Below are 56,921 nucleotides of genomic sequence, written 5' to 3' on the forward strand. Positions count from 1 at the left end.
GAAGCCTTCGTGGACGCGCTGACCAAGGCCGGCTGGCTGGCCGCACTGATCCCGCAGGAGTACGGCGGCTCCGGGCTGGGGCTGACGGAAGCGTCCGTCATCATGGAGGAAATCAACCGCTCCGGCGGCAATTCGGGGGCCTGCCACGGCCAGATGTACAACATGGGCACCCTGCTGCGGCACGGTTCCCAGGCGCAGAAGCAGCTTTACCTGCCGAAAATCGCCAGCGGCGAACTGCGCCTGCAGTCGATGGCCGTGACCGAACCGAGCACCGGCACCGACACCACCAGGATCAAGACCACCGCCGTTAAAAAGGGCGACCGCTACGTGGTGAACGGCCAAAAGGTATGGATCTCGCGGGTGCAGCATTCGGACCTGATGATACTGCTGGCGCGCACCACGCCGCTGGCCGAGGTGACCAAGAAGTCCGAAGGCATGTCGATCTTCCTGGTCAACATCAAGGACGCCATGGCCCAGGGCATGTCGGTGGTGCCAATCCTGAACATGGTGAACCACGAGACCAACGAACTGTTTTTCGAAAACCTGGAGATCCCGGCCGAGAACCTGATCGGGGAGGAAGGCAAGGGCTTCAAGTACATCCTCGACGGCCTGAACGCCGAGCGCACCCTGATCGCAGCCGAATGCATCGGCGACGGCTACTGGTTCATCGACAAGGTGACCAAATACGTCAACGAGCGCGTGGTGTTCGGCCGCCCCATCGGCCAGAACCAGGGCGTGCAGTTCCCGATCGCCAAAGCCTATATAAACCTGGAAGCGGCCAACCTGATGCGCTACAAGGCCTGCGAACTGTTCGACGCGCACCAGCCCTGCGGCACGCAGGCGAACATGGCGAAGATGCTGGCGGCCGACGCCTCATGGGAAGCGGCCAACGCCTGCCTGCAGTTCCACGGCGGCTTCGGCTTCGCCCACGAGTACGACGTGGAGCGCAAATTCCGCGAAACGCGCTTGTACCAGGTGGCGCCCATCTCCACGAACCTGATCCTGTCCTTCGTGGCCGAGCACGTGCTCGGCATGCCCCGCTCGTTCTGAGGTGAGCACCATGCGTCCGCTCGATGGTATCACCGTCATCACGCTGGAACACGCGATCGCCGCGCCGTTCTGCACCCGCCAGCTGGCCGACCTGGGCGCGCGCGTCATCAAGGTGGAGCGTCCCGGCGTGGGCGACTTCGCGCGCGCCTACGACGCCCGCGCGCGCGGCCTGGCCTCGCATTTCGTCTGGACCAACCGCTCCAAGGAGAGCCTGACGCTGGACGTCAAGCACGGCGAAGCCCCCGTAATCCTCGGCAAACTGCTGGCCGGCGCGGACGTGCTGGTGCAAAACCTGGCGCCCGGCGCCGCCGCGCGCCTGGGCCTGTCCTATGAAGCGCTGAAGGAACAGTATCCGCGCCTGATCGTGTGCGACATCTCGGGCTACGGCGCGGACGGACCGTACCGCGACAAGAAGGCCTACGACCTGCTGATCCAGAGCGAATCCGGCTTCCTGTCAATCACCGGTTCGCCGGACGAACCGGCCAAGGCCGGCTGCTCGATCGCCGACATCGCAGCCGGCATGTACGCTTACACCAACATCCTGGCGGCGCTGATCCAGCGCGGCAAGACCGGGCAAGGCTGCAACATCGACGTGTCCATGCTGGAGAGCATGGCCGAGTGGATGAGCTATCCGCTGTACTACGCGATGGACGGCGCGGCGCCGCCGCCCCGCGCTGGCGCCGCGCACGCCACCATCTATCCCTACGGCCCTTTCCCCGCCGGCGACGGCAAGACCGTGATGCTGGGCTTGCAGAATGAACGCGAGTGGGAGCTGTTCTGCACCAGGGTGCTGCTGCAGCCGGAGCTGGCGAAGGACCCGCGCTATGCATCCAATGCGCTGCGCACGGCGGCGCGGCAGGAGCTGCGCGAGATGATCGTGCACGTGTTCTCCACGCTGACGGCGGAACAGGTGATCGAACGGCTGGACAGCGCGCAGATCGCCAACGCGCACATGAACAGCATGCACGACCTGTGGCAGCACGCCCAGCTCAAGGCGCGCCAGCGCTGGGTGGAGGTGGCCACGCCGGCCGGCCCCATGCCGGCGCTGCTGCCGCCCGGCGTGCCGAACGCGTACGAGGCGCGCATGGATGGCGTGCCGGCGCTGGGGCAACACACGGACGCGATCCTGGCGGGCCTGGGCTACGGAACCGAGGCCATCGCGTCGCTGCGCGCGGCCAGCGCTGTCTGACGCCCACCGCATCGCTACGCCCGGAGACACCATGAACGCCATCAACCACCCCAGCCTGGCCCTGGCCACTTTCGCCGCCACGCTGCAATTCGAGACCATCCCGCACGACGTGCTGCGCCGCGCCGAGGATTTGCTGCTGGACTGGGCCGGCTCCGCGCTGGCCGGCAAGGGCGCGCGCCCGGTGGAAACCATTGCCGGCTATGCCGAACAGATGGGCGGCCCCGGTCCCTGCGAAATCCTGATCTCGCGCAAGCACGCCACGCCCATGTTCGCCGCCATGGTGAACGCCGCCGCGTCCCATTACGCCGAGCAGGACGACGTCCACAACGGCTCGGTGTTTCACCCCGCCGCCGTGGTGTTCCCGGCCGCGCTGGCGGTGGCGCAAGCGCTGGGCCGCTCCGGACGCGAACTGCTCACGGCCGTGGTGGCGGGCTACGAGGTGGGCATCCGCGTCGGCGAATTCCTGGGCCGCCCGCATTACAAGATCTTCCACACCACCGGCACCGCCGGCACCATCGCCGCCGCTGCGGCGGCGGGCCGCCTGCTCAACCTCACGCCGGAACAGATGCTGCACGCCTTCGGCTCGGCCGGCACGCAAGCCGCCGGCCTGTGGGAATTCCTGCGCGACGCGGCCGACTCCAAGCAGCTGCACACCGCCAAAGCCGCCAGCGACGGCCTGATGTCGGCCTACCTGGCCCAGGCCGGCTTCACCGGCGCGCGGCGCATCCTGGAAGGCGCGCAAGGCATGGGCGCCGGCATGACGCGCGACGCCGACCCGGCCAAGCTGATCGACCGCCTCGGTTTCCGCTGGACGCTGGCCGAAACCTCGTTCAAGTTCCATGCCAGCTGCCGCCACACCCATCCGGCCGCCGACGCGCTGCAGCAGGTGATGCGCGGCCATGGCCTGGCGCCGGACCAGATCGCCCGCGTTGACTGTCACGTGCACCAGGGCGCCATCGACGTGCTCGGCCCCGTGGTCGACCCGCAAACCGTGCACCAGGCCAAGTTCTCCATGGGCACCGTGCTGGGCCTGATCGCCGAATTCGGCAGCGCCGGCTTGACCGAATTCGACGCCAGCTTCAATACCCAGCGCGTTGCCGAATTCCGTGGCAAAGTACACATGATGCTCGACAAAGAGGTGGACCAGGCCTACCCGGCGCGCTGGATAGGCAAGGTCACCGTGAGCACCACGGATGGCCGCACGCTGCACGGCCGCGTCGACGAACCCAAAGGAGACCCCGGCAATACCCTGAGCCGCACCGAACTGGAAGACAAAGCCGCGCGTCTGGCCGCCTTCAGCGGGGCCGCCACGCCGGCCGACATGGCCGCCCTGGCCGACAAAATCTGGACTATAAGCCGCATCAATATTATGGGAGACCTCTTATGAGCACTGCCGTACATGCTGCCCCACCCGACGCCAGGCTGGCCCTGGCCCATTCCTTCCTGTTCGTGCCCGGCGACCGGCCGGACCGCTACGCCAAGGCCTGCGCCTCGGGGGCGGACGCGGTCATCATCGATCTCGAGGACGCAGTCGCGCCCAGCGCCAAGGGCGCGGCGCGCGACGCGCTGGAAAACTGGCTGTCCAGCCCTGAAGGCCGCGCCCCGCACGTGCCGGTGCTGGTGCGCGTGAACTGCGTGAACTCGGGCTGCTTCGGGGACGATCTGATCCTGTGCCACCGCCCCGGCATTGCCGGTATCGTGCTGCCCAAGGCCGAACGAGTGGCCGACGTGGCCAGCGCCTCGTCCAGCGCGCCGCTGTTCCCGCTGATCGAAACTGCGCAGGGCTTCGCCAATATGAACCAGATCGTCTCCGCGCCGCGCGTGCAGCGCCTGATGTTCGGGTCCATCGACTTCAAGCTGGACATGGGCATCCACGGCGAGCGCGACGAGCTGCTCTATTTCCGCTCGCAGATTGTGCTGGCGTCGCGCCTGGCCGGCCTGCGCCCGCCGGTAGACGGCATCACCGCCGCCATTGACGGCGCCGCCGCCGAGGATGACGCGCGTTATGCGCACCGGCTGGGCTTTGGCGGCAAGCTGTGCATCCACCCGGACCAGCTGGAGGCGGTCAACCGCGCCTTCCTGCCCTCCGGCGAGGAAGTGGCCTGGGCGCAGCGCGTGCTGTCCGCCGCCGAGGGCGCGCGCGGCGCCGCCGTGGCCGTCGACGGCAAGATGATAGACAAGCCAGTGCTGCTGCTGGCGCAGCGCATCGCCTCCGAGGCGGCGCGAAAGAATCTGCATTAACCGTATCAAAACCCGCAAGGGGCCGGCAAGAGCCCCTCACCGCCTGGAGACACCATGAAACTGCAATCCCTGCTGTTCGCCGCCGTGACTGTATTTGCGGCCAGCGCTTACGCGCAAAACCCCATCGTCATCAAATTCAGCCACGTGGTGGCCGCCGACACGCCGAAAGGCAAAGGCGCACAAAAGTTCAAGGAGCTGGCCGAGGCTGCCACCAAGGGACGGGTGAAAGTCGAGCTGTATCCGAACAGCCAGCTGTACAAGGACAAGGAAGAACTGGAGGCATTGCAGCTGGGATCGGTGCAGATGCTGGCGCCGTCGCTGTCCAAGTTCGGGCCGCTGGGCGTGAAGGAGTTCGAGGTCTACGACCTGCCTTACATCCTGCCCAGCAAAGCGGCGCTGGCGCGCGTGAATGACGGCCCGGTCGGCAAATCGCTGCTGAAAAAGCTGGAGTCCAAGGGTATCGTCGGGCTGGCGTTCTGGGACAATGGCTTCAAGGAAATGACGGCCAACAAGCCGCTGCGCACGCCGGCCGACTTCAAGGGCACCAAGATGCGCATCCAGTCGTCCAAGGTGCTCGACGCGCAGATGCGGGCGCTGGGCGCCAACCCGCAGGTGCTGGCCTTCTCCGAGGTGTACCAGGCCATGCAGACCGGCGTGGTGGATGGCAGCGAGAACACGCCATCCAACATCTACACGCAGAAGGTGCACGAGGTGCAGAAGCACCTGACCGTCTCCGACCATGGCTACATCGGCTACGCCGTCATCGTGAACAAGAAGTTCTGGGATGCGCTGCCGGCCGACATCCGCAGCACGCTGGACAGCGCCATGAAGGAAGCGACCAAATACGCCAACGACATCGCGCAGAAGGAAAACGATGCCGCCATGGACGCCATCCGCAAGTCAGGCAAGACCGAAGTCTACACGCTCACGCCGCAGGAAAAGGCAGCCTGGCGCGCCGCCCTGCTGCCGGTGCAGAAAACCATGGAAGAGCGCATCGGCAAGGATTTGATCGCCACCTTCAACCGGGAAGCGGCAGCTGTCGAAGGCAAGTAAGGCGCGCGCGGGACGGCGGGCGGCCTACGCCGCCTCCATGCTGCAAATGAAATCCACCAGCTCGCGCGCGTACAGCGGCAGTGCGTCGAGCTTCTGGACCACCACGCTGCGCTCGCGCACCGCCCACGGTTCCGTCAACTCCACCAGCGCCAGCTTCATGCCCCGGCTCAAGCGCAGCGCCGAGGAATGCGGCAGGATGGCGATCCCCACGTTGTTCTCCACCATGCGGCACATGGCCTCGAAGCCGCGCACCTGGATGCGCAGTTGCAGCCGCTGCCCGGCTTCGCTGGCCGCGCGCGCCAGGAAGTGCTGCAAGGTGCTGCCTTCGTGCAGGCCGATGTGCTGGTAGTCCAGCGTTTCGGCAAAGCCGATCTGGGCGCGCGCCGCCAGCGGATGGTCCGGCGCCGTTGCCAGCACCAGGCGGTCGGTTGAAAAAGGGATGATCTCCAGCCCCGCCCCCTGCACCGGCCCGGCCGCGATGCCGATATCGGCCGTGCCCTCCTGTACGCCGCGTATGATGTCCTGGTTGAGACGCTCCTCCAGCGCCACATTCACCTGCGGATGCACGCCGAGGAAGCGGCCCAGCACCTCCGGCATGAATTCGGTGACGGCGGTGGTGTTGGCGAAGATGCGGATATGGCCCTTGATGCCATTGTTGTATTGCTGCATCTCGCTTTTCAGGCGTTCCACCAGCTGCATGAACTGCTGCGCGTGCGCCAGCAGCGTTTCGCCTGCCGGCGACAGCTGCACACCCTTGTTTTCGCGGTACAGCAGCCGCGTGCCGAAGCGCGCCTCCAGTTCCTTGACCCGGTTGCTGGCCGCCGCCAGCGACATGTGCATGCGCTCGGCACTGCGGGTGAGGCTTTTCAGTTCGGCGATGTGGATGAACAGGCGTAGGTCGGTCAAATCGAACAGCATGGCGCTCCTCTGGGCTAAGCGCCGATTCTACGCCGAATCGCCGCTTGCCGCTGTGCCGCAAGCCTAGGGTTGGGGCCGCCAGACGTAGGTGGCCAGGCTGGCCGGCGGCAGGCTGGCGGAGTAGCTTTGCGCGGCGGCGCGCACCGTGACGGTGCGCGCTTCGGCGCCGGAGTTGACGGCCACCAGCACCAGGGTGCCGTCGCGGTTTTCAAAGGCGGCGCTGTCGATGCCGTCCTGGCCGAGATTGCCGCCAACGCTGTCCAGGCGCCACGCGCCGGGACGCACGAAACGGCTGGCGTGGGCCAGCGCATAGTACTCGGGATTGCGGGTGACATTGCCGCCCTCGTCCACCGTGACCACGCCGCGGCAGCCACGGCAGCCGCCGATGCGCGGGCCGCCCTGCTCGTCGAGCGCCAGGTTGCCGAACAGGATGCCGTTGGCCGCGCCGCGCGTGGCCGCTTGCACCAGCGTGCGGCCGAAATGGGTCAGGTTGTCGCGCCAGGCGGGCGCCCAGGCGCCGCCGGAGCATTCGGTGAGGTAGCTGGACTTGCCGGGATGGGCGGCGGCCACCGCGCCCTGCGCATCGGCGCTGCCGGCATAGCAGTGCCAGGCCACGCCAGCCACGTACGGGCCTGCGACCTTGTCCTGCAATACCTTGAGCGGGGCTTGCGGCGTGTCCCGGTTGCCGTCCCATTCCAGTATCAGCGGGCCTTCGTCCTCCAGCAGCGGACCGAGGTGCTTGCCGATCAATTGCGCGCGGGCGGCGTCGTCCAGGCGCATCGCGGGTGCATCGGACGGCCCGCCGGCGGGGTCGCTCTGCAGCGTGATGGCGTGGATGGCGATACCCTCTTCCAGATACACGTCGACATAGCGTTTCAGGTAGCGCGCGTAGGCATCGAAGGCGTCGGGTTTCAAGGCGCCTTGCAGCAGGCTGCCGCTGGTTTTCATCCATCCCGGCGCGCTGTAGGGGCTGGCGATCAGTTCCAGCGCCGGATTGTGCGCCAGCGCGTCCTGCGCCAGCGGCACCAGATAGGCACGGTCGGGTTCGATCGAGAATTGGGCCAGGCCGTCGTCGCTCTGGCCGGCAGGCAGGTCGTTGTAGCTGTACTGGCTGCGGGCGAATTCGCCGGCGCCCAGCGGCAGGCGCGCCACGCTGAGTGCGATGCCGGGGGCGGGGCCGAACAGCTCGGTCAGCAGGGCCCGGCGCTGCGTGGCGTCAAGCCGTTCCGCCAGCAGCCAGGCCGAGGAAGCACTGAGCGCCGCGCCAAAACCGGCCATCTGCTGGCGGCGCGCGGCGGCGCCGGTGGCGATCTCGATGGCGCGCGGCGGGGCCGGCAACCGGCCGGCCGTTACCACCCCGGGCGACCAGGGCGTGAGCGCGCGCGGCAGCGCAGCCAGCGGCGCGTCCGGCTGGCGTTGCAGCAGGCGGGACTGGTCGCCGCTGGTGATCCAGCTGGCCACCATGCCGGCCGCGGGTAGATCAGGCTGGCGGCCCGCCGCGCCGGACGCCGCCGCCAGGCCCGGCAAGACGGCCGGCGGCGGCGCGTCCAGCGCCCCGCCGGGGACACGCTGCCCCCAATTGGCGCCTTGGCCACCCAGGCCGCGCAAGAGCGCCATGCCGCCCGAACAGCCGGACAGGCAGAACGCCAGCGCCAGCCCGAGCAGCGCGGCGCCGCCCTGCCGCAGCCCTACCGGATTACTTGAAGCGGAACAGGACATCGACCGACTGCGACATCTTCAGCGCACTCACCATCAGCAAATCCGCCGGGTCCTGCTCGTTGCGCTTGGTGTTGGCGCTGCTGCTGTTGCGCGGCCAGTCGGCCGGCGCCAGGCCGATCGAGCGCGTCAGGTTCTTGATCTCGTCCGACGACACGCCGGCCACCGGGCCCACGCGCTTGCCGAAGCCCTTGGCCATGGCGTCCGCCTTGGCGGTCGCTTCGCGCACCGCATGCCCCATCAGTTCGGCCTCCACCGTGGCGCGCTCCTTCAGGCTGAAAGTGGCGGCGAAGGAGTCCAGGTTCTGCTTTTTCAGCAGCGGCATCATGATGTCGCGCCATTTGCCCAGGTCGCGCACCACGATGTGGAGCGAGCACTTGATATCGTATTCCGGGTCCGATGCGGTGACGCTGGCCTTGCGGATCTGGCGCCGCATGTCGCGCACGTCCACGTCGGCGTCGGGCACGCCCTGCTCGGCCAGCAGCGCGCGGATTTCCAGCACGCGCTGCTGGACCACGGCCACCGCCGCCTCCGCGTTCGCGTCAAAGGCCGAGACGTCGAAATCGATTTCGCCCTGGTCGGGCGCCACGTACATGAAACCGGTGCCGCGCGCGTGAATGAAGGGGTATGAAGGCAGTTCGGCGGCGGCGGCGCCTTGCAGGGAAAGCAGCGTCAGCAAGGCGGCACACAGGGATTTTGTCAGCATGGGCGGGTTGAGGGTCGAAGTTGTGAAAATACCAAAACGCCAGTATTGATGAATTAACAAACTTTAGCAACCGCATTTTTCGCCGTCCAGGATCGCCAGGATTTGCTCGAAACCCACCGGCTTCACCAGGTGGCTCTGGAACCCGGCCTCGAACGCCAGCTGCCTGTCCTTCTGCTGGCCCCAGCCGGTGACGGCCACCAGCGTGGTGGCGCGCATGCCCGGCAGGCGCCGCAGCGCACGCGCCAGGTCGTAGCCGTTGAGCTGCGGCAGGCCGATGTCGAGGAAGGCGAAGTCCGGCGCGAACAGGTCGGCCACCTCCAGCGCCTGCATGCCGTCGTGGCAGACCCGCACCGTGTGCCCGGCGGCCCGCAACAGGCCGCCGATGCTGTCGACGAAGTCGGTATTGTCATCCACCAGCAAGATGCGGTACGCCGGGCGTTCGCCGCCGGCGCGCGGCGCCGCCGTGGCGCTGTCCGGCGGCGCCGCCAGCAGCGGCAGCGTGACGGTAAATTCGCTGCCCTGCCCGAGCCCGGCGCTGGCGGCCACGATGCTGCCGCCATGCAGCTCGGCCAGCTTGCGCGCCAGCGACAGGCCCACGCCCAGCCCGGCCGTGCTGCGCTCCAGCGAGGTGTCGGCCTGCACGAACATGTCGAAGATCTCGCCCAGCATGTGCGGCGCGATGCCGATGCCGTTGTCGCGCACGCGGATGCGCAGCACGCCGTCCTCCAGTGCCGCCCGCAGCGACAGCCGGCCGCCCCGGTCGGTGTACTTGGCGGCGTTGTTCAGCAAATTGGACAGGACCTGCGCCAGCCGCGTGGCGTCGCCATCGATGTAGACTGGCGGCGGCGGCAACTCCACCTCCAGCTGGTGGCCGAGGGAGGCCAGGTAGGGCCGCACCAGCTCCAGCGCGTCGTTCACCACCGCATGCAGCGGCAGCGGCGCGCGCTGTATCGCCAGCTTGCCGGTGTTGATGCGCGATACGTCCAGTAAATCGTCCACCAGCCGCACCATCTGTTTCAGCTGGCGTTCCATGATGACGCGCGCCCGGCTGCCCGCCGCCAGGTCGTCCGGGTTCACGCGCAGGATGTCCAGCCCGGTGCGGATGGGCGCCAGCGGATTGCGCAGCTCGTGCGCCAAGGTGGCCAGGAATTCGTCCTTGCGCCGGTCCGCCAGCAGCAGCGCGCGTTCGGCGCCCTGGCGCACCGCCATCTCGCGCTCCAGCGTCTGGTTTGCCTCCTGCAGCGCGTAGGCGCGCCGCCCCACTTCAGCCAGCATGTTGTTGAAGGCGGCCACCAGGGTGCCGATCTCGCCGCTGCCGGAGAGCGGCACGCGCAGGCTGAAATCGCGCTTTTGCATCACTTCCCGCGCCACCCCGGTTACCGCCGCCAGCGGCTGCGTGATGCCGCGCTGCAGCCGGCTCGCCACCAGCGCCGCCAGCAGCAGGCTGAGCACCATCACGCCGCCGAGGATGGCGGCATAGCTGCGCACCCGCTCGATCAGCCGGTAGCGCGCGCTCAGGTAGACCGTGCCTATCATCTCGCCGTTTTCCACGATGGGGTGGTTTACCACCAGGCGGCCGCTTTCTATGGCATAGCCCAGCCGGCCCGGCTGGCCCGGGAATACCGGCGTGTCCTCCAGCGACTGGGCATAGGCCGCGAACAGCTTGCCGTTGGCGTCGTAGATGGCGCCGGCCTGGATTTGCGGCCGCACCCGCAGCAGCGACAGGTTCTGCCGCGCGGCCGTCTGGTCGTTGAAGCTGAGTGCGCTGGTGCTGACCGCCGCCACGATCTCGGCCTGGGTGGTCATGTCGTCCACCCAGTACTGCTGGAAGGAATCCAGGTCGTACAGCAGCATGGCCGCCGACGAGGCCATCAGCGCCACGAAGGTGGTGGCCAGGGCCATCAGGATCAGCTTGCCGCGCACCGTGCCTGGCTTCAGGCGCGCTAGCATCATGAACCGCCTTTTTTCACATGGTAGGCCACCGACAGCAGGCGCGAGCTGAGCTTGAGATGGCTCTTCTCCGCGGCCGGCATCGACACTTCGAAGCGCACCCGGTCTTCCACCAGGCGGAAATTGATGACGCTGCCCTGCTGCAGGCCGTCCTCGGCATCGGTCACGGTCAGCACGCCGGCCTGCTGGGCGGCGCGCAGCAGCGCCAGCGGGCGCTCCACATCGCTGTCGATGAACACCATGTGCAAGCCGGTCAGCGGCTCGCCTTCGCGCACCTGGCGCACCGTCACCGCGCGCGCGCCCACCATGCGGCCGGCAGTGATGCGCGCCAGCTCGGCGGCGATATCCTCCGCTCCCACCACCCCCACTGTCAGCGGGCCGGCGGCGTCCTGCCCATTGCCGAACTCGACGTAACCCAGGAATTTATACAGGAAGGCGGCCTTCACGTTGCGCTCGACGTTGCCCGGGGCCGCCAGCGGCGCGTCGGCGCCCCCGGCCAGGCAGCTCAGCGCCAGGCACAGGTGGCACGCCAGCACCAGCCAGCGCGCATACGCGAATTCGGCCCAGGGGCGGCGCGGCGCCAGCGCCAGGGGACCGGCGGCGCCGGCGGAGATCAGAATCGCCATGTCACTTTCAGCAATGCGCTACGTTCGTAAACGCTGCGCGTCGGCGCGGCGGCCCATTCCGGGTGTCTGGCGTGCAGCAGGTTCTGGCCGATCAGCGCCACCTCCAGCTCCGGCCGCACACGCCACAGCCACTGCGCGTCCATTTCATAATAGGAGGGCACCACCGGGTGCGGCAACTTGCCATTGTAGCGCAGCGTCAGGTCCAGCTGCTGCGCGTCCGACACATCCCAGGATGAGCGCACCTGCCAGTTCAGGCGCGGGTCGTTGGCGAGGAACAGGCTGTTCGACACGCTGTCGCGGCTGCCCGGCCGCAGGCCCAGCTTGACCTTTTGCGCGGTCAGCCCGGCGCTCACGCGCCAGGCCGGCATGGCTTGCCAGCGGCCCCACAGTTCCAGGCCGCGCGTGGTGGCCTTGCCCAGGTTGTAGAACTCGAAACCCAGCACCGGCTGCGGCTCGGCCGTACGCAGCTTGTCATAGTCGCCGTAAAACAGCGTGCCGGAATAGCTCCAGCGCGCCCCCGGCTGCGCCCGGTAACCCAGCTCGGCCACGTTGGCCACCTCGGACTCGAAGGTCTTGCCGCCGCCCACCAGGAAGCGTGGCTGGCCGGCGATCATCAGCGGCGTGGCGGGCGCATACCAGTCCCGGTCCACGCGCGACGGCGCGCGCACGGTGCGCGCCAGGCTGGCCCACAGCAGCTGGCGCGCATCCGGCGTCCACGCCATGCGCACGCTGGGCAGCACCTCGGCGCCGGTGTAATTGTTGTGTTCCACCTTGATGCCGGCAGTCAGCTTCAGCCGCGGCGTCACGGCGATTTCGTCCTGCGCGAACACATTCCCCCAGTGCATGGCCAGCTTGTCCGGGCGGAAAGCGAAGCCGATCGGCGTCACATCGTCCCAGCTGTGGCGGTAGCCCCCGCCCCAAACCAGGCTGTGCACACCGCCGAAACGCACGCCGTGCTGGGCCTCCAGTTCCACCGTGTCCAGCCGCTCGATGAAGTTGCCTGGCTGGTTGCGCTCGGTGTGGTCCAGCACCAGCTGCAAGCGCAGGTCCGAATCGTCAGCCAGCTTGCGGGTGTAGCGATTCACCAGGTTGGCGCCGGAAATACGGATGTCGCGCGTGCCGGCCTGGCCAAGCGCGCCCTGGTAGGCGTTGCCCGCCATCATAAGACCGCCCTGTAGCAGGTCCATGTCGGCGCGGAAGCCGGCCTGGCGGCGGCGCATGCCGGTGCGCGTATTGACGCCGGCCTCCGATACGGTGTCGTCCACATCCATATAGCGCGCGTAAAGGCGATAGTGGCTGCCGTTGTCCGTGCGTGCGCCGTAGCGCGCCGTGCCGTCATGCTCGCGCGCGCCGGCCGCCGCGCTCACCAGGCCGCCCTGGGTGTCCTTGGCCGAGCGCGTGATGATGTTGATCACACCGTTGACCGCGTTGACGCCCCAGATGGTGGCGCCGGCGCCGCTGATGACCTCGATGCGCTCGACATCCTCCATCACCACGTCCTGCGCGTCCCAGAACACGCCGGAAAACAGCGGCGTGTAGATGCTGCGCCCGTCGATCAGCACCAGCAGCTTATTGGCGAAGGCGCCGTTGAAGCCGCGCGCGGTGACCGCATAGTTACGCGCATCGACCCGCGCCACCTGCAGGTTAGGCGCCAGGCGCAGTGCCTCCGGCAGCGTGCGCACGCCACTGCGGCGCAGCTCGCTACCGGTGAGGATGAAAACCGAGGCAGCCGCATTGCTCAGGCGTTCATCCTGGCGCGATACGGAGTTGATGACGATATTGCTTAGCTGTTCTATTGACAGGTCGGCCAGGTCGTCTTCCGGCAGGGCTTCGGCGCTGGCCGTTGCCGCGGCGGCAAGTACGAGGGGCAGGAGGATGCTGCGGCGGGCACGGGTCGGCATGGCCTGTCTCTGTCGGTGGCTATTCTGAAAAGATTATAAACATTTCCTTGCAGACCGCAGGTTCCGTTCTGCAATTATGCGCTTGTTCAGGACACCGATTGGGCAGAACGCAACAGTGCGCCCCGTCGGCGCTGCCTTAGAATGGCCTTAGGGCAGCGCTGACCGTATTGACCAGGCGCAAGTTGCCAAATACACTGCCGCTCATTCGCATTTTATGGAGTCCCCTCATGGGCACTTGTTCGAGTGGCAGTTGTAGCCAGGCATGCCCTGGCCCCGCCCCGGCAAGATAACGCAGGCTTTCCCTGCCGTCATCTGCCACCGGCGGATGATGGTGTCTATCCCGCCCGGAAGCCTTCCGGTGCAGGACATTCCCCACGCACAAATTGATTGCATGCAGCCCTTGCGGCGCGCACGGCCCGTCCTGCGCGCTGCGGCGCCCGCATCGCCGTGGCCGGCGCGCGCCTGGGGCGCACGCGGCTGGAACCCGGCTGCCTCGCGCAGCCAGTACCGGGAATGCCGATGTACACCCTGTTCAACCCTCGCCGCGCCGCGCCGGCCCTGGCCTTGGCCGGCCCCAACCGCTGGGACTGGCTGCTGCTGCCGCTGGTGCTGGCCGTGCTGGCCGCCGCCGGCTTCGGCGCCATGCGCATGGCGCGCCCCTTCGCCCTCGGGCATGCCGGCGCCATGTCGCTGGACGGCGCCCGTCTGCCCTACTACCTGCTGCGCACCATGCTGCGCATGTTCATCGCGCTCGGCTGCTCGCTGCTGTTCGCCTTCGTGTACGCCCCGGTGGCGGCCAAGTACCGCGCCGCCGGCAGGGTGCTGCTGCCGCTGCTCGACGTGCTGCAGTCGGTGCCCATCCTGGGCTTCCAGGCGATCGCCGTCGCGCCCTTCATCGCCCTGTTTCCCGGCAACCTGCTGGGCGTGGAATGCGCGGCCATTTTCGCCATCTTCACCTCGCAGGCCTGGAACATGGCCTTCAGCCTGTACCAGTCCATCCGCAGCGTGCCGCCCGAACTGGACGAAGCCGCGCGCGTGTTCGGCCTGTCCGGCTGGCAGCGCTTCTGGCGCCTGGAACTGCCGCACGCCACCCCCGCCCTGCTGTGGAACATGATGATGTCCGTGTCCGGCGGCTGGTTCTTCCTGGTGGCGGCGGAAGCCATCTCGGTGGCGGGCCGGGATATCAAGCTGCCTGGCGTCGGGGCCTATATCGCGCAAGCCATCGAAACCGGCAACGGCCGCGCCATCGCGCTGGCCATCGCCGCCATGCTGGCCGGGATCGTGCTGGCCGACCAGTTGTTCTTCCGGCCCCTGCTGGCCTGGGCGGACAAGTTCCGCTTCGAGGGCACGCAGGGCGACACCGCGCAACATTCCTGGCTGCTGGACTGGGTCCGACGCAGCCGCTGGCTGCGCCGGCTGGCGGACCATGGCAGGCGCCGCATGCAAGGCGCGCCGGGCTGGTTTGCCGGCAGGCCGGCCACCGGCGCGCACGGCGTGCCCCCACCCGGCCCCTGGAGCGGCAGCGCGGCCGCACCGGCGGGCGATGGCGGCGTCGCAGCCCCGCGGCAGGCCCGCCCCGGCCGTCCGGGCCGGCTGTCCCGCTACCGCCGCCATGCGCTGCGCATCCTCGACGCGGCCATGCTGCTGGCGGCCTGGCGGCTGGCCCTGTCCGTCAGCGCCGGGGCGGGATGGCCGGAGGTGGCGCACGTCGGCTGGCTCGGCCTGATCACGCTGTTGCGGGTGATGGTGCTGATCGCGCTGGCGTCGCTGCTGTGGGTGCCGGCGGCGGTGTGGATAGGCCTGCGGCCGCGCTGGGCGCAACGCATGCAGGTGGCGGCCCAGTTCCTGGCCGCCTTCCCGGTCAACCTGCTGTTCCCGGTGGCGGTCTGCGTGATGCTGGCCTACAGGCTGAATCCCAATATCTGGCTCAGCCCTTTGATGGTATTCGGCACGCAATGGTACATCCTGTTCAACGTGGTGGCGGCCGCCTCCACCATGCCGGACGAGCTGCGGCTGGSGGCCGGCAACCTGGGCTTGAAGGGCTGGCTGAAATGGAAGCGCTTCTATCTGCCGGCCGTATTTCCCGCCTACCTGACAGGCGCCATCACCGCCTGCGGCGGCTGCTGGAACGCCAGCATCGTGGCGGAGTACGTCAGCTGGGGCCGCACCACGCTGGCGGCCGATGGCCTGGGCAGCTACATCAAGCAGATGACCGACGCGGGCGACTTCCATCGCACCGCGCTGGGCATCGGCGTGATGTGCGCGTATGTGATGTTGTTGAACCGATTCTTCTGGAACCGCCTGTACCGGCTGGCCGAAGAGCGTGCACTGGGTTGATCGAACGAGGAACTGGCATGGCTGAAAATATCCTGATGGAGCTGACCGGCGTCGGCAAGACTTTCAAGCAAGCGGACGGCGCGCCGCGCGTCATCCTGGACAGCGTCAACTTTGCGCTGCGCGACGGCGAAATCGTGACGCTGCTGGGCAAGTCCGGCTGCGGCAAGTCCACGCTGCTGCGCATCATGGCGGGGCTGGCGGCGGCCGACCAGGGCAGCGCGGTCTATCGCGGGACGCGCATTAGCGGTCCGGCCAGCGGCGTGGCGATGGTGTTCCAGTCCTTCGCCCTGTTCCCCTGGCTGACGGTGCAACAGAACGTGGAACTGGGCCTGGAGGCGCAGGGCGTGCCGCCTGCCGAGCGCGCACACCGCGCCGGCGCGATGCTCGAACGAATCGGCCTGGCCGGCTGCGGCGGCACGCTGCCGCGCGAACTGTCGGGAGGCATGCGCCAGCGCGTGGGCATCGCGCGCGCGCTGGTCACCAATCCGGATGTGCTGCTGATGGACGAGGCCTTTTCCGCGCTGGACGTGCTCACCGCCGAGACCCTGCGCAACGACATCCTGGAGCTGTGGGACAGCGGCCGCATCCCCACGCGCGGCATGCTGGTGGTGTCGCACAACATCGCCGAAGCGGTGATGATGGCGGACCGCATCGTCATCCTGTCCAGCGATCCGGGCCGGATAAGCCACGACATCGCGGTCCGGCTGCCGCGCCCGCGCAACCCCGATTCGCAGGAAGTGCGCGCCCTGGCCGATCAGGTCTACCGCCTGATGACGCTGCGCTGAGGCAGCATTGGGCGCCGGGCCGGCCGGGCCGGCGCAATTCGCATTGCAGTTTTTATTGCAATTGAGTTGCGTTAACGGCCGCGCCGCAATATTATTGCAATCCTGTTGCATTTGCAGCATAGATGCAAACCGGCTACCAATAACCTATTCGCGACTCCACCCATGCCCATCTCAAGAAGCCCACTGGCCACCTCCATCTCGCTCGGCCTGGCCTGCTGCCTGCCGGCCCACGCGGAGGAAGCCGACGGCCCGCCAGCCGGCACAGCCGGCGCGGCCGCCATGCAAAGCATCGTCATCAGCGCAGGCAGCACGCCGCCCGCCGCCGGCCTGCCTGCCTATGCCATCGGCAAGACCCAGGAAGAGCTGCGCCAGCAGCAAAACATCTTCAATCCTGAGGACGCGCTGCGCAACCTGCCCAGCCTGACCATCCGCAAGCGCTACAGCGGCGACCGCAACGCGCTGGTTGGCGGCCGCAGCTTCTCCACGTCGCAGGCGCCGCGCGCGCTGGTGCTGATGGACGGCTACCTGCTGTCGAACTTCCTCGGCCGTTTCGACGCCCCGCGCTGGAACATGGTCGCGCCGGAAGAGATGGCACGCATCGATGTGCTCCACGGGCCCTTCTCCGCCGTCTATCCCGGCAATTCGATCGGCACCACCATCGCCATCACAACCAGCAAGCCCACCGCCTTCAGCGGCTCGGCGCGCGTCGCCACCCAGGTGCAGGAATACGACAATTACGGCCTGAAGGACCGCTACCACAACTACCAGGCCTCGGCCCTGATCGGCGACCGCCTGGCCTCCGGCCTCTGGTACAAGCTGATGGTGAACCACCAGGATTCCACCAGCCAGCCGATGCAGTACTACGCCGTCAACGCCAACGCCGCCGGCGCTTTCCCGGCAGCCGGCAGCGGCCCCGCCACGCCGGTGAGCGGCGTGGTGTACGACACCGCACCCGCCGGTCTGCGGCGCGCCGTGTTCGGCGCCAACGCCGGGGCCATCGACCACACGCGCCAGGACACGGTGAAGACCAGCCTGGGCTACGACTTCGGCGCCAGCCTGAGCGCGGAAGCTTTCCTCGCCTGGTGGCGCAACGATTCGGAAAACAGCAATGCCAGCCTGCTGCGGGATGCAGCCGGCAATACTGTCTGGTCCGGACGCGTGAGCGACGGCGCCAACGTCTTCAACATCCCGGCCGGCGCCTTCGCCCCCTTCCTGCGCGAGGAACGCCACCTGCAGGGCGGCTTCACGCTGAAAACCGGACGCAAGACCGGCTGGAACGGCTCGGCGGTGCTGAGCCGCTACAAAATCCTCGACGACACCCAGCGCAACGCGGGCGTGGCCGATCCGTTCGCGCCTGCCGGCGGCGCCGGAACGGCCGTGCAGCGCGGCGGCACGGGTTTCCGCTCGCTGGAGCTGCAGGCGCGCTATACGCCGGTGCCGGGCGACTGGACCGGAGGCGGTCACGCGCTGACCTTCGGCCTGCACGCCAGCGACTATGCGCTGCGCCAGGCTTCGCGCAGCCTGCCTGACTGGCGCAGCGTGGCCGGTGCCGAGACCCAGTTCGTGGGGGGCGCCACGCAGTTGCTGGGGGCCTACGCGCAGGACGCGTGGCGCTTCCTCCCCGGCTGGGCCGCGACCTTCGGCCTGCGCGCGGAAAAATGGGAAGCCTCGGACGGCGTTCAGCGCTTCACGCCGGGCCCGGCAGAAAACTACGCGCCGCGCCGCGAGCACGCCTGGTCGCCCAAGCTGTCGCTGGCCTGGAGCGCGGCGAACGGCCTGGACCTGCGCTTGTCGGCCGGACGGGGCACACGCTTCGCGACGGTGGCCGAACTATTCCAGGGCACGCAGTCCGGGCCTGCCATCGTCGTCAGCGACCCCACGCTGAAGCCGGAACGCTCAACAGCGCTGGAACTGCGCGCCGAACAACGCTTCGCGGACGGCAGCCTGCGCGCCAGCGCCTTCCAGGACGACGTGCGCCACACCATCTGGACCCAGCTGGACCTGACTGTGTTCCCCAACGTGGCCAGCACGCAGAACGTGGGCCGGGTGCGCACGCGGGGACTGGAACTGGCCGGCACGGCCGACCGGCTGGGCATCCGTGGACTGAGCCTGGACGCCAACATCGGCTTCAGCAAGTCGGTCATCCTGGAGAACGCAGCCTATCAGCCGTCGCTGGGCAAACGCTGGGTGCGCGTGCCGCACGTGCGCTCCGCCACCACGCTGCTGTACGCGCCGCTGCAGTCGTGGAGCCTGGCGGCCACCTGGCGCTACTCCGGCCGCCAGTTCAACGAGATCAACAACACGGACATCAACCCGGACGTGTACGGCGGCCTGTCGCGCCAGAAGCAGCTGGATGTGCGGCTGCTGCTGCGTCCCGCGCCCGGCGCCGAGCTGTCCGTGGGCGTGGACAACCTGAACGACTACCGCGCCTACCAGTCGCATCCCTTCCCCGGCCGCACGCTCTTCGCCGAAGCGCGCTACGCCTTTTAGCAAGCATATCAACAAGGACTTTCCGATGATACGCATCGAACAACTGACCAAGCGCTATGCAGGCCGTACGGTCGTGGACCATCTCAACCTCCATGTCGCCGCCGGCGAGATTTACGCCCTGCTGGGGCCGAACGGCGCCGGCAAGTCGACCACCATAGGCTGCCTGCTCGGCTTCGTACGGCCCGACGGCGGCAGCATCGCGCTGGCCGGCTCGCCGCTGCCCGCGGCCGAAGCCGCGGTGCGCCACGCCGCCTACATTGCCGAGAACGTGGCGCTGTACGACAAGCTGACCGGCGCCGAGAACGTGGAATTCTTCATGCGGCTGCTGGGACAGGTGCCGTCGCGCGCCCGCGTCGAGCAGTTGCTGGAACGTGCCGGCCTGCCGGCGCACGCGTGGCACCGCCAGGCGCACGGCTACTCGAAGGGCATGCGGCAAAAGGTCGGCATCGTGATGGCGCTGGCCAAGGGCGCGCAGGTGCTGGTACTGGACGAGCCGACCTCCGGCCTGGACCCGGAAGCCAGCGTGTCCTTCGGCGCTTTGATACGGTCGCTCGCGGCCGACGGCGCAGCCGTGCTGATGGCGACGCACGACCTGTTCCGCGCGCAGGAACTGGCCAACCGCTGCGGCATGCTGGTGGGCGGACATCTGATTAGTGAATGGAACCTGGGAGAATTGAATGCTGGCGAACTCGAACGCAACTACCTCGACACCCTGGCCAGCCGGGCCTGAAGCACCCGGCGCCGCCGGCCCGCTGCGCTGGTGGCGCGCGTTCGGCGGAGCCTGGCAGGCAGACTGGCGTGAACGACGCCGCGACTGGCGCGTGTGGCTGGTGGCCGGGCTGGGCATGGTGCTCGCGCTGTGCGCCGGCACGCTGGCGGCGCTGGACCTGCAAGACACGCTGGAAGCGCGCCACGTGGCCGGCACGGCCGAACAGCAGCGCTGGTCGCAGCAGGGCAGGAAGTACCCGCACTCGGCAGCGCACTACGGCGTGTACGTGTTCAAGCCCCTGCCTGCGCTGTCCGCGCTGGACCCCGGCGTGGAGCGTTTCGTGGGCTCCAGCGTGTGGCTCGAAGCGCACAAGCAGAATGAGCTGGTGTACCGCCCTGCGGGCGACGAGCCTGATGCCGGCCGCCAGTTCCGCCTGACTCCGGCCCTGCTGCTGCAGGTGCTGGCGCCGGTGGCCATGATCTTTCTGGGCTACGGCATGTTCGCGGCCGAGCGCGAGCGCGGCACCCTGGCTGCACTGCGCGTGAACGCGGCGCCGCTGGGAGCGATCGGCGCGGCGCGCGCCGCCGTGCTGGTATGCCTGGCGGCGCTGATCGCGCTGCCGGCATGCGGCGCCGTGGCGCTGCTCAAATGGCAAAGCGGCGCGCAAGACCCGTTTACCGACGGCGCCCTGCGCAGCGCGCTGTTCGGCGCCGGCTACCTGTTGTACCTCGCCACCTGGGCAGCCATCATCACGGCGGTTTCCGCATGGGCGGCCAGCACGCGCGCCAGCCTGGCCGCGCTGATCGCACTATGGGCAGCCACGGCGCTGGTGCTGCCGCGCGCGGCGGTGGAACTGGCGCAATCGGCGGCGCCGCTGCCCAGCATGCAGCAGTTCCGCCAGTCGCTCGATGCCGACCTTGGCATGCCGGACGATGCCGAGGAAGCCGAACGGCACAAGCAGCAGTTGCTCAAGGAATACAAGGTGGGCGACGTGCGCGATCTGCCGGTGAACTGGGCAGGCATCAGCCTGGCGCGCGGCGAGGCGCACGGCGACAAGGTCTTCGACCAGCACTACGGCCGGCTGTTCGACGCGCTACGGCGCCAGAGCGACGCGGCCGCGCTGGCGGGCTGGATTTCCCCGGCCGTCGCCGCCGCCGGGCTGTCCAGCTACCTGGCCGGCAGCGACACCGCCAGCCACCTCGCGTTCGTCGCAAGCGCCGAGCAGCAGCGCCGCCGCATGCAGACAGTGCTCAACGACGCCATCACCCGCCATCCCGAACGCGACGGCAAGCGGCACGATGGCGACGAGCAGCTCTGGAACAGCATACCGCCCTTCCACTTCCTGTACGCACCGGTTCGATGGGGTCACCTGATGATGAAATACCTGCTACCGCTGCTGGCGTCGCTGGGCGCCAGCCTGCTGCTGGCCTTCCTTGGCATACGCCGCCTGCGCCAGGGGAGCTTGCGATGAAGCAGATCCTCGCCTTGATACGCTACGACCTGCTGATGCAGCTGCGCGAGCGCGGCACCTTGCTGCTGCTGGCAGCCGCCCTGCTGCTGGCAGGCTACGGCCTGTTCGAAGGCAGCCGCTTCGAACGCCAGGGCCAGGCCGCGCGGGCCGATGCGGCGCGGCAGGAGCACGAGGCGCGCTTGCGCGCCGGGCAGATGGCCGAGCGCTACTTCGCCAACCCGGAGGCCGGCGAGTTCGCAGTCCTGCAGTGGTATCGAACGCCGGTGGACATCCGCGGCTATGCCTTCCGCGAACACGTGGGCTTCGCGGCCAAGCCCGCCGTACCGGGCGCCGCGCTGGGCATCGCGCAGGCGGACATATTGCCCGCATACGTCAGGGTGCGCGCAGAATCGATGGAGTCGGTGCGGACCGCCGCCGAAATCGAGCATCCGGGCCGGCTGGCTGCCGGACGCTACGACCTGTTGTTCTTCCTGGTCTACCTGTGGCCGCTGATCCTGCTGTCGCTTTGCATGTCCGTATTGACGCAGGACCGCGAAAGCAGGCGCCTGCGCAGCCTGCAGTTGCAGGGCCTTTCGCCGCTGCGCTTGCTGCTGGTGCAAACCGGCGCGCGGGCGCTGGCCGCAACCCTGGTGCTGCTGCTGTTTTGCGTGGCGGCGGCACTGTTGTCGGCTGCGGTGCCGGCCACCGTGGCGGGTTGCTCCGCGCTGGCGGCATGGTCGGCAGTGGTACTGGCCTATTCGGCGTTCTGGGCAGCGGTGGCGACGGCGATTTGCGCCGTCTGCGCCACCCGCATGAGCGCGGCGTTCGCCGTGTCCGGCGCGTGGCTGGTATTCGCGATTGTGATCCCCGGGGCGCTGAGCGCATGGGTGCAGCTGGCCGCGCCCGTGCCGAACCGCGAATACTATGTGCAGGCGATGCGGGACGCCGGCGACCGCGTGGCGGCTGACAAACTCAATAGCCTGGCGCGCTTCTATGACAGCCATCCGGAATGGAAGCCATCAAAGACGCCGCTGGACAAGGTGTCATCCAGCGTGTCCCGCATCCAGCGGGCGCAGGCGCTGGAAAGCGCGATGCGCGGCGTGGAGCAGAAGTTCGACAGCGCGCGCAGAAACCGCGACGCGCTGTTCGGTGTCGCCGCCTTTTTCAGCCCGGTGACGCTGGCCTACCAGGCGCTGGCCCACATCGCCGGCAACGACAGCGCCCGCCAGCAGCGCTTCATCGCGGAAGTACAGCAGCACCACGGCCAGCTGCGCGACTATTTCCAGGCCGAGATCCAGCGCGCCGCGCTGGGCGACGAGCGCAATCCCTGCCCAAGGACCTGCCTGGGCGGCTACGGCTTCCGCGACTTTGCCCAGGTGCCGCGCTTCAGCGCATCGGCGCAGCTGGCGGCGGCGCCAGCTCTGCCGGCGCGCGCCGCCCTGCTGCTGCTGTGGACCGGCCTGCTGGCAGCAGCCGCCGTACTGCTGCTGCGCTACGTGTCGCGCAGCCAGGCAACGCCGTGAGACCGGCGCCGGCCTAGCGGGCAGGCGCCGCTGTCGACGCCGGCGCCCGCAGCGAATGAATGTAGGCGCTCAGCTCCCAGATCTCCTGCGGAGAGAACGCTTCCTTCCATGGCGGCATCTGCAGCGCGCCGCGCGTCTTGCCGTTGCTGATGGTGTCGAACAAGTATTGCGGCGGCAGGTCGTCGCGCCCTTGCAGCGGCGCACCCTTGCCGCCGGAACCGGCGTTGCCGTGGCAGTAGACACAGTTCTGGTTGAAGCGTTTCTGCCCCGCAGAAATCGCGGCGGGGCTGTCGAAATTGGCCGGCGGCGCGGCCCAGGCCAGGCCGGACAGCAGGAACAGCATGGGTATGGCGGTGTTGTGCATGGCGATCTCCTCTGTTCTAGTCGAGCGCGAAAACAACCATCGCGGCGCCGCCGGTCAGGTCCTTGATCCTGGGGAAGGCGCTGGCCATGAAGCCCGGCGCCAATGAACCCCAGCCGCTCGGCACGGCGATGTACTGCTTGCCGTTGACGGCGTAGCTGATGATGCCGGCGCGGATGCCGGAGCCGGTCTGGAACTTCCACAGCTCCTTGCCGTCGTCCGCGTCATAAGCGTGCACATAGCCGAACGGGTCGCCGTTGAACACCAGGCCGCCGCCGGTGGTGAGCACCCCGCCCAGGCCTGGAATGGCATAGTTCACGCTCCATTTCAGCTTGCCGGTGAGCGGATCGCGCGCGTCCAGCCGGCCTTCGGCGGGACGGTCCGGCGGCGGTACCGCTTCCAGCTTGTCCACGCCCAGGTACAGGCTGGCGATGCCCATGCCCTTGGTCTCCTGCTTGGCCGGCACCACCTTCTGGCACACTTCCATGGCGTTGGTGTACCACAGGCCGGTCTTCGGGCTGTAGGCGCCCGGGTTCCAGCTGCGCGTGCCCAGCAGGTAGGGACACAACAAGGTCTCCTGGCCGGCCGGCATGGCCTTGCGGCCGATCAGCTCACCGGTTTTCGGATCGATGGTCTTCACGAAGTTGTAGGTCTGGCTCAGCGGCCACACGTTTTCCAGCTTGCCGTCCGCCTTGTCCATCACGAACACGAAGCCGCTCTTGTTCAAGTGGACGATGACGTCCTTGCCGTCCTTCTTCACGATCAGCGCCTCGTAGGCCGCGTCGTAGTCGAAGGTGTCGTGCGGGATCTCCTGGCGGTGCCATTTCAGCTTGCCCGTTTTCGGCTCCAGCGCCAGCAGGCTGGCCGTGTACAGATTGTCGCCCTTGCGCGCGTCGCCGTAGAAATCGGGCGCGGCGTTGCTGGTGCCGATGAACACCGTGTCCGAGGCCGCGTCGTAGGTGCCGGGCAGCCAGGCGCCGCCGCCGCCAACCTGGCCGGTGCCGTCCGGCCAGCTCTTCGGATCGTCCTTGATGGTGTCGAAGGTCCACATCTTCTCGCCGGTCAGCGCGTTCACGGCGAATACCTTGCCGCGCTGCGGCTGGTCGCCGCCGGTGCTGCCGCCGATCAGCACGTCGCCGGCCAGGACCGGCGAGGACGAGAACAGGCAGCCGAAGCAGCTTTTCAAGTCGGTCAGCTGGGTGGACCAGGCTTCCTTGCCGGTCTTCTCGTTGATGGCGACGAAGCGCCCGTCCAGCGTGCCCAGGTAGATATGGCCGTGGCCCATGGTCAGGCTGCGGCTCAGCGTGGCGTAGAAGCTCTGGCTGGCGATGGCGGCCAGCTTGGGCTGGTAATGCCAGACAGTCTGGCCGGTGGCAGCGTCCAGCGCAAACACGTTGTTGTTGGGCGCCACGTAGTACATCACGCCGTCCTTCACCAGCGGGGTCGAGATCAGGCCGGCGGTGATGTCGCCCGGCTGGTGTATCCAGGCCGCCTTCAGGCCCTTGACGTTGTCCTTGTTGATCTGCTCCAGCGGCGAGTAGCGCCAGGCGTTCGAAGTGCGGTGGTACTGGGTCCAGTTATTCGGGTCGGCCTCGCCGCCCGCCGGTCCCGGCATGGGCGGGGCGACCGCGTACGCGGGCGGCGTGGCGGCCAGCATGGCGGAAACGGCGGCCGCGCCGGCGGCGGCCAGGCATGCGGCGGCGATGGCGCCGGCACGGCGCTGTGGATGCTTGTTCATGGTGTTCTCCTCTGTATGTGCGGACGGCTTACCACATGAAACGGACGCCGGCGGTGGCGTAGTCCGTGTCGGTGCGGTGCTGGAAGACGGGGTTGTAGCTGAAACGCGAGTTGGCCAGTTCGCCGTACACGGTCAGGTAGCGGTTGACGGCGTAGTAGGCGCCGGCGATATGCGACTGCGCCAGGTGGCCCAGGGTGGCAGCCGTGCCGTCGATGCGCGTGCGGCCATAGCTGTAGCGCAGCGACAGCGCTGCCGTTGGGCGGTACACCAGCTGGCCGAACACGCCCCGGCTCTTGCGCGCGCGGCCGTCCGCGTCCAGCGCGTCCAGGTCCTGCATCAGCACCGAGCCGAGGCCCTTGCCGCTGAAGCCGGACAGGTGCACATTGAAGGCCCCCATGTCGGCCGTGGCGCCCGCCGACAGGCCGCGCGTGCTCACCTTGTCGTCCAGGCAGGGCAACCCAGCCGCCGTCAGGCAATGGCCGGCGCGCTGCCAGGTGAAGTCGCCGTAGACCTTGAGTTTCATCCCGCCGCCCTCGTGGCGGTAGTACACTCCGCCCTCGACGCGCGGCGAGTTGGTGCGGTCGGCGCCGGAACCGGCGAACACGTTGCGCACCTGGCTGGGATCGTAGACGCCCACCGAAAACGTCAGCGGCGCAGCCTGCGGGGAGTTGTAGCGCAGCCCGGCGTTGAAGTTGGTGTACATATAGCCGGCGTTGAAGGTGGCGGCCAGCGCATTGGTGGTGTTGACATTGTCGTAGCCGGTCAGCCCGCCAGCCAGCACGGAGGCGTCGGCCAGCACCGGTTCGCCCTGGTAAATGCTGTAGGACTTGCCGAACACCAGTTCCCCCCATGGCGCGGACAGCTTGGCCCAGATCTCGCGCGGATCGAGCGCCTTGGACCCGGTATTGCCGACGTTGCCGGCGTTGCGGAAATTGCCCTCGCCCGACTGGGCGTTGATGTACAGGCCCACGCGGCTGCTCAGCGTCATGCCGTCCACGGCGGGCGCGGTGACGTTGAAGGCGATCAGGCTGGGCGTGGTGCCGGAACTCATGCGAAAGCCCGTGGTATCCGGGCTGTCGCCGTTCTGCTTGTGGGCCTGCAGAATGACCCAGCCGTCGGTGCTGTACTTCCAGCCGTCGGCCGTGTCGAAACCCACGCCGGCGGTCGCGCCAGCGCTGCATGCGCAGCAGATCGCCGCCGCCGCGGCACGGCGCTTGATATTATGGTTCATGCTTGTCTCCAGTTATAGTTATTCGTGCTTGGGGTACTTCCCTGCCGTGCTTCAGATTTCCTTGCGTTTCATGGCCCCGGCGATGTATTCGGCTTGCCGGATCGCCAGCGCCACGATGGTCAAGGTTGGGTTGGCGGCGGAGCTGGATGTAAACTGGCTGCCGTCCGAAATGAAGAGGTTCCTGATGTCGTGGGTCTGCCCCCACTTGTTCACCACGCCGTCGCGCGCCAGGGCGCTCATGCGGTTGGTGCCCATGTTGTGGCTGGCCGGGTAGGCCGGCATGTCGATCACGCGGGTGGCGCCCACCGCTTCGGACAGGCGCCGGAACTGGCGCAGCCCGTGCGCAGCGATGGCCTCGTCGTTGCTGTGGTAGGTCTTGGTGACGATGGGCACCGGCAGGCCGTACTGGTCCTTCTCGGTGGGATGCAGCGTGATGCTGTTCTGCTCGCGCGCCATGTCCTCGCCGCACACCCACACGCAGCTCATGTGGTCGTACATTTCCAGCGCCGAGGTCACTTCCCGGCCCCAGCCGCCGGGGTTCATGAAGGCGGCCGTGTAGGGCAACCCCAGCGCCAGCCCTTCCAGGTAGTAGCCGCCGTTGAAGCCGCGCCGCGTGTCCAGGTCCACCTCGTCGGCCACCACGGCGCCGATGTCGAAGCCGCGGTACATATAGACCGGCTTGCGGTGGATGGCCAGCGCCGCCGCCGTGGCGTGGTTCATATAGTTCTTGCCCACCTGGCCGGAGGAATTGGCCAGGCCGTCGCGGTACAGGCTGGACGCGGAGTTGAGCAACAGGCGCGGCGATTCGATGGAGTTGCCCGCCACGCACACCACGCGCGCCTTCTGCAGCTGGGTCCTGCCCTTGGCGTCCACGTACAGCACGCCGGTCACCTTGCCGGACTTGTCGTGCTCGATGCGCAGCACCATGGCCTGCTGGCGCAGTTCGGCGCGGTTGGTTTCCAGGGCGCGCGGAATCTCTGTGTACAGCGTGGACCACTTGGCGCCGATTTTGCAGCCCTGCATGCAGAAACCGATCTGCATGCAGGCCGGACGGCCGTCATTGGCCTTGCTGTTGGAGGCCACCGGCCGCACGATCTTCTTGTAGCCGATCTTGCGCGCGCCCGCCGCCATCACCTTGTAGTGGTTATTCTCCGGCATGGGAGGCATGCCGCTGGCGGCCGCCCCGGCCACGCCCATCTTCTTCTCCGCCTTGTCGTAGTAGGGCGCGATGTCTTTGTAAGTGATGGGCCAGTCCAGCACATTGGCGCCCTCCACCTGGCCGTAGACGGTGCGGGTCTGGAAATCGTGCGGCTGGAAGCGCAGCGCGACGCCGGAGAAGTGCACGGTGGAGCCGCCCACGCCCTTCACGATCCAGGCCGGCAGGTTGGGATAAGTCTTGGTGTGGTGCCAGCCGCCGGCCGAGATGCGCTTGTCGAGCCACGAAATCTTGTTGAACATCGCCCATTCGTCGTTCTCGAAATCGGCCTGCGTGTAGTGCTTACCCGCTTCCAGTATCACCACCTTCACGCCGCGCTGGGCCAGTTCGTTGGCCAGCGTGCCGCCGCCCGCGCCCGAGCCGATGACGACGACCACGTCGCGGTCGCCGGTGCTGTATTTGATCGCCATGCTTGTCTCCTCGTTCTTGTTGTCAGATCCAGTCGATATCGTCGAAACCCCGGTTCACGTAGCCGCCCTTCTCCCAGGACGAGCCCTCGTAGCCGAACAGCGGGAACACCGCCTTGTTGTCGTACAGCCCGGTGACCAGTCCACCGTGGATCTTCACGAAAAAGGAGCTGGTCTCGATATCCTTCAGCAGCGCCACGCGGTCCGCTTCCTCGGCCACGGCCGCGTAATCCTTGCCATGCGCCAGGCGCGCTCGCTGGTTCAGCTGCGCCACGCCGTCGGACAGCAGCGCCTTCAGCGCCGGGTCCTTGGCCGCTTGCGCGTCGTACGGCACGATGGCGTGCTGGTAGTACTTGTCGGCCAGCTTGTCGTGCGGGAAAATGTCGCGCGCCATGCGCAACAGCGTGGCGCCGGTCTCGCTGCCCAGCACCTCGAACTGCTGCGCCATCGCGGCGCCCGGGCTGGCCAGCAGCGCGCCGGCCGGGATCACGCTCACGCCGATGCCCGCCAGGCCTGTGCCTTTGAGGAAGCCGCGCCGGGTCAGCGTCGCCGCCTTTTCCACCACGCGCATGCCGCTTTTTTGCTTGTCCATGTCATCTCCTTTGTTGTTGTGTGCAGCCTTGCTTCAGTAAATTTCCGCCGCGTCCCCGGCCTCGGCCTGCGCCTGCGGCAGGTGGAACAGCGCATAGCTCAGCGCCTGCCGTAGCGGACCTGCCACGGCGCCGAGCCAGTCGCCGCCACCCGCCTCCTGCTCGCAGGAGGTGTTGCAGGCCGCCAGCGCCGCCGCTTCGCAGTCAGGCCGGCCAAGCGCCTGCGCGAGCAGCCGCCAATCCGGCTGCGCCAGGTGCAGCCCGGCCACCAGCAGCACGCTGCCGCGCCGCCGCACCTGCGCCAGGCCGACGATCTTCCTGTCTCCCACCACCACTTCCCAGGGCGAATAGCCGCCGTAACAGGCCCAGCCCACCTGAGCCGGGGCGGCCCGGCGCTGCTGTTCGCGCGCCTGCTCCGGCGTGAGCGCATGGGCCGGCACGCCCAGGCTGCGCAGCACGCCCGCATACAGCTCGCCCAGCCAGCGGTAGCTGTGCACCAGCTGGCCGCACGCCAGCGGATGGCCCTGCGGCAGCAGCACCGAGGCGCTCAGCATCCACGGCCCGGCCAGCACCGCGCCGCCGCCCGCCTGCCGCACCACCGCCTCCATGCCGCATGCCGCCGCGCGCGGCGCCACCTGGTCCAGCGCGGCGCGCTGCGCGCAGCCCAGCACCACGCCGGGCGCGCCATAGCGCCACAGCTGCATGGCCGCACCATCCGCCGGCTGCGCGAGCAGGCGCGCGTTCCACTCCTGCTCCTCGCGGCAGCTGGCCAGCGCGGGCTGGCGCGGCGCGTTCCATAGCGGGGCAAACATCTACAGCCCCTCGGCCGCTTCCAGGCGCGCTTTGAGCTCGCCCAGGAATAGCGCGGCCGGATGGCCGTCCACGGCGCGGTGGTCGAACACCAGCGAAAGCGTGGTCGCAGGTGCGATCATCAGCTTGCCGCCCTGGACCACCGGACGGTCGGCCACCCGCGCCAGGCCGAGGATGCCCACCTGCGGCGGATTGAGGATGGGGGTGAACCAGTCCACCCCGGCCGCGCCCAGGCTGCTCACCGTAAACGTGCCGCCCTGGTAAGCCTTGACCGGCAGCGTGCCGGCGCGCGCCCCGGCCGCCAGCGCCGCCGCTTCCGCCGCGATCTGCTCAATGCTCTTGGTGTCGGCGTCGCGTATCACCGGCACGGCCAGGCCTTCTTCCAGCGCCACCGCCACGTTGATGTGGATGCCCGGCATGCGCTCGATGGCGCCTTCGCGCATCAGCGCGTTCATGGCCGGGTGGCTGCGCAGCGTGAGCGCCAGCGCGCGCAGCACGATGGGCATCACGCTCAGGCGCACGCCGGAACCGGCGCGTTCCTGCAGGCGGGCCCGCAACAGCTGGCAGCGGCGCATGTCCACGTCCATGCCGAGCGCCACCCGCGGCGCCTGCCAGCCAGCCGTCATGTTGCGGGCGATGCTGCCGCGTATGCCCTTGAGCGGCACCAGGTCGGGCGCGGCCGCCTGGTCCGCCGCCGCCACGGCTGTGCTGTGGGCGTGCATCACGCAGCCCGCAGCGTGGCCAGCGGCTTGCCCTGGGCAACCGTGGCGTCGGCCTCGATCAGTACCTGGTCCAGCACGCCGTCCTGCGGCGCCGGCACGTCGATGCTGGTCTTGACCATGACGACGACGGCTACCGTCTGGCCGGCCGTCACGCGGTCGCCGGGCTTCACCAGCCACTGCTCCAGCAGGGCCTCGGTGCCGGGTTCGACGTCTTCCCAGGCGTCCTGGGGTAAATGAATTTCGCTCATGCTGCTTTCCTTTCAATGGTGTTTGCGGATACGAGTTGGCGCGCGGCGGCGACGATGCCGTCCACTTGCGGAATGACGAACTGCTCCAGCGGGCGCGCGTACGGAATCGGCACGTCCGGCACGGCGAGGCGCTTCACGGGAGCGCGCAGGGTGACGCTGTCGAGGTTCTCGGCGACGATGGCGGCGATCTCGCCGCTCAGGCCGAAGCTCAGGTAGTCTTCATCGGCGATCAACAGGCGTCCGGTCTTGCGCACCGAGTCGAGGATGGCCTGGCGGTCCAGCGGGACGATGGTGCGCAGGTCGATCACCTCGGCGCTGATGCCTTCCCTGGCCAGTTCGGCCGCCGCCAGCACGGCCTTCTGCACCATCTGGCTCAAGGTCACGATGGTGACGTCGGCGCCCTCGCGCACCACGCGCGCCTGGCCGAAGGGGATGGCGTAGGCTTCCTCGGGCACCTCGTTGGTGCTGCCTTCAAAGTAGGACATCCACGGCAGGCCCATGATCCCCTTGTGGAACATGAACACCACCGGGTTGTTGTCGCGAATCGACTGGATCATCAGGCCCTTGGCGTCGTACGCGTTGGAAGGCACCACCACCTTCATGCCCGGCAGGTGGGCGAAGGTGGCGTACAGGCACTGCGAATGCTGGGCGGCGTCGTTGTAGCCGCCGCCGATGCCGGTCATGAGCACCATGGGCAGGCTGATGTTCCCGCCCGCCATATAGGTGTTCTTGGCCATGTGGTTGTAGATCATGTCCATGCAGACGCCGAAGAAGTCGACGAACATCAGCTCCGCAATCGGGCGCATGCCCTCGGCGGCTGCACCGATGGCCGCGCCGATAAAGGCGGTTTCCGAAATCGGCGTGTCCATGATGCGGTCCTTGCCGAACTTGGCCAGCAGGCCGGTGGTGGCGCCGAAGATGCCGCCGTATTTGCCGACATCCTCGCCCAGCACGAATACCTCGGGGTCGTGCTGCATTTCCTGGCCGATGGCCTCGGCGATCGCCTGCGCCATCGTCATGCGGCGCGCGGCATTGGTGCTGGTGGTGACAGTGGTGCTCATAGTGAAGGTCTCCTTGTGTGTGGGGTCAGCAGAACACGTGCTGCAGCGCTTCTTCGGGCGCCGGGTCCGGACTGTTGCGGGCGAAGGCATAGGCGCCGGCCACGCGGGCCTTGGCGACGGCCACCAGTTCGGCCTCGGTGGCGTCGTCCAGCAGGCCATGCGCGCGCAGGAAGGCCGCCAGTTGCGGGATGGGGTCGTTCTTGCGCGCCTGCTCCGCTTCGCCCTTGGCACGGTAGACTTCCGGGTCGCCCTGGAAGTGGCCGTGGTAGCGGTCCGTCTTTACCTCGATCAGGGTCGGGCCCTCGCCGCGCCGGGCGCGCGCCACGGCTGCGCCGGCCGCCTCGAACACGTCCAGCGCGCTGTTGCGCTCGACCAGGATGCCGTACATGCCGTAGGCGGCGGCACGGTCCGAGTTGTTGGCGATGGCGGTGGAATCGGACTTCTCCACCGAGATGGCGTACTTGTTGTCTTCGCAGATGAAGATGACCGGCAGTTTCCACAGCGCGGCCAGGTTCATCGACTCGTGGAAGGCGCCCTGGTTGGTGGCGCCCTCGCCGAAGAAGGCCACCGCCACCGCGTCGCTGCCACGCTTCTTGGCCGCCAGCGCCGCACCGCAGGCGGGCGGCATGCTGGCGCCGACGATGCCGCTGCAGCTGAACTTCACGGCCGGGTCGAACAGGTGCATGTGGCCACCCTTGCCGCGTCCCAGGCCGGTGGCCTTGCCGAACATCTCGGCCGTCATCTCCGGCAGGCGCACGCCCTTGGCGATGGCGAAGTGGTGCGAACGGTGCGCGCCGACCACCGTATCGTCGGCGCGCAGGTGGGCGCAAACGCCCACGGCAACCGGCTCCTGGCCCGCCGCCAGGTGCATTTCGCCTGGTACCGGGCCGGAGCCGATGTCGAAGGCCAGGCCTTTCTGGATATTCGGCGGCAGCTTGCCTTCCAGGTAAACCTTGACCATGGTGTCTTCGAATTCGCGGATCGCGATCATGGTCTGGTACATCCAGATCAGCTGCTCTGACGTGTGTTCCATTTACTCCTCCTGTAATTGTCTCTGTCGGAAGCGCGCGCCGGGCTGCGCGCTCTTGGCAGGTATTTCGCAACAACCATGCCAGCCAAAAAACCACGCTTGCGGGCCATCCGGCCCGCCATTGCAGGGGTTTTGCGCGACAGGTGGCACAGCAGCTGTCTCACTGGCGGTGACAGCTGTTGCGGGCGGACGCTCAGGGTGCGGGCATGGCCGCGACAAGGCGCCCGGCGAGCCAGAACAGCGATACCGCCGTGCAGCCGAAGGCGATGCCGGTTTGCGCGCGCGCCGCCCAGCCGGCGCGCCATGCCTGCAGCGCACGCAGCACCAGCCAGCCAGCGGCGGCAATCAGCAACTGGCCCGCTTCCACGCCGAGGTTGAAGAACAGCAGCGTGGCCAGCGGCGGCACGCTGCTGTCGGCCAGCAGTTCCCGCAGTCCGAAGGACAGGCCGAAGCCGTGCACCAGTCCCACCGCCGCCACCGCCAGCGGCCCCGCGTTGCGGCCCGGACGCAGCGCCGACACGGCGGCTCCCAGCAGCGAGAAGGCGATCGCCACCTCCACCCACGGCGGAAACCAGGCGCCGGCCGGCATCCAGCCAAACAGGCCGGCGCCCAGCGACAGCGAGTGGCCAACGCTGAAGGCCGTGATGCGCAGCGCGGTGGGCTTGAGCCGCAATGGACCGAGCACCAGGCACAGCACGAACAGCAAATGGTCCCAGCCTTGCAGGATGTGCTCGCAGCCGGCCAGCAGGAACATGCGCGCGGCGCCGGCCAGCGAAGGATTCAGCTGCACCGGCACTGCCAGCGTACCGGCGGCGGAGTAGGTGCGCACCGCGCCGTCCTGGTGGAAGAACAGCACGTTGGCGATCTCGGCCAGGCCGCCCGTCTCGGGCTCGTGCAGGCTGGAGAAGGACAGCGGCGGGTAGCCCGCAGCGCCGCGCGGGAGCGGATAAAGCAGCTCGGCGTCAACCAGCACATGGCGCGTTTCGGTGGGCGCGTCAGGCTGCATGCCCTGCCCGCCCGGCTGCGGCGGCAACCCCGGCATGGCCGTGCGGGCGGCGCGGCGCGCCTGTTCCAGTGTAGTAAACGGCGGCACCTGGCCGCGCAGTTGGATGCGCACCGCCAGCACGCGCGCCGCCACCGGGCGCCCGCCGGCGCCAAGCCGGTGGCTGTCCGCCAGCAGCCGGCCCACTTGCTCCAGCTTCGCGGGCGCTGCGGCGGCATCGAGGTAATGGAAAAGGCGCCCGCTCTCCATGCTGTCGTAGCGCACGCCTCCGGACGCCGGCAGCAAGGGCAGCGACAGCCGCACGTACGCCGCGAGGCCGTCCGCGCGCGGCTCGAAGTGGACCACGCGTACCAGCCGGTCCGCCGATGGATGGGCCGCCGCAGCGCCCATCCAGTACAGCAGCAGCGCCAGGCATGCGCGCAGCGCGGCCGAACAGGCGCTGCGGCACATGGCTATTTCGCCGGCGCGCGCGGGTCCCACAGCAGGCGCTTGGCGCCCTTCTCGTAGGCGCGCCCCTTGGGATAGCTCACCAGTTCCAGCTGCATGCCCCACGGCGCCAGGAAATAGACCCAGGTCAGGCCGGCGGCAGGACCTTCCTTGAAGGTGCTGGGGTCGCCCAGCACCTTCACGCCGTTGGCCTTCAGGTAGGCCACCGCCTTGTCCATGTCGTCCACATAGAAGGCCAGGTGGTGGCCACCGACATCGCTGTTCTTCGGCGGGCGCGCAGCCTGCTTGGGGGCGGCATATTCGAAGATTTCCAGGTTGGTGCCATAGCCGCAGCGCACCATGCGGAAACGCTTGATCTCCGCGCGCGGGTCCACGTTCAGGTGCACCTGCATCCAGTCATCGTCGAACTTGAAGGCGCCCAGGTCGAACGAGGCTTCGCAGCCTATCACCTTGACGAAGAAGTCCACCGCCTCGGCCATGTTCGGCACGGTCATGCCCAGGTGGTCCGAGCCGCGCATGCCGGGCAGGCTGCCGGCCTGCGCCCCCAGCGGCAGCAAGAACGCCAGCAGGGCCGAGCCCACGATTTTGTTGTATTTCATGCCAATCTCCTTGAATTTTTATGGTGTTGCGGCCCCGCCGGACGGCGGCGCGCAAGCTGCCTGTGCAAGAAGCGCACCAGCACGCGCGGGCCGTGTTGCGCGTCTGGCGCGCCGCTGGCGCGGCGCGACAGCTGCTCCAGGGAGACGGAAAATGAGACAGGTGTCTCAGCGCCGGGGCGCCGCGCGCCTGCAAAAGGCGTGCTTGCGGGGTGGCACTGCGCTTGCTAGCATGGTCTATATCAAATCAATATCCTGGGACTAACCAGGTAACGGAGACCTGCCATGAGTACCATTGCCACCGTCGATGAAGACCTGGCACTACTGCGCTCGCGCGGCATTGCCCGCGCCGACGCCGACCCGCTGATCGTGCGCTCCTGGCGCCGCTCGCTGGGCCAGTACAAGCTCGATCCCGGCCGCAGACAGGCACCGCGCGTGCTGGCCGGCGGCCAGCTGCGCGACCACCAGGACCCAATGGAGCCGATGATGCAGATCGCGCGCGGCGGTGTGGAATACCTGTTCAACCAGGTGCGCAGCGCCGGCTACGTGGTGCTGCTGACGGATTGCGAGGGCGTGACGGTGGATTTCAAGGCCGACGCCCTGCAAAAGCGCGAACTGCGGCGCGCCGGCCTGTACCTGGGCGCCTGCTGGTCGGAACAGGAGGAAGGCACTTGCGCGGTGGGCGCCTGCATTGCCGACCAGAGTGCGCTGACCGTGCACCAGGCCGAGCACTTCCGCTCGACCAACACCACCCTCACCTGCAGCGCTTCACCCATCCTCGACACCGACGGCAGCCTGCTGGCAGTACTGGACGCGTCCGCACTGTCCTCCCCGGGGGACAAGCGCAGCCAGGCGCTGATGCTGCAGCTGGTGTCGGTTTCGGCCAAGATGATAGAGAACGCGCACTTCCTCAAGAAGTTCGAGGACCACTGGATCATCCGCCTGAGCCGGCGCCGCGAGTTTGCGGAAGTGGTGACAGACGGGCTGATTGCGCTGGACCACCTGGGCCGCATCATCGCCGTCAACCGCAATGTGCAGCAGGCCTTGCATGGCGCGGAACAGGCCTTGCTGGGCCGGACCGTGGACCAGGTGTTCGATACGCGGCTGGAAACGCTGCTGGCGTCTTCCGGCGCCCAGCACCGGGAGACGCTGGCGCTGCGCGCGCTGCACAGCGGGCGCCAGTACTACGCGCTGATGCGCGCGCCGAGCGGACGCACGCTGTGCGTGCAGCCTTCGCGCAGCGCGCGCTCGAGCCACCCGACGGCGGCAAGCCTGCTGACGCTGGAGGAACTGGCCGGCGAGGACGCGCAGATGAAACGCAACGTGGCCATCATCCGGCGCGTGATCGACAAAGGCATCGCCATCATGCTGCAGGGCGAGACCGGCACCGGCAAGGAGGTGTTCGCCAACGCCATCCACCACGCCAGCGAGCGCGCCGAGCAACCCTTCGTGGCGCTCAATTGCGCTGCGATACCGGAATCGCTGATCGAGAGCGAATTGTTCGGCTACGCCGACGGCGCGTTCACCGGCGCGCGCGCCAAAGGCATGCGCGGCAAGCTGCTGCAGGCGCACCGGGGCACGCTGTTCCTGGACGAGATAGGCGACATGCCCCTGCAGATGCAGACCCGTTTGCTGCGCGTGCTGGCGGAAAAGGAGATCGTGCCGCTGGGCGCGGAGAAAGCGGTGCCGGTGGACGTGCAGATCGTGTGCGCCACGCACCGCAACCTGCTCGACCAGGTCATGGCGGGCCAGTTCAGGGAAGACCTGTACTACCGCCTGAACGGCATGAAGATCCACCTGGCCGCGCTGCGCGAGCGCGCCGACATCTCGACCTTGATGCACAGCGTGCTGGCCCGGGTGGCGGCGGAAACAGGCCGGGGACAGGTGACGATGTCGGCGGAGGCCTTGCGGGCCTTGCTGGGGTACCGCTGGCCCGGAAACCTGCGGCAGCTGATCAATGCGCTGCGCGCAGCGGTGGCGCTGTGCGAGCACGATCATATCGAGCTGCCCGACCTGCCAATGGACGTGAGGGAATCGAAGCAGCCGCCGTCCCACCGGGCACTGCCGGCGCCGGATCAGCAGGCCGCGTGCGGCGAGCCCGATGACGAACGCGGCCTGCTGCTGCGAGAACTGCGCAAGCAGCGCTGGAACGTGACGCGCGCGGCGCAGGAACTGGGCATCTCGCGCGCCACCATTTACCGCAAAATGACGCGCTGGCGCATCGTGGCGCCCAACGCGGAGGGCGGCGACTAGGGTGTGCTACCGGCCCAGCAGCTTGCCCATTCTGTGCACGGCTTCTTCGATGCGGCAGTAGGCGGTGGCGTAAGAGAAGCGCACATGCCGGTGCGGCCCCGCCACGCCGAAGTCGTCGCCGGGGACAAAGGCCACGCCGGCTTGCCGCAGTACCGCCATGACGAAGGCGGAACTGTCGCCGCTTGCCGGATGGGCAACCCCGCTGCAATCGGCGTATACGTAGAACGCACCATCGGGCATGACGGGCACGCCGAAGCCGAGCTCGCGCAGGGCCGGCACAAAGAAGTCGCGGCGGCGCTGGAACTCCAGCCGGCGCTGCTCGTAGACGGCAATGGAATCGGGATGGAAGCAGGCCAGCGCGGCGTGCTGGGCCACCGTGGAGGGGCAGATGAACAAGTTCTGCGCCAGCTTTTCGATCACGCTTACCAGCTGCTCGGGCACAACCAGCCAGCCGAGACGCCAGCCTGTCATGTTGAAGTATTTGGAGAAGCTGTTGACGGTGATGACCTGGTCGTCCAGGCTGAGCGCGCTGTGCGGCGCGTGGCCATAGGAGAGGCCCTGGTAGATTTCATCGACGATGGCGAAGCCGTCGCGCGCGCGCACTTCGGCCAGCAGGGCTCGCATCTGTTCCACCGTCAGCGAGGTGCCGGTGGGGTTGGACGGCGAGGCGACGATGACGCCGCGGGTCCGCTCCGTCCAGTGCTGCGCGGCCAGTTCTGCCGTCAGCTGGTAGCGCTGCTCGGCGCTGGATGGTATCAGCACGGCCTTGCCGCCGAAAGCCGAAACGAAGTGGCGGTTGCAGGGATAGCTGGGGTCGGGCATAAGCACGTCGTCGCCATCGCACACCAGCGCGGCGCAGGCCAGCAGCAGGCCTGCCGAGGCGCCGGCGGTGACGATGACGCGGCGCGGATCGACGTCCACGCCGAAGGCGGTGCGGTAGTGGGCGGCGATGGCTTCGCGCAGCGCGGGCAGGCCGAGGGCGTCCGTGTATTGCGTGGCGCCGCTGCGGATCGCGCGCACGGCCGCTTCCGTCACCAGTTCGGGCGCGGTAAAGTCCGGCTCGCCGACGCTCATGCTAATGACGTCCACGCCGGCTTTTGCTGCTGCGCTGGCCGCTTTCATGATTTCCATGACGCGGAACGGTTCTATGGCCTGGACGCGGGCGGCGGCGCGCAGGGCGCGGGGGATATCGGGCTGGCGCAGGTCTGGATGGGCGTGTGTCATCTTGCACTTTCGAAGCGGGGCTTTAGATTATAGCGAAGTCCCCCGTTTCGCCGCCACGGACATGCAAACGCCGCCCCATGCGCACTGGCGGCATGGCTCAGAACAGGTGATGCACGCCCAGCCGCAATGCCGACTGGCGCGGGGTGGATGACACGCCCAGCGCATTGATGGCCGCCACCGCACCGTTTCCGGACGCGCGCTGCAGCAGCACCTGGGCGTACACCGACGTGCGCCGCGACAGCGTATAGACCTGGTTCGCTGTCAACTGGTCCCAGCGCCGGCCTTCCAGCGTGGTGCGCGCCAGTCCCAAGTTGAGTGACGTGAAGCCGCCGGTGCGCAGGTTTACACCCAGCTCGCTGCTTTTCATGCTCGTGCCGGCGGAACCGGCCGTAATGGCCGTGTCCACGTGCAGCGCGTGCAGCAGTGCCGGTCCCGCGCCATAACTTGCGCTCAGGCCGATACTGCGCACCCGGTCCGTGGCCAACGCCGCATACACCGGCGCGTTGGCCTGCCCGGAAATCAGTGTCCGACCCAGCAGGCTGCGTACGCCGGCGCTCTGCCCGAGCGCCAGGCTACGGTTGCGCGTGTCGCTAAGCGCAGCGGCGGCCCTGAACTGGCCGGCGGCGTAGCTGGCGCCCAGGCTGAAGGCGCGGCTGCGCGCCGCGTCCCCCGGCTGCTCGCCCGGCGCCAGCATGGCGCCCAGCGTCAGTCCGGCCATGGGCGCGCTGACTACCTTGAGCGCGTTATCGTAGGCGCCCGCGTTGGTCAGGTCGTCGATATTCCCGGGATGGAAAGCGTAGAAACTGCCCGTCAGCACGCCATTGCTTTGGCGCGCCACCATCTCGAACATGAAGTTGTTCTGGCGGCCCAAGGTGACGGTGCCGAGACGGCTGCCCAGCCCCACATACGCTGCGCGGTTGAACAGCTTGAGGGCGTTGAGCTGCGCACCGGTGTCGGTGGCATAGCCGGTTTCCAGCTGGTAGACGGCCTGGCAGCCGTCGCCCAGGTCTTCCGTGCCGCGCACACCGATGCGGTCCGGCTGCATATTGCCACTGTCCGTGCGGGTAACGCCGGCGCCGCCGATATTGCTGACCCGGGTCAGGCCCGCGTCGATGCTGCCGTAGATCGTGGTGCCGGCCTGGGCCAGCAGCGGCGCGGCCGCCAGGGCCGCGGTCAATCCGGTTTTCATCACGCCTCTCCTATTCTTTGGCCATGGTGCGGGTCACCTTGATCCGCGGCCCGATGTCGAAGGTCATCAGGTCTTCTCCTATCGTCAGCGGTCCGGCGTAGGTGGTGCGGGTGCGCCGCTCCAGCTCCGGTTCCGTGACGCCGAACAGCACGATGTGCGAGTACACCGCCAGGCGCGGCACGGCTTGCGCGAACACCTTGCCGGCGTCCTCCGGCCCGGTGTGGATGCCGATCACATTGCGCACAACGGGCGAGCTGCGCATGAGCTCCTCGGACCCGGCCGCCACTTCGTGCACCAGCAGGTCGGCGCCCCTGGCCTGCCGCACCAGCGCCGGCGAGTAGCGGGTGTCGCCGGACAGCACCACGCTGCGGCCCTTGTAATCGATGCGGTAGCCAAAGGCCGGATGCACCGGGCCGTGGTCCACCTCGAAGGCGGTGATGCGCACCCCTTCTTTTTCGTATGCGACGCCGGCGCCGATATCGGCCGCATCGACCTGCGAGCCGGGATTCTGTTCCAGGCGGATCTTGATGTCGTAGTCGAAGGCCTTGGCCATGTGTTCCATCATGCCGCGCGTGCCCGCCGGGCCCCACACGTGCAGCGGCGTCTTGCGTCCGCGCAGCCAGCCGGTCAGGTACAGGTCCGGAATTCCTATGGTGTGGTCGGAATGCAGGTGGGTGATGAACAGCTTGTCCACGGCGGCGAACGGGATGCCCAGCGTGTGCAGGCGCTGCATGGGGCCGCGGCCCGCGTCGAACAGGAACTTCTGCCCGCCCGCCTCTACCAGGACGGACGGGCCGAAGCGGCGCGTCTCGGGCAGCGGACTGCCGGTGCCCAGCAGATGCACGCGGAACGGGGCTGCATCGGCCGCTTCGGCAGCAGGGGCGTCATCGGCGGCACCGCCTGCAACGGCGCCCGGCGCTGCGGCCCACGCGCCAGCATGGGCCGCCAGCAAGCATGCGGCCAGCATGGCACGGGCCTTCACTGCGCCACCTTCCAGGCATCGTAACCGTACACCCAGTCCGCGTTACCGCCTTCGCGCAGCCAGTTGTTGCCGCGCGATCCGAGCTGGATTTTCGAGGTGCGCTCGATGCGCAGCGCTTCGAAGCGGCGCAGCGCAGCGGCGATGCCGGCAGCTTCCCGCACATCGCGCAGCGTGCAAGCCAGCACCACGCCGTCTTCGATGGCCATGCCTGCGCCCTGCGCCATGAAAGGCATCATCGGATGCGCGGCGTCGCCCAGCACGACCATGCTGCCTTGGGACCAGGCGGGCAGCGGGTCGCGTTCGTACAGGGCGGTCTTGAGCACTTCGTCGCAGGCGTCCAGCATGGCGCGTGCATGCGGGTGGAAGGCGGCGTAGCTGTCGCGCAGCTCCTGCACGCTGCCTTGCGTGGTCCAGGATTCGAGCTGCCAGCTTTCCTGCGCGGTGGTGGCGAAGATGAAGATGTCCTTGCCGGCATTGAGCGGGAAGGTGACGATCTGGCTTTCGGGCGTTGGGCCCCACCATTTTGTGAACGCTTGCAGGTTGGGGATGCCGGCCAGGCGCTCGGCGGGAACCACGGCGCGGTAGGCCACCACGCCGGTGAAGCGCGGCTGCTCCTGACCGAACATGGCGCTGCGCACTGCGGAGTGGATGCCGTCCGCGCCGACCAGCAGGTCGAATTCGTGGCGGCTGCCGTCGGCGAAGGAAACGGCAGCGCCCTGCCCTGCTGCGCTGATGTCCTTGACGTGCTTGCCGAACAGGACGCGCTCGACCGGGAAGGCGGCGGCCAGCGATGCGAGCAGGTCGGCGCGGTGGATGGTCAGTTGCGGCGCGCCGTATTTCTGTTCGGCGGTGTCGCCCATTGCCAGGCGCGAGGTCTCTTCGCCGCTGTCCCAGGTGCGGCTGATGCGGTGCGTGGGGCGCGCCGCGGTGCGGCGCACGCCTTCGGGAATGCCCAGGCCGAGGCCGTCCAGCGCGCGCACGGCGTTGGGGGTGAGGTTGATGTCGGCGCCGACGCGCAGGAATTGCCTGGTTTGTTCGAAGACCACGACGTCGTGGCCCATGTCGCGCAGGGCGATGGCGGCGGCCAGGCCGCCGATGCCGGCGCCGGCGATGCCGATGTTGAGTTTGCTCATGGTTTGTCTCCGTTGGGGTTGCAAGGTGGATTGACTATAGCAATGCTCTTTTTTCTTGTGCGTTTTTTGTTCAATATGTTCAAATATGAACATATGGAGGATTTATGGCGGATGATGAAGCGAAAGGCGGGGCGGTGGCCCGGGCGTTCGGCTTGCTGGCGTATGTGGCGGCGGGCGGTGCGACCGGCAATTTGAGCGCGTTGGCGAGGGACGTGGGTATCAATCGGATTACGGCGGCGCGGCTGCTGGCGACGCTGGAGGATGAGGGGATGCTGGAGGCGCTGCCGCAGGGCGGACATCGGATCGGGCTGCGGTTTCTGGGGCTGGCGGCGGATGCGCTGGGACAGGATGATTTGATCGGACACGGGCGCAGGCTGGTGGCTTTGTTGAGCAGGCAGGTGTGCTGGTCGGGGTATATGGTGGAGCTGGATGGGCCGTTTGCGGTGTATCTGGCAAAGGAGGTGCCGCAGACGCCGCTGGTGAGTAATATCCGGCCGGGGAGCAGGATTCCGGCTTATTTGATTGCGCCGGGACGGGTGCTGATGGCGCGGCGGCCGAGGGAGTTGTGGCGCGGGTTGTATGAGGCGGCGCAGGGGGATCCGCGCGGGGCGCGCGTGACGTTTGAGGAGGCGGAGGGCATGCTGCTGGAGGCGGCCTCGCGGGATTGCTGTTGGAGTTTGGGGGCGTTTGAACAGGGGATTGATGCTTGCGCGGCGCCGGTGTTTGATGCGTCGGGCATGGCGGTGGCGGCGGTTAGTGTGGCGGGACCGAGCGATCGGCTGCGGCAGCGGCCGGGGGAGCGCGATACTATTGAGGCTGCGGTATGGGGGACTGCTGGGCGGCTGTCGGGGTTGCTGGGGACTTAGGGGTTTTACGGCGCACTGCTGAACGGAGGATTCGCAGAGCCTCCGCGCCCCTTAGGGCGCTGCGTCTTCGAATCCGGAGAGCCTCCGCGCCCCTTAGGGCGCTGCGTCTTCGAATCCCACCCTCTCCGTCCATCTCTCCGTCTGGCATGTAGCTTGGCTTTTACGGCGCACTGCTGAACGGAGGATTCGGAGAGCCTCCGCGCCCCTTAGGGCGCTGCGTCTTCGAATCCCACCCTCTCCGTCCGGCACAAAGCAAAAAGCCTCCCGCAGGGGAGGCTTTTTACTTTGTTCTGGCGGAGAGGGTGGGATTCGAACCCACGGTAGGGTCGCCCCTACGCTTGATTTCGAGTCAAGTACATTCGACCACTCTGCCACCTCTCCTGGTACGGCATTTTCCTACAGCAGCTTGTTGTGGCGGAGAGGGTGGGATTCGAACCCACGGTAGGGTCGCCCCTACGCTTGATTTCGAGTCAAGTACATTCGACCACTCTGCCACCTCTCCGTTTTCCCACTAGCTGCTGCGAGAAGGCAAGATTATAGCAGGCCTTTGCAGAAAGGGAAGGACTATTTATGCCTTCAGCGAAGTTATTCCGCCCATGTAGGGACGAAGCACTTCCGGGATCTCTACGGAGCCATCCGCTTGCTGGTAATTTTCCAGCACGGCGACCAGCGTGCGGCCTACCGCCAGGCCGGAGCCGTTGAGCGTGTGCAGCAGTTCCGGCTTGCCTTGGCCGTTGCGGAAACGCGCTTGCATGCGGCGGGCCTGGAACGCTTCGCAGTTCGACAGGGACGAGATCTCGCGGTAGGTGTTCTGCGCGGGCAGCCACACTTCGAGGTCGTAGGTCTTGGTGGCACCAAAGCCCATGTCGCCGGTGCACAGGCTCATGACGCGGTATGGCAGGCCCAGGTCTTTCAGGATCTTTTCCGCATGGCCGACCATCTCTTCGAGCACGTCGTACGAAGTATCGGGATGGACCACCTGGACCAGCTCCACTTTGTCGAACTGGTGCTGGCGGATCATGCCGCGCGTGTCGCGGCCGTAGCTGCCGGCTTCGGAGCGGAAGCAGGGGGTGTGGGCGGTCATTTTCACCGGCAGCGCGTCGGCGGCCAGGATTTCATCGCGCACGATGTTGGTCAGCGAGACTTCGGAGGTCGGAATCAGGTAGAAGGTCTCGCCCTCGCCTTCGGCGCCGCCTTTCTTCACCGAGAACAGGTCGGCTTCGAATTTGGGCAGTTGGCCGGTGCCGCGCAGGGAGTCGGCGTTGACCATGTAGGGCGTGTAGCATTCGGTGTAGCCGTGCTCGCCGGTGTGCGTGTTCAGCATGAACTGCGCCAGGGCGCGGTGCAGGCGGGCGATGCCGCCTTTCATGACCGAGAAGCGCGAGCCGGTCAGCTTGGTGGCGGTGTCGAAGTCCAGGCCCAGGGCCGCGCCCACGTCGACGTGGTCCTTCACTTCGAAATCGAAGGCGCGCGGCGTGCCGACTTTACGCACTTCGATATTGCCGCTTTCGTCCGTGCCTACCGGGACCGATTCGTGCGGCAGGTTGGGCACCGCCTGCATGAAATCGCTCATCCGGGCCTGCACCACGGTCAGGGCTTGTTCGTTGTTCTTCAGCTCATCACCCAGGCCAGCCACTTCCGCCATCACGGCGCTCGTGTCTTCCCCTTTGCCCTTGAGCATACCGATCTGCTTGGACAGCGAGTTGCGCTTGCTTTGCAGTTCTTCGGTGCGCATCTGGATTGCTTTGCGCTCGCCTTCCAGGGCGTTAAAGGCTGCCACGTCCAGCTGGAACTTGCGCGTCGCCAGGCGGGCTGCGACGTTGTCGATATCTTTACGGAGAAGTTGGATGTCTATCATGGGAATTGCCGCTATGTCGGAAAGAGAGCAATTGTACCAAGATGACGCCACTTCCTTTGAGTTTTCAGATCAGTGCGGCTTTCTCTGCTGCGGTCAAGCGTTTAGCCGCGACGATCACGACAGGCATCTTGGCTGGCGAGGCTTCCGCAACGGCGACGGCGGCGGCTGGCACCATGATAACCGGGGCGCTGGCGGTGGCGTAGCTGGTGACGAGGGCCAGCGAAGCGGCGGCGGCGAAGATGACTTCCATGTTTTTCAGTACGTTCATTTCAAGCTCCTTGGTGGTTGGGGACTGCGTTGTGTTCGGCGATGATTGAACTGTACCTAAAGGCTCCCCGCCCTACCACGGGCGTGCGATGAAGCGCAAAAAACGGGGGATGAAACGCAAAAAAAGGCCCAAATACGGAGCCAGTCTCAGCCGCATCCCCCCCACTTCGGGGTCTGACCCCGAGGTACGGACAATGCGGCTGAGGTCGCCTATAGGACTACGCTTAACCGTGTAGGGAAAAATCAGGCGACGCGGTAGGCCAATGTGAAGATCTGCGAGGCGGGGCCTCGTGTGCTTGAGCGGGCTCAGCCGCATTTCACCCTACTTCGGGGTCTGACCCCGAAGTGGATGGAATGCGGCTGAGATCGCTCGTAGGAAGGCGCTTAGCGGTGTCAGGCGGCGCGGGGGGCGGGGGTGGCGGAGGCGCGGTGCACGAGGGCGCCGAGGCGGGCGATGGCGCTCTCTACGGCCGGACTCCAGGGGTTGCCGCAGTTGAGGCGCAGGCAGTTGCTGAACTTGCCGCTGGCGGAGAAGAGCTGGCCGGGCATGAAGGCGATGCCTTGCCCTACCGCTTGCCGGTGCAGCATCAACGCGTCCACCTGGGCCGGCATTTGCACCCACAGCACGAAGCCGCCTTGCGGTTCGGAGATCGAGCATTCGTGCGGGAAGCTGGCGGCGACGGCGTCGGACATGCGGCAGATGCGCTGCGCCAGCGCGCGCCGCATCTTGCGCACCTGGAGTTCGTAACTGCTGCCGGTGAGGAAGTCAGCCAGCACGGCCTGGAAGAATTGGCTGGTGGCGCCGCTCGATACCATCTTCAGCAGCGTCACTTCCTGCGCCCAGCGCCCCGCCACCACGTAGCCCACCCGCGAGGCGGGCGTGACGGCTTTGGAGAACGATGAGCACAACAGCACGTGCCCCGTGCTGTCGTAGGCCTTGATGGGCCAGGGCCGCTCGGCCGCAAAGCACAGGTCGCGGTAAATGTCGTCTTCGATCAGCGGGACGTCGTGCTGGGACAGCAGCGCGGCCAGGCGCTTCTTGTTCTCCTCGGGCATGACGCAGCCAAGCGGGTTATTGGCATTGGGGACGAACAGGCACGCTTGCACCAGCCCGGCATTGAAGGCCAACTCCAGCGCGTCGATCGAGGGGCCGGTTTTCGGGTGGGTTGGAATTTCCAGCGCTTTCATGCCCAGGCTTTCGATCAACTGCAGCAGCACGAAGTAGGTCGCCGATTCGATGGCGATGGTGTCGCCGGGCTTGGCAACCGCCCGCAGGCACAGGCTGATGGCTTCCGTGCACGAACTGGTGACGACGATCTCGGCCGGGTCGGGCCGCCCCCAGTCGAGCGCGCGCCGCATGATCTGGCGCACGAAGGCCGGTTCATTGGTCTCGAAGCAGCTGACCCGCGCCAGCAGCGCCGGCTCGCGCCGCGCCACGGCCGCCACGGTTTTCTGCACCCGCTTGATGGGCAGCAGCTCGTCCGGCGGCCAGGCGGAGCCCAGGTGCACCATGCCGGGCGCTTCATTCTCTTTCAGCACCCGCATCAGCAGGCTGGTGATGCCGACATATTCGGGCTCTTTCAGCTGCTCGGCGTCCGCCATCACGGACGACAGCAGGCGGGCGCGGTGGCGCACGTAGTAGCCGGCCTGCGGCCGCGCCTCGATCAGGCCGCGGTCTTCCATCAGCCGCAGCGCCTGCAGCACGGTGCTGACCGAGAGGCGCTTTTGCTGCGCCAGGTGGCGGATGGACGGCAGCCGGTCGCCGGGGGCGAACACGCGGGCGGCGATGTGGGCGCCCAGCTCGTCGGCCAGCTGTTCGTACAAATGGGTTTGCATGGACATCCCTCCATTGTGGCGAGCGCGCGCGGCGCGGCACAGGTACAGCGGTGCGTTTTTTCGACCAGCACAGTTTAGCCGAACCGACGCTGTATACGTCACAATTGAGGTTTGTTGCATCTGTTATGGTCGCCACGCCGGGGCTATGCTGGAGGCATGAATCATCGCCACCAGGAGAGCAGCATGAAAGCCCGTACCCAGCCCTACGCCGAATACACGCTGAGCAGCGACACCCCACTGCGTCTGGAGGATGCGGGCGGCCGCGTGCTGGAGGGCGTGGCCGGCGTGACCTGGATTACCGCTTACGGCCAGGCCACCGACTTCCTGCTGCGCCCCGGCCAGCGCTTCGTGGTGCCGAACGATGGCCTGACGCTGGTGGACGCGATCGGCAGCAGCCGCATCCGGCTGGCGGCGGCACCGGCGCAGAGCTGGCGCCACCGCGTGCTGCGCGAGGGCCACGCGCGGCTGGCGGAATCCATGACGCGCCTGCGCCAGGGTTTGCAGCCTGCGCGCTGCGGGGATTTCCCGGGCTAAAACCCGGCCAGCCATCGCTGCACGGCGGCGCTGAATTCGGCCGCATCTTCGTGCATCGGCCAGTGGCCGGTCTGCATGGCGATCGCGCGGCTGCCCGCCGTGGCATTCAGCTTGTCGATCCAGGCTTGCGAGTGGAACATGAAGGGCTTGCGCCGGCCATAGATGTAGAGCGTGGGGCAAGCCGGCATGGTGGCGGCGGCGCGGCGGTACGAGCCGTAGGCGCCCATCCAGGTGATGTAGTACGGGTAGTTCATCTGGCTGCCGATGGCGGCGCCGTCCACCGGCACCTTCATGGCCTTGGCCATCATGCGCGACATGCCGTCGCCGGCGGTACCGCCGATGCGCCAGGCCAGCGCCAGCCACAGCTGGTAGCCAACGATGGCGAGCTTGGCGCCCAGGCCCAGCCCGGCGCGGTACTCGGGCGTGAGCGCGTCGCCCACATCCACCGAGACGATGCGCGACACCAGTTGCCGATGGCGCTGGGCGAACTCGGTGCCGAAAATGCTGCCCCAGTCGTGCTGCAGCAGGATCACCGGCCGGTCCGGACTGGCCAGGCGTGCGATGCGTTCGATCAGCGCGGTCATGTCGTCCAGCGAACAGGGGCGGCGCGGCTTGCCCAGATCGAAGCCGGGCAGCGTGAAGCGCACGCAGCGGTACTGCCGGCGCAATGCGGCCACCTGGCCATCCCACAGGCGGTGCGTGTCGGGCCAGCCGTGCAGCATCAGCACGGTCTCGTCGCCTTCGCCTTCCACCAGCACATCGATGCCGTCCACCGCGAATGTGTGCTGCATGCCTCGCCTTCCATTGTCAAAAGAGTAGCAATCATAGCCAATAAATAGCCATCCATGTATGATTGAGCATTGATTACTGCTACGGCTCCATGCAAACGTCCATCGTCGCCATCGAAGAAAAACAGAGCAGTGGCGAGAGCTCGAACGACATCGCAAACCACATCGCGGAGGCCATCGCGGCGCGCAAGCTGCCGCCGGGGACCAAGCTGCGCGAGGAAGCTTTGTCGCGCCTGTACTCGGTGAGCCGCACCAAGATCCGCGCGGCGCTGCTGATCCTGTCCAAAGATAAGCTGATCCAGATGGTGCCGGACAAGGGCGCCTTCGTCAGCCAGCCGAGCGAGAAGGAGTCGCGCGACATCTTCGCGGCGCGCCGCATTTTGGAGGCGGCGCTGGCGCGGGAGTTCGTGGCCAAGGCCAAGCCCGCCGACTACCAGGTGCTGGAGCGGCATTTGAAGATGGAGCGCGAGGCGCTGGGCGATCACAAGGTACGCTCACAGTTGCTGGGTGACTTCCACGTGCTGCTGGCGGACGTGGTGGGCAACCAGGTGCTGCACGAGATGCTCAGCGAGCTGGTGGCGCGCAGCTCGCTGATCACCATGCTGTACCAGTCGGACCGCGATGCGGTGTGCTCGTCGAACGAGCACGAGGAGTTCCTGGTGGCGGCCAAGTCGGGCGACGCCGACCTGGCCGCGCAGCTGATGCTGGAGCATCTGCTGCACGTGGAGGGCGCGCTGCGCTTCGACAGCAGCGGCGCAGCGCCGGACAAGGATCTGGTTGCGGCGCTGCTGAAGTAGCGCCGCATTGCGCTTTGCTCGGCGCGCCCCGCCGATCCCCCCCATTCCCCTCCCCCGCACGGGCCCGCAGGGCGGATTGGCCGAAGGCGCAACCCGCCGCTTACGCCACCTTGCGCGCGCCGGTCGCCAGCGCCAGTTCGTGCGCCAGCGAGTTGTGGCGCTCGATCACAATCGGCAAATCCACCGTCTGCAGCAGCCCGTCCCGCACCACCACTTTGCCGTTGATGATGCTGTGCGTGACGTTGGACGGCGTGCAGAACACCAGCGCCGCCACCGGGTCGTGCAGCGCGCCGGCAAATCCGATCTGGTCCAGCTTGAAGGTGATGATGTCGGCCGCCATGCCGGGCTTGAGCGCGCCGATGTCGTCGCGGTTGAGCACCTTGGCGCCGCCCAGCGTGGCCAGCTCCAGCGCCTGGCGCGCGGTCATGGCGTCCGGGCCGAAGCCGACCCGCTGCAGCAGCATCGCTTGCCGCACTTCGCCCAGCATGTGGCCCGCGTCGTTGGACGCGCAGCCGTCCACGCCCAGGCCGACGGGCACGCCGGCGTCCACCATCTTGCGGATCGGCGCGATGCCCGAAGCGAGGCGCATGTTGGAGCAAGGGCAGTGCGCGATGCCGGTGCCGGTCTTGGCGAACATGTAGACGCCGTCGTCGTCCAGCTGCACGCAGTGCGCGTGCCATACGTCGTGCCCCACCCAGCCGCAGTCCTCGGCGTATTGCGCAGGGGTCATGTTGAACTTCTCGCGGCTGTAGGCGATGTCGTTGACGTTCTCCGCCAGGTGGGTGTGCAGCGACACGCCGTAGCTGCGCGCCATGCTGGCCGCTTCCTTCATCAGGTCGCGCGACACGGAGAACGGCGAGCACGGCGCCACCACGATGCGCTGCATCGCATAGCGGCTGGCGTCGTGGTAGGTTTCGATCAGGCGCTGGGTGTCCTTCAGGATGGCGCCCTCCTCTTCCACCACGCGGTCCGGCGGCAGCCCCCCCTTGGACTGGCCCACGCTCATGGAGCCGCGCGCGGCGTGGAAGCGCATGCCGATCTTCTTCGCCGCTTCGATGCTGTCGTCCAGGCGGCAGTTGTTCGGATAGATATACAGATGGTCACTGCTGGTGGTGCAGCCGGACAGCATCAGCTCGGACATGGCTGTCAGCGTGGATACGTGCACCATCTCGCTGGTAAGGTTGGCCCAGATCGGGTACAGGTTGGTGAGCCAGTTGAACAACTCGCCGTTCTGCGCGGTGGGGATCACGCGCGTCAGGCTTTGGTACATATGGTGGTGGGTGTTTACCAGGCCGGGCATGACCACCTGGCCGCTGGCGTCGATCACTTCGTCGGCCTGCTGCGGCAAGTCGGCCGTCAAGCCCACCTGTTCGATCACGTTGTCGCGCACGAAGATGGCGCCGTTGTCGATTTCGCGGCGCTGTTCGTCCATGGTCACCACCACGCGCGCATTTTTGATCAAGAGAGTTTTAGTCATTTTATGAAGTCCTTGGAATGATTAAACACTGCGGAAACAATGCGCGGGCACTGCGGAAACAATGTCAAAACCGCGCCGGGTGGTCGTCACCGGCGCGGAGGGATTACTGCTGTTTGGCGGCTACGAGCTTAAGCCGTCTCGAGCTTTTTTACCAGCATGGGCTGGGGCACCTCGTCTTCCTCGTCCTCGCTCGCTTCTACTGGACGCTCGGGCAGGATCAGGTTTAGCGTCACCGCAACGATGGCGGCGGTGCTGATGCCGGAGCCGAAAATCTCCTGCACGAAGGCGGGCAGCTTGACCAGCAGTTCGGGGCGCACGCTGACCGCCAGGCCGCAGCCGATGGAGACGGCGATAATCAGCCCGGTACGCTTGCTGTGCTCCACATTGCTCAGCATCTGCACGCCGGCGGCAATGATCATGGCGAACATCATCAGCCCGGCGCCGCCCAGCACGGGCTGCGGGATGGTGACGACGATGGCGCCCAGCACCGGGAACAGGCCGGCCAGCGCCAGCATCACGCCGGTCAGGGCCACCACGTGGCGGCTGGCTACGCCGGTCAGCGAGATCACGCCGACGTTCTGCGCGAAGGTCGATACCGGCGGGCTGCCCAGCATGGCCACGCAGGCCGATCCCACGCCGTCGCACAGCACGCCGCGCGCCAGCGTTTTGCCGCGCATCTTGGTGTTGGTGGCCGAACCCAGCGCCATGAAGGTGCCGGTGGTTTCCACCATGGTGACCACGTAGGCCACGCCCATGGCGACGATGCCGCTGATCGGGAAGGTCATGCCGTAGGCGAAAGGCTGCGGCACCGAGAACGCGGCGGCTTTCTGCACCGAGGAGAAGTCCACCAGGCCCATGGCGACGCAGGCCAGGTAGCCGACGAACATGCCCAGCACCACGGCCGCTGCCGAGAAGATGCCTTTGCCGTATTGCACCAGCGCGATTACCGTCACCAGCACGAACAGCGCGATGCCCAGGTTGATCGGATCGCCGTAGTGCGCGCCCGAACCTTTGCCGCCGGCGGCCCAGTCGATGGCGACCGGCACCAGCGACAGGCCGATCATGGTGACCACCACGGCGGTCACCGCGTGCGGGAACAGCTTGCGGATCTGCGGCATGAAGCAGGAGCCGACAATCATCACCACCGAGCCGGCCAGCGAGGAGCCGAGGATGCCGGGCACGCCGTGTTCCAGGCCGATGCTGATGGCCGCGCCGACGAAGGCGAAGCTGGTGCCCATGACGCACGGCAGGCGGATGCCGATCGGGCCGACGCCCTTGCACTGGATGATGGTGACGATGCCGGAGCCGAGCAGCGCGGCGTTGATCAGGGCGACAATCTGGTCGGCGGGGAGTTTCAGGACGGCGCCCACCACCAGCGGCACGGCGATGATGCCGCCCAGGGCGGCGAGCATGTGCTGGGCGGCCAGCAGGGTGGTGGTGATCAGCGGTGGGCGGTCGTCCACCTGGAATAGCAGGTTGTTCATGTGTGTCTCCATCATTGATGTTATGTTCGTGAACTACTTTTTCCGGTGCTATCCGGCATGCCTCTCCGCGCAGATCGTGGCGTCTGTTTTTATCGTGGCGAGGTCGTACATGAGGCGGGATGGAAGGTCTGGTGGACGCTCCACTGGGATGCTTACACGCGGCTCTGTGGCAGCGTTCTATGTGACTGATGATGCCGAGTGCTGAAAAAGTTGTCAACCGATTTTGTATACAATCTATGCGTACGGATCGTATCGTATTGCATAAATGACACAGTCTTGTTAATGCTTGGAAATGAACCCGGCCGCCACGGGCTGCGTGCCCGTGGCGGCCGCGCACTGCGCCGTCGGGTTCTAGCGTATCGGGACGCGGGTGCCCGACGGGGCGCCGCGCTTGGGAAGATGCAGTTCCAGCGTGCCGTGCCGGTATTGCGCACTGGCGCGCGCGTCATCGATCTCGTGGGCCAGCGTGACGATGCGGCGCTGGTGGCCCAGGTAGCGCTCGCTGTGCACGGCGGAAGCGCCCGGCTCGTGCACCTGCTCTTCCGACGCGGCCGCGCTGATGTCGACCTGCCTGCCATCGAGGCGCACGTTCAGGTCTTCCTTGCGCACGCCGGGCACGTCGGCGCGCACCACATATTCACGCTCGTTTTCGTCCACGTCCACCCGCATGCGCGCCGCCGCGTTGCGCGCGGCGCGGCGGAAGCGCGCGCCGCGCATCCAGTCTTTCACCTGGCGCCAGGCCTGCAGCCTGCGCAGCGATTCCAGCGGACGCAACTGGTGGGTATCGCTCGCCCTGTCCATGGCCGGCCCCGCTTTACTGGATCTGCAGCTGCCGGCCGTGACCGCCGACCTTCTTGGGCAAGGTCAGTTCCAGCACGCCGTTCTTGCAGGTGGCGCTGGCCTGCTGGTCGTCCACTTCCTGCGGCAGCGTGAAGCTGCGGTACTGCTCGCCATGGAAACGCTCGCTGCGCATCGGCGTGCCCTCTTGCGGCGCTTGCTGCCGCTCGTCGCGCTTGGCGCGGATGGTCACCGTGTTGCCGTCGATGGAGACGTTGATGTCCTCCTTCTCGTAGCCCGGCATTTCGGCCCGCACCGTGTAGGCCTGGCCGGTTTCATGCACGTCCATGCGCATGCTGCGCGACTGCTCGGCCACGCCGAACGGGCGGTCGAATTCGTCGAAAAAGCGCTCTATGTCGCGGAATGGATCGAAACGGGCGATATCGCCGAACGGGCTGAAACGGGTAAGATTGCTAGCCATAATTTCCTCCCTTCAAGTGAAATGGTGAATTTAGCTACTGCTGTCCCTTCAGCATAGCACCTGTTCGGGAGAGGTAAAGTGCGCGATTCGAGCGCCACCGGAGCAACTCAGCCTTTGCGCGCGTCGTCGTCCAGGCTGCGCAGGAAGGCCAGTTTGTCGGCGATCTTGCTTTCCAGGCCGCGCGGTACGGGCTGGTACCAGCCGGGCTCGGCCATGCCGTCCGGCAGATAGCTTTCACCTGCCGCGTAGGCATGCGGCTCATCGTGGGCGTAGCGGTACTCATGGCCGTAGCCCAGCTCTTTCATCAGCTTGGTCGGCGCGTTGCGCAGGTGCACCGGCACTTCGCGCGACTTGTCGCGCTTCACGAACGCCATGGCCTGGTTGAAGGCGTTGTAGCCGGCGTTGCTCTTGGCCGCGATGGCCAGGTAGATCACGGCCTGGCCCAGCGCCAGCTCGCCCTCGGGCGAGCCCAGCCGTTCGTAGGTGGCGGCGGCGTCGTTGGCCATGGTGAGCGCGCGCGGATCGGCCAGGCCGATGTCTTCCCAGGCCATGCGCACGATGCGGCGCGCCAGGTAGCGCGGGTCGGCGCCGCCGTCTATCATGCGGCAGAACCAGTACAGCGCACCGTCCGGATTGGAGCCGCGCACGGACTTGTGCAGGGCCGAAATCTGGTCGTAGAAGTTGTCGCCGCCCTTGTCGAAGCGGCGCGCGTTCAAGGTCATGGCGTTTTCGACGAACTTGGCGTCGATCTTCCGGATGCCGGCCGAGGAAGCGGCGTTGTCGGCCTGCTCCAGCAGGTTCAGGAAACGGCGCGCGTCGCCGTCGGCATAGCCGATCAGCGTGTCGGCGGCGGCGTCCTCGAACTTCAGGTGCGGCAAGGCCTCCTTCTGGGCCTTGACCAGCAACTGCCGCATCTCGTCCTCGGTGAGCGACTTCAGCACATAGACCTGGGCACGCGACAGCAGCGCCGAATTCACTTCAAAACTGGGATTCTCGGTGGTGGCGCCGATGAAGGTGACCAGGCCGGACTCGACGAAGGGCAGCAAGGCGTCCTGCTGCGATTTGTTGAAGCGGTGGATCTCGTCGACGAACAGCAGGGTGTGCTTGCCGAGCCGGTCCAGGTTCTGCTGGGCCTGCTCCATGGCGGCGCGGATATCCTTCACACCCGCGAACACGGCGGACAGGGCGATGAACTCGGCGTCGAAGGCATTGGCGGTCAGGCGCGCCAGCGTGGTCTTGCCGACGCCCGGCGGGCCCCACAATATCATCGAGTGCGGCTTGCCGGCCTGGAAGGCCAGGCGCAGCGGCTTGCCCTCGCCCAGCAGGTGTTGCTGCCCGATCACTTCGTCCAAGGTCTTGGGACGCAGGGCTTCGGCCAGCGGCGCGCGGGGTTCGGTTTTGAAAAGGTCGTCCATCATGCTTTACTGTAGCGGCAGCGGCGCGCGCGGCGTTTGCGCGCGCGCAAGCGGCACGCCGAATGTGCCCCGGGTTGTTCTTCTATTGCTGGGAAATTTCCACGCCCTTGGGCATCACGAACTTGTAGTGCGCCGCGCCCACTTGCGGGTTTTTCTCGAACTTGCTGAAGCTCAGCACGGACATGGAGCCGAAATTGTCCTTCAGCTCCATCGCTTCCGGCGTGCCGTTGCGCAAGCCGATGGTGATCTGTTCGAAGGTGGTGTCCTGCGTCTTCGGCACTGCCTTCAGCCACTCCAGGCCGTCGCGCGTGCCCGCTTCGGACAGCGTAAAGTTCTTTTCCAGGTCGTTGCTGCCGAACAGGATGGCAGCGGGGGACGAGCCCAGCGCGTTGCCCAGTTTCTTCACCGTGACCTGGTTCAAGTCCTTGTCGTAGATGTAGAGCTGTTCGCCATCGGCCTGCAGCAGCTGGTCGTAGGGCTTCAGGTAAGTCCAGATGAACTTGCCGGGACGGGCGAACTCGAAGGTGCCGCTGGCGGTGTTGGAACTCTTGCCGCTCTTCACCTGGCGCTGCGTGAACTCGCCGCGCGCCGACTTGGTGCTGGCGACGAAGGCCTTGAACTGGTCCAGCGCGGCCGCCTGGGCGGCGCCCGCCAGCAGCAAGGCGGTTGCGAATGCTGCGATGTTCTTCAGTTGGGTCATGCTGTGTCCTTTATTCTGCGCTGGCGGCCGGCACCAGGATGTCGCGGTTGCCGTTCGACTGCATGGGCGATACCACGCCGCTCTGTTCCATCTGCTCCAGCAGGCGCGCCGCGCGGTTGTAGCCGATGCGCAAGTGACGCTGCACCAGCGAAATCGAGGCGCGGCGGTTTTTCAACACTACCTGCACGGCCTGGTCGTACATCGGGTCGGCTTCGCCGCCGCCCTCGCCGCCGCCTGCCCCACCCTCTGCGCCGCCCTCGCCTTCCAGCGTGCCGCCTTCCAGGATGCCCTCGATATAGTTCGGTTCACCCTGCTGTTTCAAGTGCTTCACCACGCGGTGCACTTCCTCGTCCGACACGAACGCGCCGTGCACCCGCACCGGCAAGCCGGTTCCGGGCGGCATGTACAGCATGTCGCCCATGCCCAGCAGGGTTTCCGCGCCCATCTGGTCCAGAATGGTGCGCGAGTCGATCTTGGACGACACCTGGAACGCGATCCGGGTCGGAATATTGGCCTTGATCAGGCCGGTAATCACGTCTACAGATGGGCGCTGGGTCGCCAGAATCAAGTGCAGGCCTGCGGCACGGGCTTTCTGGGCGATACGGGCGATCAGTTCTTCCACTTTCTTGCCGACCACCATCATCAGGTCGGCCAGCTCGTCGATGATGATGACGATGGTGGGCAGCTTCTCCAGCGGCTCCGGCGAATCCGGCGTGATGCTGAACGGGTTCGGGATGTGTTCCTCGCGCTTGGCCGCCTCCGCGATCTTGGCGTTGTAGCCGGCCAGGTTGCGCACCCCCAGCTTGGACATCAGCTTGTAGCGGCGCTCCATCTCGTTCACGGCCCAGTTCAGCGCGTGGCCGGCCTGGCGCATGTCGGTCACCACCGGCGCCAGCAGGTGCGGAATGCCCTCGTACACCGACATTTCCAGCATCTTCGGGTCGATCAGAATCATGCGCACGTCGGCCGGATCGGACTTGTACAGCAGCGACAGGATGGTGGCGTTGATACCCACCGACTTACCGGAACCGGTGGTACCGGCCACCAGCAAGTGCGGCATCTTGGCCAGGTCGGCCACCACCGGCTTGCCGGCGATGTCCTTGCCCAGCGCCACCGTCAGCGAGGACGCGTTGTCGTGGTACACCTTGGAACCGACGATCTCGCTCAGGCGCACGATCTGGCGCTTGGGGTTTGGCAGCTCCAGCGCCATGTAGTTCTTGCCGGGAATGGTTTCCACCACGCGGATCGAGGTCAGCGATAGCGAACGGGCCAGGTCGCGCGCCAGGTTCACGATCTGCGAGCCCTTCACGCCCGTTGCCGGTTCAATTTCGTAGCGGGTCACCACCGGACCGGGGTAAGCCGCCACCACGCGCGCTTCCACGCCGAAGTCCGACAGCTTCTTCTCGATCAGGCGGCTGGTGAACTCCAGCGTTTCCACCGCCACGGTTTCCTGCGACACCGGCGCATCGTCCAGCAGGGACAGCGGCGGCAGGTCGCCGGGACGGGCATCCTGGAACAGCGCGCCCTGGCGCTCCTTGACGGCGCGGTCGGACGGCACCACGGCGGTGACCTGCTGTTCGATCTTCACCGCTACCGGCGCGGCAAACTTCTCCGGCGCCACGGTCGCGGCCGGGCGCGGCATATCGTCCCCCATGGCGCCGGCCAGGCCCGCAGCAGGGGCCGGCGCGAACGCCGGCGCCGTGGCAGCGGCCGAAGCCGTGCCGCCATCCAGGCGCGGCTCGGCACGCACCGGCCGCTCCACGTGCTTCTCGATATGCTTGGCGCGCTCGTTGACCACCACTTCCTCGCGCAGCACGGTGGCGCGCTCGCCCTGGATGCGGTCTTCGCGGTCCTGGTAACGGTGCAGCACCCACGCGCAGCAGTCTTCGATAAAGCCGCCGATGCGCTCGGCCACCGCCAGCCAGGACACGTGGAAGAACAGGCTGAAACCGAGCCCGAACAGCAGCAGCATCAGCAAGGTGGCGCCGGTGAAGCCCAGGCCCACGTGCGCGCTATGGCCGATCAGCTTGCCCAGCACCCCGCCCGGCGCCAGCGGCAGCGGCATCTTGAGCGTGTACATGCGCAGGAATTCCAGGCCCAGGCTGCCCACCAGCAGGAAGGCGAAGCCGACCACGCGGATCAGGCCTTCGTGGCGGTGCTCGTCGTCGGCCGCCTCCTTGGTGACGAACTTGCGGGTCAGGCCGCGGTAGCCGCTCCACACGGCCCGCAGCAGCCACACGCACCACCACCAGGCGGACAGGCCGAAGATGTAGAGCATCAGATCGCTCATCCACGCGCCTGCGCGGCCGCCCAGGTTGTACACCTTGGGCACCACGTTGGAATGCGACCAGCCCGGATCAGCCTTGTTAAAACTGATCATAATGAGCAGAAAGTACAGCGCCAGCGCGGCCAGCGCGAACCAGCGCGCCTCCGACAGCAGCCGCACCAGCCGGTTCGGCAGCGGTTGGCGCTCGGTGGGCGTGCGGGTGTAGCTCAAGGGCTGCTGCTTCATCGGCTGTTGCTTGGCCGCGGACTGCTTTGCAGGCTGTTCTCTCGTTTTAGACATTGATACTTTTATAAGATTTTTGCGGGCGCACCAGAGGGCGCTAGCCATTTGTGGGTATTCTAAGCCATCTCTATGGGAAGCGGCCTCCCAATTCAACCAGTTTCCCCGCTTGGACTATAATTCTGTCTTTGCTCGCCGGCATTGTTATCGCCGTGCCCGCCCCCAACTTTGGTTTATCCAACTAATTGAA

Annotated in this window: 47 protein-coding genes, 2 tRNA genes and 1 pseudogene (1 of these 50 cut by a window edge); 15 read left to right on the top strand and 35 right to left on the bottom strand. The window is 67.2% G+C overall.

Annotated elements, in window-relative coordinates; all coding sequences use genetic code 11:
* The 5 genes in view from ASD15_RS14270 to ASD15_RS14290 are tightly spaced (at most 54 nt apart) and all read left to right on the top strand, a layout consistent with a single transcriptional unit that may run on beyond the window.
* A protein-coding gene (locus tag ASD15_RS14270) for an acyl-CoA dehydrogenase family protein (protein WP_057155644.1) crosses the window boundary here: on the top strand, positions 1-1,050 show its 3' portion. The gene continues 111 nt to the left of window position 1, outside the view; the window shows 1,050 of its 1,161 coding nt (coding positions 112-1,161); its start codon lies off the left edge, out of view; the stop codon is at positions 1,048-1,050.
* A gap of 10 nt (positions 1,051-1,060) precedes the next feature.
* A complete protein-coding gene (locus tag ASD15_RS14275) occupies positions 1,061-2,239 on the top strand; it encodes a CaiB/BaiF CoA-transferase family protein (protein WP_057156075.1) in 1,179 nt (392 codons plus the stop codon).
* Positions 2,240-2,270: 31 nt separating this feature from the next.
* Positions 2,271-3,626 (top strand): MmgE/PrpD family protein, encoded by a 1,356-nt coding sequence (locus ASD15_RS14280; RefSeq protein WP_057155645.1) that lies wholly within the window; start codon positions 2,271-2,273, stop codon positions 3,624-3,626.
* Positions 3,623-4,480, top strand: a complete 858-nt coding sequence (locus ASD15_RS14285) for a CoA ester lyase (protein ID WP_057155646.1) — start codon at positions 3,623-3,625, stop codon at positions 4,478-4,480. The genes ASD15_RS14280 and ASD15_RS14285 overlap by 4 nt, the downstream gene beginning before the upstream one ends.
* Positions 4,481-4,534: 54 nt before the next feature.
* On the top strand, positions 4,535-5,533 hold the full coding sequence (locus ASD15_RS14290) for a TRAP transporter substrate-binding protein (protein ID WP_057155647.1): 999 nt from the start codon (positions 4,535-4,537) through the stop codon (positions 5,531-5,533).
* A gap of 24 nt (positions 5,534-5,557) precedes the next feature.
* On the opposite strand, the gene ASD15_RS14295 is transcribed toward ASD15_RS14290, so the two are convergent.
* The 6 genes from ASD15_RS14295 to ASD15_RS14320 all read right to left on the bottom strand — a co-directional run bounded on the left by ASD15_RS14295 (position 5,558) and on the right by ASD15_RS14320 (position 13,350).
* Positions 5,558-6,451, bottom strand: coding sequence for a LysR substrate-binding domain-containing protein (locus ASD15_RS14295; RefSeq protein ID WP_057155648.1), 894 nt, complete (start codon positions 6,449-6,451; stop codon positions 5,558-5,560).
* A 63-nt stretch (positions 6,452-6,514) separates the two neighbouring features.
* The gene (locus ASD15_RS14300; RefSeq protein ID WP_082551834.1) at positions 6,515-8,170 is read right to left on the bottom strand and encodes a glycoside hydrolase family 30 beta sandwich domain-containing protein; all 1,656 of its coding nucleotides are present in this window, start codon (positions 8,168-8,170) and stop codon (positions 6,515-6,517) included.
* Positions 8,148-8,873 carry an SIMPL domain-containing protein gene (locus ASD15_RS14305; RefSeq protein ID WP_057155650.1) on the bottom strand — a complete coding sequence of 242 codons (726 nt, stop codon included), beginning with the start codon at positions 8,871-8,873 and terminating at the stop codon, positions 8,148-8,150. The genes ASD15_RS14300 and ASD15_RS14305 overlap by 23 nt, the downstream gene beginning before the upstream one ends.
* Before the next feature lie 63 nt (positions 8,874-8,936).
* On the bottom strand, positions 8,937-10,826 hold the full coding sequence (locus ASD15_RS14310; RefSeq protein WP_057155651.1) for an ATP-binding protein: 1,890 nt from the start codon (positions 10,824-10,826) through the stop codon (positions 8,937-8,939).
* Positions 10,823-11,449, bottom strand: coding sequence for a YfiR family protein (locus tag ASD15_RS14315; protein ID WP_057155652.1), 627 nt, complete (start codon positions 11,447-11,449; stop codon positions 10,823-10,825). The genes ASD15_RS14310 and ASD15_RS14315 overlap by 4 nt, the downstream gene beginning before the upstream one ends.
* On the bottom strand, positions 11,437-13,350 hold the full coding sequence (locus ASD15_RS14320) for a TonB-dependent siderophore receptor (RefSeq protein WP_057155653.1): 1,914 nt from the start codon (positions 13,348-13,350) through the stop codon (positions 11,437-11,439). Before ASD15_RS14320 ends, ASD15_RS14315 begins: the two co-directional genes overlap by 13 nt.
* 519 nt (positions 13,351-13,869) lie before the next feature.
* Here ASD15_RS14320 and ASD15_RS14325 point away from each other — a divergent pair.
* From ASD15_RS14325 to ASD15_RS14350, 6 genes and pseudogenes are all read left to right on the top strand, one after another.
* Positions 13,870-15,687, top strand: coding sequence for an ABC transporter permease subunit (locus ASD15_RS14325; protein ID WP_057156076.1), 1,818 nt, complete (start codon positions 13,870-13,872; stop codon positions 15,685-15,687).
* 17 nt (positions 15,688-15,704) lie between these two features.
* Positions 15,705-16,469, top strand: a pseudogene (locus ASD15_RS14330) (ABC transporter ATP-binding protein); the annotation flags it as partial.
* Between the two features lie 165 nt (positions 16,470-16,634).
* A complete protein-coding gene (locus tag ASD15_RS14335) occupies positions 16,635-18,962 on the top strand; it encodes a TonB-dependent receptor (RefSeq protein WP_057155654.1) in 2,328 nt (775 codons plus the stop codon).
* 25 nt (positions 18,963-18,987) lie between these two features.
* Positions 18,988-19,692 (top strand): ABC transporter ATP-binding protein, encoded by a 705-nt coding sequence (locus tag ASD15_RS14340; protein ID WP_057155655.1) that lies wholly within the window; start codon positions 18,988-18,990, stop codon positions 19,690-19,692.
* The gene (locus ASD15_RS14345) at positions 19,640-21,142 is read left to right on the top strand and encodes a DUF3526 domain-containing protein (RefSeq protein WP_082551836.1); all 1,503 of its coding nucleotides are present in this window, start codon (positions 19,640-19,642) and stop codon (positions 21,140-21,142) included. The genes ASD15_RS14340 and ASD15_RS14345 overlap by 53 nt, the downstream gene beginning before the upstream one ends.
* The gene (locus ASD15_RS14350) at positions 21,139-22,644 is read left to right on the top strand and encodes a DUF3526 domain-containing protein (protein ID WP_057155657.1); all 1,506 of its coding nucleotides are present in this window, start codon (positions 21,139-21,141) and stop codon (positions 22,642-22,644) included. The genes ASD15_RS14345 and ASD15_RS14350 overlap by 4 nt, the downstream gene beginning before the upstream one ends.
* 13 nt (positions 22,645-22,657) lie before the next feature.
* On the opposite strand, the gene ASD15_RS14355 is transcribed toward ASD15_RS14350, so the two are convergent.
* The 12 genes from ASD15_RS14355 to ASD15_RS14410 all read right to left on the bottom strand — a co-directional run bounded on the left by ASD15_RS14355 (position 22,658) and on the right by ASD15_RS14410 (position 34,107).
* Positions 22,658-23,008 carry a cytochrome c gene (locus ASD15_RS14355; RefSeq protein WP_057155658.1) on the bottom strand — a complete coding sequence of 117 codons (351 nt, stop codon included), beginning with the start codon at positions 23,006-23,008 and terminating at the stop codon, positions 22,658-22,660.
* Positions 23,009-23,024: 16 nt separating this feature from the next.
* Complete coding sequence (locus ASD15_RS14360) at positions 23,025-24,743, bottom strand: PQQ-binding-like beta-propeller repeat protein (protein WP_057155659.1); 1,719 nt, start codon at positions 24,741-24,743, stop codon at positions 23,025-23,027.
* Between the two features lie 28 nt (positions 24,744-24,771).
* Positions 24,772-25,974, bottom strand: a complete 1,203-nt coding sequence (locus ASD15_RS14365) for a hypothetical protein (protein WP_057155660.1) — start codon at positions 25,972-25,974, stop codon at positions 24,772-24,774.
* A gap of 51 nt (positions 25,975-26,025) precedes the next feature.
* Positions 26,026-27,600, bottom strand: a complete 1,575-nt coding sequence (locus ASD15_RS14370) for a GMC family oxidoreductase (RefSeq protein WP_057155661.1) — start codon at positions 27,598-27,600, stop codon at positions 26,026-26,028.
* A gap of 22 nt (positions 27,601-27,622) precedes the next feature.
* Positions 27,623-28,189, bottom strand: a complete 567-nt coding sequence (locus ASD15_RS14375; RefSeq protein ID WP_200953969.1) for a gluconate 2-dehydrogenase subunit 3 family protein — start codon at positions 28,187-28,189, stop codon at positions 27,623-27,625.
* Between the two features lie 33 nt (positions 28,190-28,222).
* A complete protein-coding gene (locus tag ASD15_RS14380; RefSeq protein ID WP_057155662.1) occupies positions 28,223-28,999 on the bottom strand; it encodes a hypothetical protein in 777 nt (258 codons plus the stop codon).
* Complete coding sequence (locus tag ASD15_RS14385) at positions 29,000-29,719, bottom strand: 2-oxo acid dehydrogenase subunit E2 (RefSeq protein WP_057155663.1); 720 nt, start codon at positions 29,717-29,719, stop codon at positions 29,000-29,002.
* Positions 29,719-29,967 (bottom strand): lipoyl domain-containing protein, encoded by a 249-nt coding sequence (locus ASD15_RS14390; protein WP_057155664.1) that lies wholly within the window; start codon positions 29,965-29,967, stop codon positions 29,719-29,721. The genes ASD15_RS14385 and ASD15_RS14390 overlap by 1 nt, the downstream gene beginning before the upstream one ends.
* Positions 29,964-31,028, bottom strand: coding sequence for an alpha-ketoacid dehydrogenase subunit beta (locus ASD15_RS14395; protein ID WP_057155665.1), 1,065 nt, complete (start codon positions 31,026-31,028; stop codon positions 29,964-29,966). The genes ASD15_RS14390 and ASD15_RS14395 overlap by 4 nt, the downstream gene beginning before the upstream one ends.
* 25 nt (positions 31,029-31,053) lie before the next feature.
* Positions 31,054-32,061 (bottom strand): thiamine pyrophosphate-dependent dehydrogenase E1 component subunit alpha, encoded by a 1,008-nt coding sequence (locus ASD15_RS14400; protein WP_057155666.1) that lies wholly within the window; start codon positions 32,059-32,061, stop codon positions 31,054-31,056.
* A 190-nt stretch (positions 32,062-32,251) separates the two neighbouring features.
* Positions 32,252-33,511 (bottom strand): HupE/UreJ family protein, encoded by a 1,260-nt coding sequence (locus tag ASD15_RS14405; RefSeq protein ID WP_057155667.1) that lies wholly within the window; start codon positions 33,509-33,511, stop codon positions 32,252-32,254.
* Positions 33,512-33,513: 2 nt separating this feature from the next.
* Positions 33,514-34,107, bottom strand: coding sequence for a VOC family protein (locus ASD15_RS14410; RefSeq protein ID WP_082551838.1), 594 nt, complete (start codon positions 34,105-34,107; stop codon positions 33,514-33,516).
* A gap of 282 nt (positions 34,108-34,389) precedes the next feature.
* On the opposite strand from ASD15_RS14410, the gene ASD15_RS14415 reads away from it, so the two are divergent.
* Positions 34,390-36,357, top strand: a complete 1,968-nt coding sequence (locus tag ASD15_RS14415; RefSeq protein ID WP_082551839.1) for a sigma-54-dependent Fis family transcriptional regulator — start codon at positions 34,390-34,392, stop codon at positions 36,355-36,357.
* A gap of 6 nt (positions 36,358-36,363) precedes the next feature.
* Here the strand turns inward: ASD15_RS14415 and ASD15_RS14420 are convergent, their stop codons facing one another.
* The 4 genes from ASD15_RS14420 to ASD15_RS14435 all read right to left on the bottom strand — a co-directional run bounded on the left by ASD15_RS14420 (position 36,364) and on the right by ASD15_RS14435 (position 40,885).
* Positions 36,364-37,581, bottom strand: a complete 1,218-nt coding sequence (locus ASD15_RS14420) for a pyridoxal phosphate-dependent aminotransferase (RefSeq protein WP_057155668.1) — start codon at positions 37,579-37,581, stop codon at positions 36,364-36,366.
* A 97-nt stretch (positions 37,582-37,678) separates the two neighbouring features.
* Positions 37,679-38,770 (bottom strand): porin, encoded by a 1,092-nt coding sequence (locus ASD15_RS14425; RefSeq protein ID WP_057155669.1) that lies wholly within the window; start codon positions 38,768-38,770, stop codon positions 37,679-37,681.
* A gap of 10 nt (positions 38,771-38,780) precedes the next feature.
* Positions 38,781-39,737 (bottom strand): MBL fold metallo-hydrolase, encoded by a 957-nt coding sequence (locus ASD15_RS14430; RefSeq protein ID WP_057155670.1) that lies wholly within the window; start codon positions 39,735-39,737, stop codon positions 38,781-38,783.
* 11 nt (positions 39,738-39,748) lie between these two features.
* Positions 39,749-40,885, bottom strand: coding sequence for an FAD-dependent monooxygenase (locus ASD15_RS14435; protein WP_057155671.1), 1,137 nt, complete (start codon positions 40,883-40,885; stop codon positions 39,749-39,751).
* A gap of 104 nt (positions 40,886-40,989) precedes the next feature.
* Between ASD15_RS14435 and ASD15_RS14440 the strand changes: the two genes are divergently transcribed.
* Complete coding sequence (locus ASD15_RS14440; RefSeq protein ID WP_057155672.1) at positions 40,990-41,751, top strand: IclR family transcriptional regulator; 762 nt, start codon at positions 40,990-40,992, stop codon at positions 41,749-41,751.
* Positions 41,752-42,042: 291 nt separating this feature from the next.
* Here the strand turns inward: ASD15_RS14440 and ASD15_RS14445 are convergent.
* From ASD15_RS14445 to ASD15_RS14465, 5 genes are all read right to left on the bottom strand, one after another.
* Positions 42,043-42,132, bottom strand: a tRNA-Ser gene (locus ASD15_RS14445).
* A gap of 31 nt (positions 42,133-42,163) precedes the next feature.
* Positions 42,164-42,253 (bottom strand) — tRNA-Ser (locus ASD15_RS14450).
* Between the two features lie 66 nt (positions 42,254-42,319).
* Positions 42,320-43,609, bottom strand: a complete 1,290-nt coding sequence (gene serS / locus ASD15_RS14455; RefSeq protein ID WP_057155673.1) for a serine--tRNA ligase — start codon at positions 43,607-43,609, stop codon at positions 42,320-42,322.
* Positions 43,610-43,673: 64 nt separating this feature from the next.
* Complete coding sequence (locus ASD15_RS14460; RefSeq protein ID WP_057155674.1) at positions 43,674-43,877, bottom strand: hypothetical protein; 204 nt, start codon at positions 43,875-43,877, stop codon at positions 43,674-43,676.
* 392 nt (positions 43,878-44,269) lie between these two features.
* Positions 44,270-45,712 (bottom strand): PLP-dependent aminotransferase family protein, encoded by a 1,443-nt coding sequence (locus ASD15_RS14465; RefSeq protein WP_229418185.1) that lies wholly within the window; start codon positions 45,710-45,712, stop codon positions 44,270-44,272.
* A 183-nt stretch (positions 45,713-45,895) separates the two neighbouring features.
* Between ASD15_RS14465 and ASD15_RS14470 the strand changes: the two genes are divergently transcribed.
* Positions 45,896-46,246, top strand: a complete 351-nt coding sequence (locus tag ASD15_RS14470; RefSeq protein ID WP_057155676.1) for a DUF2917 domain-containing protein — start codon at positions 45,896-45,898, stop codon at positions 46,244-46,246.
* Here the strand turns inward: ASD15_RS14470 and ASD15_RS14475 are convergent.
* Positions 46,243-47,037: an alpha/beta fold hydrolase gene (locus ASD15_RS14475; protein ID WP_057155677.1), complete on the bottom strand. Its 795-nt coding sequence runs from the start codon at positions 47,035-47,037 to the stop codon at positions 46,243-46,245. The two genes, ASD15_RS14470 and ASD15_RS14475, sit on opposite strands and share 4 nt — an antisense overlap.
* An 89-nt stretch (positions 47,038-47,126) precedes the next feature.
* Here ASD15_RS14475 and ASD15_RS14480 point away from each other — a divergent pair, with 89 nt between their 5' ends.
* Entirely contained in the window at positions 47,127-47,831 is a 705-nt protein-coding gene (locus ASD15_RS14480) for a GntR family transcriptional regulator (protein WP_057156080.1), read from the top strand.
* Between the two features lie 100 nt (positions 47,832-47,931).
* On the opposite strand, the gene ASD15_RS14485 is transcribed toward ASD15_RS14480, so the two are convergent.
* From ASD15_RS14485 to ASD15_RS14520, 7 genes are all read right to left on the bottom strand, one after another.
* On the bottom strand, positions 47,932-49,308 hold the full coding sequence (locus ASD15_RS14485; RefSeq protein WP_057155678.1) for an 8-oxoguanine deaminase: 1,377 nt from the start codon (positions 49,306-49,308) through the stop codon (positions 47,932-47,934).
* A gap of 128 nt (positions 49,309-49,436) precedes the next feature.
* The gene (locus tag ASD15_RS14490) at positions 49,437-50,792 is read right to left on the bottom strand and encodes a uracil-xanthine permease family protein (protein WP_057155679.1); all 1,356 of its coding nucleotides are present in this window, start codon (positions 50,790-50,792) and stop codon (positions 49,437-49,439) included.
* Between the two features lie 351 nt (positions 50,793-51,143).
* Positions 51,144-51,593 carry an Hsp20/alpha crystallin family protein gene (locus ASD15_RS14500; RefSeq protein ID WP_057155681.1) on the bottom strand — a complete coding sequence of 150 codons (450 nt, stop codon included), beginning with the start codon at positions 51,591-51,593 and terminating at the stop codon, positions 51,144-51,146.
* A 13-nt stretch (positions 51,594-51,606) separates the two neighbouring features.
* Entirely contained in the window at positions 51,607-52,050 is a 444-nt protein-coding gene (locus tag ASD15_RS14505) for an Hsp20/alpha crystallin family protein (RefSeq protein WP_057155682.1), read from the bottom strand.
* A 107-nt stretch (positions 52,051-52,157) separates the two neighbouring features.
* Positions 52,158-53,465: a replication-associated recombination protein A gene (locus tag ASD15_RS14510; RefSeq protein WP_057156081.1), complete on the bottom strand. Its 1,308-nt coding sequence runs from the start codon at positions 53,463-53,465 to the stop codon at positions 52,158-52,160.
* Positions 53,466-53,547: 82 nt separating this feature from the next.
* The gene (gene lolA / locus ASD15_RS14515; RefSeq protein WP_057155683.1) at positions 53,548-54,165 is read right to left on the bottom strand and encodes an outer membrane lipoprotein chaperone LolA; all 618 of its coding nucleotides are present in this window, start codon (positions 54,163-54,165) and stop codon (positions 53,548-53,550) included.
* A gap of 10 nt (positions 54,166-54,175) precedes the next feature.
* A complete protein-coding gene (locus tag ASD15_RS14520) occupies positions 54,176-56,677 on the bottom strand; it encodes a DNA translocase FtsK (protein WP_057155684.1) in 2,502 nt (833 codons plus the stop codon).
* Positions 56,678-56,921: the final 244 nt, after the last annotated feature.

The sequence above is a fragment of the Massilia sp. Root351 genome, assembly GCF_001425045.1.
Lineage (GTDB): Bacteria > Pseudomonadota > Gammaproteobacteria > Burkholderiales > Burkholderiaceae_D > Rugamonas.

Bases quoted from the DNA above. Each gene is read 5' to 3' on its own strand.
- ASD15_RS14485 (WP_057155678.1), bottom strand. From the start codon at position 49,308: ATGACTAAAACTCTCTTGATCAAAAATGCGCGCGTGGTGGTGACCATG.
- ASD15_RS14365 (WP_057155660.1), bottom strand. From the start codon at position 25,974: ATGAACCATAATATCAAGCGCCGTGCCGCGGCGGCGGCGATCTGCTGC.
- ASD15_RS14275 (WP_057156075.1), top strand. From the start codon at position 1,061: ATGCGTCCGCTCGATGGTATCACCGTCATCACGCTGGAACACGCGATC.
- ASD15_RS14355 (WP_057155658.1), bottom strand. From the start codon at position 23,008: ATGCACAACACCGCCATACCCATGCTGTTCCTGCTGTCCGGCCTGGCC.
- ASD15_RS14380 (WP_057155662.1), bottom strand. From the start codon at position 28,999: ATGTTTGCCCCGCTATGGAACGCGCCGCGCCAGCCCGCGCTGGCCAGC.
- lolA (WP_057155683.1), bottom strand. From the start codon at position 54,165: ATGACCCAACTGAAGAACATCGCAGCATTCGCAACCGCCTTGCTGCTG.
- ASD15_RS14360 (WP_057155659.1), bottom strand. From the start codon at position 24,743: ATGAACAAGCATCCACAGCGCCGTGCCGGCGCCATCGCCGCCGCATGC.
- serS (WP_057155673.1), bottom strand. From the start codon at position 43,609: ATGATAGACATCCAACTTCTCCGTAAAGATATCGACAACGTCGCAGCC.
- ASD15_RS14310 (WP_057155651.1), bottom strand. From the start codon at position 10,826: ATGATGCTAGCGCGCCTGAAGCCAGGCACGGTGCGCGGCAAGCTGATC.
- ASD15_RS14375 (WP_200953969.1), bottom strand. From the start codon at position 28,189: ATGGACAAGCAAAAAAGCGGCATGCGCGTGGTGGAAAAGGCGGCGACG.
- ASD15_RS14390 (WP_057155664.1), bottom strand. From the start codon at position 29,967: ATGAGCGAAATTCATTTACCCCAGGACGCCTGGGAAGACGTCGAACCC.
- ASD15_RS14280 (WP_057155645.1), top strand. From the start codon at position 2,271: ATGAACGCCATCAACCACCCCAGCCTGGCCCTGGCCACTTTCGCCGCC.
- ASD15_RS14305 (WP_057155650.1), bottom strand. From the start codon at position 8,873: ATGCTGACAAAATCCCTGTGTGCCGCCTTGCTGACGCTGCTTTCCCTG.
- ASD15_RS14480 (WP_057156080.1), top strand. From the start codon at position 47,127: ATGCAAACGTCCATCGTCGCCATCGAAGAAAAACAGAGCAGTGGCGAG.
- ASD15_RS14430 (WP_057155670.1), bottom strand. From the start codon at position 39,737: ATGCTGGCCGCATGCTTGCTGGCGGCCCATGCTGGCGCGTGGGCCGCA.
- ASD15_RS14295 (WP_057155648.1), bottom strand. From the start codon at position 6,451: ATGCTGTTCGATTTGACCGACCTACGCCTGTTCATCCACATCGCCGAA.
- ASD15_RS14460 (WP_057155674.1), bottom strand. From the start codon at position 43,877: ATGAACGTACTGAAAAACATGGAAGTCATCTTCGCCGCCGCCGCTTCG.
- ASD15_RS14300 (WP_082551834.1), bottom strand. From the start codon at position 8,170: ATGTCCTGTTCCGCTTCAAGTAATCCGGTAGGGCTGCGGCAGGGCGGC.
- ASD15_RS14500 (WP_057155681.1), bottom strand. From the start codon at position 51,593: ATGGACAGGGCGAGCGATACCCACCAGTTGCGTCCGCTGGAATCGCTG.
- ASD15_RS14440 (WP_057155672.1), top strand. From the start codon at position 40,990: ATGGCGGATGATGAAGCGAAAGGCGGGGCGGTGGCCCGGGCGTTCGGC.
- ASD15_RS14385 (WP_057155663.1), bottom strand. From the start codon at position 29,719: ATGCACGCCCACAGCACAGCCGTGGCGGCGGCGGACCAGGCGGCCGCG.
- ASD15_RS14470 (WP_057155676.1), top strand. From the start codon at position 45,896: ATGAAAGCCCGTACCCAGCCCTACGCCGAATACACGCTGAGCAGCGAC.
- ASD15_RS14290 (WP_057155647.1), top strand. From the start codon at position 4,535: ATGAAACTGCAATCCCTGCTGTTCGCCGCCGTGACTGTATTTGCGGCC.
- ASD15_RS14395 (WP_057155665.1), bottom strand. From the start codon at position 31,028: ATGAGCACCACTGTCACCACCAGCACCAATGCCGCGCGCCGCATGACG.
- ASD15_RS14420 (WP_057155668.1), bottom strand. From the start codon at position 37,581: ATGACACACGCCCATCCAGACCTGCGCCAGCCCGATATCCCCCGCGCC.
- ASD15_RS14475 (WP_057155677.1), bottom strand. From the start codon at position 47,037: ATGCAGCACACATTCGCGGTGGACGGCATCGATGTGCTGGTGGAAGGC.
- ASD15_RS14465 (WP_229418185.1), bottom strand. From the start codon at position 45,712: ATGCAAACCCATTTGTACGAACAGCTGGCCGACGAGCTGGGCGCCCAC.
- ASD15_RS14350 (WP_057155657.1), top strand. From the start codon at position 21,139: ATGAAGCAGATCCTCGCCTTGATACGCTACGACCTGCTGATGCAGCTG.
- ASD15_RS14415 (WP_082551839.1), top strand. From the start codon at position 34,390: ATGAGTACCATTGCCACCGTCGATGAAGACCTGGCACTACTGCGCTCG.
- ASD15_RS14315 (WP_057155652.1), bottom strand. From the start codon at position 11,449: ATGGCGATTCTGATCTCCGCCGGCGCCGCCGGTCCCCTGGCGCTGGCG.
- ASD15_RS14505 (WP_057155682.1), bottom strand. From the start codon at position 52,050: ATGGCTAGCAATCTTACCCGTTTCAGCCCGTTCGGCGATATCGCCCGT.
- ASD15_RS14340 (WP_057155655.1), top strand. From the start codon at position 18,988: ATGATACGCATCGAACAACTGACCAAGCGCTATGCAGGCCGTACGGTC.
- ASD15_RS14410 (WP_082551838.1), bottom strand. From the start codon at position 34,107: ATGAAATACAACAAAATCGTGGGCTCGGCCCTGCTGGCGTTCTTGCTG.
- ASD15_RS14435 (WP_057155671.1), bottom strand. From the start codon at position 40,885: ATGAGCAAACTCAACATCGGCATCGCCGGCGCCGGCATCGGCGGCCTG.
- ASD15_RS14345 (WP_082551836.1), top strand. From the start codon at position 19,640: ATGCTGGCGAACTCGAACGCAACTACCTCGACACCCTGGCCAGCCGGG.
- ASD15_RS14285 (WP_057155646.1), top strand. From the start codon at position 3,623: ATGAGCACTGCCGTACATGCTGCCCCACCCGACGCCAGGCTGGCCCTG.
- ASD15_RS14425 (WP_057155669.1), bottom strand. From the start codon at position 38,770: ATGAAAACCGGATTGACCGCGGCCCTGGCGGCCGCGCCGCTGCTGGCC.
- ASD15_RS14520 (WP_057155684.1), bottom strand. From the start codon at position 56,677: ATGAAGCAGCAGCCCTTGAGCTACACCCGCACGCCCACCGAGCGCCAA.
- ASD15_RS14320 (WP_057155653.1), bottom strand. From the start codon at position 13,350: ATGCCGACCCGTGCCCGCCGCAGCATCCTCCTGCCCCTCGTACTTGCC.
- ASD15_RS14405 (WP_057155667.1), bottom strand. From the start codon at position 33,511: ATGTGCCGCAGCGCCTGTTCGGCCGCGCTGCGCGCATGCCTGGCGCTG.
- ASD15_RS14400 (WP_057155666.1), bottom strand. From the start codon at position 32,061: ATGGAACACACGTCAGAGCAGCTGATCTGGATGTACCAGACCATGATC.
- ASD15_RS14335 (WP_057155654.1), top strand. From the start codon at position 16,635: ATGCCCATCTCAAGAAGCCCACTGGCCACCTCCATCTCGCTCGGCCTG.
- ASD15_RS14370 (WP_057155661.1), bottom strand. From the start codon at position 27,600: ATGGCGATCAAATACAGCACCGGCGACCGCGACGTGGTCGTCGTCATC.
- ASD15_RS14490 (WP_057155679.1), bottom strand. From the start codon at position 50,792: ATGAACAACCTGCTATTCCAGGTGGACGACCGCCCACCGCTGATCACC.
- ASD15_RS14510 (WP_057156081.1), bottom strand. From the start codon at position 53,465: ATGGACGACCTTTTCAAAACCGAACCCCGCGCGCCGCTGGCCGAAGCC.